The organism is Pradoshia eiseniae, from assembly GCF_002946355.1.
GTDB lineage: Bacteria > Bacillota > Bacilli > Bacillales > Pradoshiaceae > Pradoshia > Pradoshia eiseniae.
In genome coordinates this window covers 663602-721272 of the sequence record NZ_PKOZ01000001.1, presented here as the reverse complement: position 1 = coordinate 721272, position 57671 = coordinate 663602, and the positions used below count along the sequence as shown (strand labels likewise).

Annotated in this window: 61 protein-coding genes, 1 other RNA gene, 1 pseudogene and 1 riboswitch (2 of these 64 running past the window's edge); of the genes and pseudogenes, 12 read left to right on the top strand and 51 right to left on the bottom strand. The window is 42.8% G+C overall.

Going from position 1 to position 57671, the window contains the following annotated elements:
* The 7 genes from CYL18_RS03595 to CYL18_RS03570 all read right to left on the bottom strand — a co-directional run.
* On the bottom strand, positions 1-1677 hold the beginning of the coding sequence (locus tag CYL18_RS03595; protein WP_104848070.1) for a dynamin family protein. The gene continues 1962 nt to the left of window position 1, outside the view; the window shows 1677 of its 3639 coding nt (coding positions 1-1677); the start codon lies at positions 1675-1677; its stop codon lies beyond the left edge, outside the window.
* 392 nt (positions 1678-2069) lie between these two features.
* Entirely contained in the window at positions 2070-2201 is a 132-nt protein-coding gene (locus CYL18_RS19590) for a hypothetical protein (protein WP_269089182.1), read from the bottom strand.
* 97 nt (positions 2202-2298) lie between these two features.
* Positions 2299-2730: a VOC family protein gene (locus tag CYL18_RS03590; protein WP_104848069.1), complete on the bottom strand. Its 432-nt coding sequence runs from the start codon at positions 2728-2730 to the stop codon at positions 2299-2301.
* Between the two features lie 22 nt (positions 2731-2752).
* Positions 2753-3457 (bottom strand): SAM-dependent methyltransferase, encoded by a 705-nt coding sequence (locus CYL18_RS03585; protein ID WP_104848068.1) that lies wholly within the window; start codon positions 3455-3457, stop codon positions 2753-2755.
* Positions 3458-3767: 310 nt separating this feature from the next.
* On the bottom strand, positions 3768-4367 hold the full coding sequence (locus CYL18_RS03580) for a response regulator transcription factor (protein ID WP_104848067.1): 600 nt from the start codon (positions 4365-4367) through the stop codon (positions 3768-3770).
* Positions 4364-5503, bottom strand: coding sequence for a sensor histidine kinase (locus CYL18_RS03575; RefSeq protein WP_104848066.1), 1140 nt, complete (start codon positions 5501-5503; stop codon positions 4364-4366). Before CYL18_RS03575 ends, CYL18_RS03580 begins: the two co-directional genes overlap by 4 nt.
* A gap of 66 nt (positions 5504-5569) precedes the next feature.
* On the bottom strand, positions 5570-6589 hold the full coding sequence (locus CYL18_RS03570; protein WP_104848065.1) for a fatty acid desaturase: 1020 nt from the start codon (positions 6587-6589) through the stop codon (positions 5570-5572).
* Between the two features lie 537 nt (positions 6590-7126).
* On the opposite strand from CYL18_RS03570, the gene CYL18_RS03565 reads away from it, so the two are divergent.
* The 3 genes from CYL18_RS03565 (at position 7127) to CYL18_RS03555 (ending at position 8404) form a co-directional block, all read left to right on the top strand.
* Positions 7127-7303, top strand: coding sequence for a hypothetical protein (locus CYL18_RS03565; RefSeq protein WP_407984511.1), 177 nt, complete (start codon positions 7127-7129; stop codon positions 7301-7303).
* A 321-nt stretch (positions 7304-7624) separates the two neighbouring features.
* Positions 7625-7909: a YesK family protein gene (locus tag CYL18_RS03560; RefSeq protein ID WP_104848063.1), complete on the top strand. Its 285-nt coding sequence runs from the start codon at positions 7625-7627 to the stop codon at positions 7907-7909.
* 231 nt (positions 7910-8140) lie between these two features.
* Positions 8141-8404, top strand: coding sequence for a hypothetical protein (locus tag CYL18_RS03555; RefSeq protein WP_104848062.1), 264 nt, complete (start codon positions 8141-8143; stop codon positions 8402-8404).
* 864 nt (positions 8405-9268) lie between these two features.
* On the opposite strand, the gene CYL18_RS03550 is transcribed toward CYL18_RS03555, so the two are convergent.
* Entirely contained in the window at positions 9269-9649 is a 381-nt protein-coding gene (locus CYL18_RS03550; protein WP_104848061.1) for a hypothetical protein, read from the bottom strand.
* Between the two features lie 367 nt (positions 9650-10016).
* Here CYL18_RS03550 and yjcZ point away from each other — a divergent pair, with 367 nt between their 5' ends.
* Complete coding sequence (yjcZ, locus tag CYL18_RS03545; RefSeq protein WP_104848060.1) at positions 10017-10154, top strand: sporulation protein YjcZ; 138 nt, start codon at positions 10017-10019, stop codon at positions 10152-10154.
* A 62-nt stretch (positions 10155-10216) separates the two neighbouring features.
* A complete protein-coding gene (locus CYL18_RS03540) occupies positions 10217-10324 on the top strand; it encodes a YjcZ family sporulation protein (protein WP_104848059.1) in 108 nt (35 codons plus the stop codon).
* 659 nt (positions 10325-10983) lie between these two features.
* On the opposite strand, the gene CYL18_RS03535 is transcribed toward CYL18_RS03540, so the two are convergent.
* The 6 genes from CYL18_RS03535 to CYL18_RS03510 form a co-directional block, all read right to left on the bottom strand.
* A complete protein-coding gene (locus CYL18_RS03535) occupies positions 10984-12303 on the bottom strand; it encodes a nucleobase:cation symporter-2 family protein (RefSeq protein ID WP_104848058.1) in 1320 nt (439 codons plus the stop codon).
* On the bottom strand, positions 12293-12889 hold the full coding sequence (locus CYL18_RS03530; RefSeq protein WP_104848057.1) for a xanthine phosphoribosyltransferase: 597 nt from the start codon (positions 12887-12889) through the stop codon (positions 12293-12295). The genes CYL18_RS03535 and CYL18_RS03530 overlap by 11 nt, the downstream gene beginning before the upstream one ends.
* Before the next feature lie 149 nt (positions 12890-13038).
* Positions 13039-13157: riboswitch (purine riboswitch) on the bottom strand.
* A 183-nt stretch (positions 13158-13340) separates the two neighbouring features.
* Entirely contained in the window at positions 13341-14840 is a 1500-nt protein-coding gene (locus CYL18_RS03525) for a carboxypeptidase M32 (RefSeq protein ID WP_104848056.1), read from the bottom strand.
* Between the two features lie 142 nt (positions 14841-14982).
* On the bottom strand, positions 14983-16200 hold the full coding sequence (locus tag CYL18_RS03520; protein WP_104848055.1) for a DUF819 family protein: 1218 nt from the start codon (positions 16198-16200) through the stop codon (positions 14983-14985).
* Positions 16201-16411: 211 nt separating this feature from the next.
* Positions 16412-17557 carry a THUMP domain-containing class I SAM-dependent RNA methyltransferase gene (locus tag CYL18_RS03515; RefSeq protein WP_407984510.1) on the bottom strand — a complete coding sequence of 382 codons (1146 nt, stop codon included), beginning with the start codon at positions 17555-17557 and terminating at the stop codon, positions 16412-16414.
* A 90-nt stretch (positions 17558-17647) separates the two neighbouring features.
* Positions 17648-18988: an ABC transporter substrate-binding protein gene (locus CYL18_RS03510; RefSeq protein WP_104848053.1), complete on the bottom strand. Its 1341-nt coding sequence runs from the start codon at positions 18986-18988 to the stop codon at positions 17648-17650.
* Between the two features lie 102 nt (positions 18989-19090).
* Here CYL18_RS03510 and CYL18_RS03505 point away from each other — a divergent pair, with 102 nt between their 5' ends.
* Both CYL18_RS03505 and CYL18_RS03500 read left to right on the top strand, forming a co-directional pair.
* Positions 19091-19654, top strand: coding sequence for a helix-turn-helix domain-containing protein (locus tag CYL18_RS03505; protein WP_104848052.1), 564 nt, complete (start codon positions 19091-19093; stop codon positions 19652-19654).
* A pseudogene (locus CYL18_RS03500) lies at positions 19612-20481 on the top strand (IS3 family transposase); the annotation flags it as partial. The gene CYL18_RS03505 and the pseudogene CYL18_RS03500, both read left to right, overlap by 43 nt.
* A gap of 8 nt (positions 20482-20489) precedes the next feature.
* Here CYL18_RS03500 and CYL18_RS03495 read toward each other — a convergent pair.
* Positions 20490-20774 (bottom strand): SgrR family transcriptional regulator, encoded by a 285-nt coding sequence (locus tag CYL18_RS03495; RefSeq protein WP_104848050.1) that lies wholly within the window; start codon positions 20772-20774, stop codon positions 20490-20492.
* A gap of 105 nt (positions 20775-20879) precedes the next feature.
* Here CYL18_RS03495 and CYL18_RS03490 point away from each other — a divergent pair, with 105 nt between their 5' ends.
* Entirely contained in the window at positions 20880-22133 is a 1254-nt protein-coding gene (locus CYL18_RS03490) for an MDR family MFS transporter (RefSeq protein WP_104848049.1), read from the top strand.
* A 123-nt stretch (positions 22134-22256) separates the two neighbouring features.
* Here CYL18_RS03490 and rnpB read toward each other — a convergent pair.
* The 7 genes from rnpB to CYL18_RS03455 all read right to left on the bottom strand — a co-directional run bounded on the left by rnpB (position 22257) and on the right by CYL18_RS03455 (position 28609).
* An RNA gene (gene rnpB, locus CYL18_RS03485) (RNase P RNA component class B) lies at positions 22257-22635 on the bottom strand.
* A gap of 65 nt (positions 22636-22700) precedes the next feature.
* A complete protein-coding gene (gpsB, locus tag CYL18_RS03480; protein WP_104848048.1) occupies positions 22701-23012 on the bottom strand; it encodes a cell division regulator GpsB in 312 nt (103 codons plus the stop codon).
* 73 nt (positions 23013-23085) lie between these two features.
* Positions 23086-23640 (bottom strand): DUF1273 domain-containing protein, encoded by a 555-nt coding sequence (locus tag CYL18_RS03475; protein WP_104848047.1) that lies wholly within the window; start codon positions 23638-23640, stop codon positions 23086-23088.
* A 71-nt stretch (positions 23641-23711) separates the two neighbouring features.
* Positions 23712-24080, bottom strand: a complete 369-nt coding sequence (locus CYL18_RS03470) for a CotD family spore coat protein (RefSeq protein WP_104848046.1) — start codon at positions 24078-24080, stop codon at positions 23712-23714.
* An 84-nt stretch (positions 24081-24164) separates the two neighbouring features.
* Entirely contained in the window at positions 24165-25445 is a 1281-nt protein-coding gene (locus CYL18_RS03465) for a ribonuclease H-like domain-containing protein (protein ID WP_104848045.1), read from the bottom strand.
* A complete protein-coding gene (locus CYL18_RS03460) occupies positions 25435-27702 on the bottom strand; it encodes a DEAD/DEAH box helicase (protein WP_201741237.1) in 2268 nt (755 codons plus the stop codon). Before CYL18_RS03460 ends, CYL18_RS03465 begins: the two co-directional genes overlap by 11 nt.
* A gap of 127 nt (positions 27703-27829) precedes the next feature.
* Positions 27830-28609, bottom strand: a complete 780-nt coding sequence (locus tag CYL18_RS03455) for an alpha/beta fold hydrolase (RefSeq protein WP_104848044.1) — start codon at positions 28607-28609, stop codon at positions 27830-27832.
* A gap of 164 nt (positions 28610-28773) precedes the next feature.
* Between CYL18_RS03455 and CYL18_RS03450 the strand changes: the two genes are divergently transcribed.
* Positions 28774-29223 (top strand): Hsp20/alpha crystallin family protein, encoded by a 450-nt coding sequence (locus CYL18_RS03450; RefSeq protein ID WP_161497070.1) that lies wholly within the window; start codon positions 28774-28776, stop codon positions 29221-29223.
* A gap of 47 nt (positions 29224-29270) precedes the next feature.
* On the opposite strand, the gene CYL18_RS19460 is transcribed toward CYL18_RS03450, so the two are convergent.
* The 3 genes from CYL18_RS19460 to CYL18_RS03435 form a co-directional block, all read right to left on the bottom strand.
* A complete protein-coding gene (locus CYL18_RS19460) occupies positions 29271-29936 on the bottom strand; it encodes a YppG family protein (RefSeq protein ID WP_236636209.1) in 666 nt (221 codons plus the stop codon).
* A gap of 113 nt (positions 29937-30049) precedes the next feature.
* Positions 30050-30400, bottom strand: a complete 351-nt coding sequence (locus CYL18_RS03440) for a YppE family protein (RefSeq protein ID WP_104848042.1) — start codon at positions 30398-30400, stop codon at positions 30050-30052.
* A 55-nt stretch (positions 30401-30455) separates the two neighbouring features.
* On the bottom strand, positions 30456-30737 hold the full coding sequence (locus tag CYL18_RS03435; RefSeq protein WP_104848041.1) for a hypothetical protein: 282 nt from the start codon (positions 30735-30737) through the stop codon (positions 30456-30458).
* 599 nt (positions 30738-31336) lie between these two features.
* Here CYL18_RS03435 and recU point away from each other — a divergent pair.
* Both recU and CYL18_RS03425 read left to right on the top strand, forming a co-directional pair.
* Positions 31337-31960 carry a Holliday junction resolvase RecU gene (gene recU / locus CYL18_RS03430; RefSeq protein ID WP_104848040.1) on the top strand — a complete coding sequence of 208 codons (624 nt, stop codon included), beginning with the start codon at positions 31337-31339 and terminating at the stop codon, positions 31958-31960.
* An 18-nt stretch (positions 31961-31978) separates the two neighbouring features.
* Positions 31979-34651 (top strand): transglycosylase domain-containing protein, encoded by a 2673-nt coding sequence (locus tag CYL18_RS03425; RefSeq protein WP_104848039.1) that lies wholly within the window; start codon positions 31979-31981, stop codon positions 34649-34651.
* Between the two features lie 126 nt (positions 34652-34777).
* Here CYL18_RS03425 and CYL18_RS03420 read toward each other — a convergent pair whose 3' ends face one another.
* The 20 genes from CYL18_RS03420 to CYL18_RS03325 all read right to left on the bottom strand — a co-directional run bounded on the left by CYL18_RS03420 (position 34778) and on the right by CYL18_RS03325 (position 52418).
* A complete protein-coding gene (locus CYL18_RS03420; RefSeq protein ID WP_104848038.1) occupies positions 34778-35254 on the bottom strand; it encodes a YpoC family protein in 477 nt (158 codons plus the stop codon).
* On the bottom strand, positions 35251-35907 hold the full coding sequence (gene nth / locus CYL18_RS03415; RefSeq protein WP_104848037.1) for an endonuclease III: 657 nt from the start codon (positions 35905-35907) through the stop codon (positions 35251-35253). Before nth ends, CYL18_RS03420 begins: the two co-directional genes overlap by 4 nt.
* Before the next feature lie 62 nt (positions 35908-35969).
* Positions 35970-36656: a DnaD domain-containing protein gene (locus tag CYL18_RS03410; protein WP_104848036.1), complete on the bottom strand. Its 687-nt coding sequence runs from the start codon at positions 36654-36656 to the stop codon at positions 35970-35972.
* 100 nt (positions 36657-36756) lie between these two features.
* A complete protein-coding gene (gene asnS / locus CYL18_RS03405) occupies positions 36757-38049 on the bottom strand; it encodes an asparagine--tRNA ligase (protein WP_104848035.1) in 1293 nt (430 codons plus the stop codon).
* A 178-nt stretch (positions 38050-38227) separates the two neighbouring features.
* Positions 38228-39418, bottom strand: a complete 1191-nt coding sequence (locus CYL18_RS03400; protein ID WP_104848034.1) for a pyridoxal phosphate-dependent aminotransferase — start codon at positions 39416-39418, stop codon at positions 38228-38230.
* 18 nt (positions 39419-39436) lie between these two features.
* Positions 39437-39913: a cell wall elongation regulator TseB-like domain-containing protein gene (locus CYL18_RS03395; RefSeq protein WP_104848033.1), complete on the bottom strand. Its 477-nt coding sequence runs from the start codon at positions 39911-39913 to the stop codon at positions 39437-39439.
* 41 nt (positions 39914-39954) lie between these two features.
* A complete protein-coding gene (locus tag CYL18_RS03390) occupies positions 39955-40125 on the bottom strand; it encodes a YpmA family protein (protein WP_104848032.1) in 171 nt (56 codons plus the stop codon).
* Positions 40126-40239: 114 nt separating this feature from the next.
* Positions 40240-42858: an exonuclease domain-containing protein gene (locus tag CYL18_RS03385; RefSeq protein WP_104848031.1), complete on the bottom strand. Its 2619-nt coding sequence runs from the start codon at positions 42856-42858 to the stop codon at positions 40240-40242.
* Positions 42859-43174: 316 nt separating this feature from the next.
* Entirely contained in the window at positions 43175-43702 is a 528-nt protein-coding gene (locus CYL18_RS03380) for a GNAT family N-acetyltransferase (protein WP_104848030.1), read from the bottom strand.
* A gap of 36 nt (positions 43703-43738) precedes the next feature.
* Positions 43739-44434: an alpha/beta hydrolase gene (locus tag CYL18_RS03375; protein WP_104848029.1), complete on the bottom strand. Its 696-nt coding sequence runs from the start codon at positions 44432-44434 to the stop codon at positions 43739-43741.
* Between the two features lie 90 nt (positions 44435-44524).
* The gene (panD, locus tag CYL18_RS03370; RefSeq protein ID WP_104848028.1) at positions 44525-44908 is read right to left on the bottom strand and encodes an aspartate 1-decarboxylase; all 384 of its coding nucleotides are present in this window, start codon (positions 44906-44908) and stop codon (positions 44525-44527) included.
* Positions 44909-44912: 4 nt separating this feature from the next.
* Positions 44913-45770 carry a pantoate--beta-alanine ligase gene (gene panC, locus CYL18_RS03365; RefSeq protein WP_104848027.1) on the bottom strand — a complete coding sequence of 286 codons (858 nt, stop codon included), beginning with the start codon at positions 45768-45770 and terminating at the stop codon, positions 44913-44915.
* Positions 45771-45774: 4 nt separating this feature from the next.
* Entirely contained in the window at positions 45775-46611 is an 837-nt protein-coding gene (gene panB / locus CYL18_RS03360; RefSeq protein WP_104848026.1) for a 3-methyl-2-oxobutanoate hydroxymethyltransferase, read from the bottom strand.
* Between the two features lie 254 nt (positions 46612-46865).
* Positions 46866-47864, bottom strand: a complete 999-nt coding sequence (locus CYL18_RS03355) for a biotin--[acetyl-CoA-carboxylase] ligase (protein ID WP_104848025.1) — start codon at positions 47862-47864, stop codon at positions 46866-46868.
* Entirely contained in the window at positions 47825-49021 is a 1197-nt protein-coding gene (locus tag CYL18_RS03350) for a CCA tRNA nucleotidyltransferase (protein WP_104848024.1), read from the bottom strand. The genes CYL18_RS03355 and CYL18_RS03350 overlap by 40 nt, the downstream gene beginning before the upstream one ends.
* A 2-nt stretch (positions 49022-49023) precedes the next feature.
* Positions 49024-50163 (bottom strand): N-acetyl-alpha-D-glucosaminyl L-malate synthase BshA, encoded by a 1140-nt coding sequence (gene bshA, locus CYL18_RS03345; RefSeq protein ID WP_104848023.1) that lies wholly within the window; start codon positions 50161-50163, stop codon positions 49024-49026.
* Positions 50160-50867 (bottom strand): bacillithiol biosynthesis deacetylase BshB1, encoded by a 708-nt coding sequence (gene bshB1, locus CYL18_RS03340; protein WP_104848022.1) that lies wholly within the window; start codon positions 50865-50867, stop codon positions 50160-50162. The genes bshA and bshB1 overlap by 4 nt, the downstream gene beginning before the upstream one ends.
* Before the next feature lie 10 nt (positions 50868-50877).
* The gene (gene mgsA, locus CYL18_RS03335) at positions 50878-51282 is read right to left on the bottom strand and encodes a methylglyoxal synthase (RefSeq protein WP_104848021.1); all 405 of its coding nucleotides are present in this window, start codon (positions 51280-51282) and stop codon (positions 50878-50880) included.
* Between the two features lie 18 nt (positions 51283-51300).
* Positions 51301-52101, bottom strand: a complete 801-nt coding sequence (dapB, locus tag CYL18_RS03330; RefSeq protein ID WP_104848020.1) for a 4-hydroxy-tetrahydrodipicolinate reductase — start codon at positions 52099-52101, stop codon at positions 51301-51303.
* Positions 52098-52418 carry a nucleotide pyrophosphohydrolase gene (locus CYL18_RS03325; protein ID WP_104848352.1) on the bottom strand — a complete coding sequence of 107 codons (321 nt, stop codon included), beginning with the start codon at positions 52416-52418 and terminating at the stop codon, positions 52098-52100. Before CYL18_RS03325 ends, dapB begins: the two co-directional genes overlap by 4 nt.
* 183 nt (positions 52419-52601) lie before the next feature.
* On the opposite strand from CYL18_RS03325, the gene CYL18_RS03320 reads away from it, so the two are divergent.
* Complete coding sequence (locus tag CYL18_RS03320; RefSeq protein ID WP_104848019.1) at positions 52602-53474, top strand: YitT family protein; 873 nt, start codon at positions 52602-52604, stop codon at positions 53472-53474.
* Between the two features lie 49 nt (positions 53475-53523).
* Here CYL18_RS03320 and CYL18_RS03315 read toward each other — a convergent pair whose 3' ends face one another.
* From CYL18_RS03315 to CYL18_RS03290, 6 genes are all read right to left on the bottom strand, one after another.
* Entirely contained in the window at positions 53524-54201 is a 678-nt protein-coding gene (locus CYL18_RS03315) for a zinc metallopeptidase (protein WP_104848018.1), read from the bottom strand.
* Positions 54202-54288: 87 nt separating this feature from the next.
* Positions 54289-55086 (bottom strand): sporulation protein YpjB, encoded by a 798-nt coding sequence (locus CYL18_RS03310; protein WP_104848017.1) that lies wholly within the window; start codon positions 55084-55086, stop codon positions 54289-54291.
* Between the two features lie 68 nt (positions 55087-55154).
* Positions 55155-55757 carry a lipoprotein heptaprenylglyceryl N-acetyltransferase LhaT gene (gene lhaT, locus CYL18_RS03305; RefSeq protein ID WP_104848016.1) on the bottom strand — a complete coding sequence of 201 codons (603 nt, stop codon included), beginning with the start codon at positions 55755-55757 and terminating at the stop codon, positions 55155-55157.
* Positions 55758-55972: 215 nt separating this feature from the next.
* Complete coding sequence (locus CYL18_RS03300) at positions 55973-56770, bottom strand: menaquinol-cytochrome c reductase cytochrome b/c subunit (protein ID WP_104848015.1); 798 nt, start codon at positions 56768-56770, stop codon at positions 55973-55975.
* A gap of 48 nt (positions 56771-56818) precedes the next feature.
* Positions 56819-57493, bottom strand: a complete 675-nt coding sequence (qcrB, locus tag CYL18_RS03295) for a menaquinol-cytochrome c reductase cytochrome b subunit (protein WP_049670571.1) — start codon at positions 57491-57493, stop codon at positions 56819-56821.
* Between the two features lie 13 nt (positions 57494-57506).
* Positions 57507-57671, bottom strand: the 3' end of a protein-coding gene (locus CYL18_RS03290) for a QcrA and Rieske domain-containing protein (protein WP_104848014.1). 339 nt of this gene lie beyond the right edge of the window; the window shows 165 of its 504 coding nt (coding positions 340-504); its start codon lies beyond the right edge, outside the window; it ends in the stop codon at positions 57507-57509.

Below are 57671 nucleotides of genomic sequence, written 5' to 3'. Positions count from 1 at the left end.
TGGCTCCGGCTGGTTCAGATTTTCTGCCTCTTTCGGAATGATAACATCCAGCTCTTCATCTGGTTTGATGAACGCTTCAAGCTCATTAAACGGGAATCTTGGCCGCTTGCTTGCTTCTTTCTTGACACTTGCTTCATATGCCAATTGTTCCTTTTGAGCAGTTTTCCATTTTCCCCATACTTCAGAAAGATTATGGTTCTCCTCAATCTTGTTTTCTACAGGCTTGAACAGCATTCCCCGCTCTCTTTCCCATTCCTCAAAAATCCTCTCCGCCAAGACCTTAGCTTGAGCCTGCGAGGCTTTTCGGATCTCTGCGGAAAGACGATCGGAGAAATTCAGCACAAGATCACCTGTCATGGCCGCTAAAGGCTCTGTCTGCAGGAATTTCTCATAAGGTATCTCATATATAAACTGCTGTATAAGGTCCAATCCTCTTTGTTTGTCTCCCGGGTAATCCCCAAGCAGTTCATGAAACCACTCCTGCAAATGCCAAATGATGGTTGAATCCGTTTGCTTTTTCACATCCTCCAGCAGATTTTGTCTTCTCCGCTCACGCTCCTGCAAGGTTTTCTGCTTGCCGAAGAATCCAACCTTAAAAGAGGTAACATTGGCTTCAAGGTATTCCCGCACTAGTTCTCTCGTTTCATACGGTGTCAGGTTGGCATTCTTAAGAATACCAGCGGTCTTTTCCTCAAAAAGACGCTTCGCCTCCTCGGCATAAACGCGGATGCGTTGTTCAAGGCGAGACGCTTGCTCCAATGCATCCACAAGATTTGGATCATATGCGGCAAGCTCCTCATTCAGGTTTATATATATATCTTGATCTTTCTCATTTCTCCACTCAAGATGCTCATCAACCAATCTCTTCACTAGAGAGGGAAGATCCATTTGAAGAGGCAGGCCTGATAATTCCTTAATCTTTTCCTTCACCTTTTCAGCCTGATTATATGGATGGTTCTCTTCGCGCATCGTTGTATAATAGATTTCTTCCGGCTTAACACCCCATTCATGGAAAGCCCTCTTCACGCTAGACTTAATAGAAGAGAACGGCAGCTCCTTATCATCATGCTTATCAATTTGATTGATGATGATGAATATTTTCTTGCCCATCTTCGTTAAATCCTTCGTGAACTGGAAATTAACCTCTGATTGGATATGATTATAATCCGTTACATAAAATACTGAATCAGCCATATGGAAGCTTGAAGCGGTTGAACGCTCATGAGCATCATCTGTAGAGTCAATCCCCGGTGTGTCCAAAAGGGCAACCCTCTCCCCAAAAGGGAAATGTTCCATCCGAAGATTCACACTTTGAATCTCTGCCCCGTTCTTTGCGTAGTCCCTTATAAGTGAAAAGTTAATTGGAGGAGGAAATACCGCGATACGTCCATCCGCAAGAGTAATCCGGGCCTCTCCGTTACCGCTTTCAATTCGGACAATGTTCGCACTTGTCGGAATAGGACTTGATGGAAGTACCCTTTGTCCGAGCAAGTAATTGATAACAGTGGACTTACCTGCCGAAAAATGTCCGCAAAAAGCTAAGCTGTACTTATTGTCATACACCTTTTTCATGATCTCTTTCGTTTTTTCTGACCTCTCCTCATCCCCGCTTCGGTCAAAAAATTGATATATGCCATAAAGATACATTAAATCATTCTGACTTTTATGTGTGGTCATAGCAATCCCCTTAATGTCGTGACTTATTTTCTTATTTTACATGAAAAGCAAGTTAATTGACCAACGTTTATGACAAATCTGAAAATGAATCATAATAAAAAAAAGAACCCAGAAGATGAATCTTATCTGAATTCCGATATCGTTTCATTATTATTGTATGACCATACTGCGAGTCTACAGGTATCCATTTAGCAATGCTTATTCTGCGCTGGCCACATTATTCATGACATAGACCATCAACGTGCTAAAAGTTGCAACAGTCGTGCCGACAAATATCCAAACCATGATTCGCACCATCCCTGTTATGTAGTACTATTGAGAATTGCTCTCACTATACTTTCATCTTAGCATGAATGATAATCATTTTCAATAGGGATTGCCAGCTGTCTTCTTCATTTATCCTTATCTTTATCATTATGCTGAATCGAAATATATATCTCCTTCAGCTCCTCACGTCCGCAAATATTACACTGATACGGCTCATCATGCAATGCGCGGCAATGCAAACAATAATATTTCCTCATAGGATTTACCGCCTTTTTTCATATATCCTATGCACTCCCTGTTCATTTGGACCATAAGCAGCCATCTATTAAGCCCGCGGCAACCCTTTGTCTCCTCTTAAAAAACGAGCATGCCATCCTGGTCAAACTGGAAGTTAGGTCCCCAAACAACCTCCCAATAGTATCCGTCTAAATCAGCAAAATAAGCATGATAGCCGCCCCAAAAGACATCCTGCGGTTCCTTGACGATGGTCGCACCTGCGCTTCGAGCTAAATCAATTATTTTTTGTACATCCTCTTTATGCTCTACATTATAGGCAAGGGTGATGCCGCCAAATCCCCCTCCAATGTCAGGCGGGTCCGATTCACTGATATCCTTTGCTAATTCCTCAAGTGGAAATAATTCAAATTTGGTCCCCGGCGTGTTGAAGAAAATCACTTCTGGGCTATCTCTTTTCTCATTTGTCTTAAATCCCAGCTTATCCCGATAAAAACGGACTGACTCCTTCATATTCCTGACACCTAAACAAATCACTGTCACTTTGTTCATTTAAAGACAACCTCCATATTTTTTATTTTTGAAATAAAGCTGTCCGCAATCCTTTTTCCGAAAAGACAGGTTGATCTCTAACACCGGTCATTTCCCTCATATCAATCGCCTGGTATCGACTAAATATCATCTTTAGCCGACCCTCAGTGAAGCCTAAACCTCCCTGAAGGCTTTTCAATCTGTACACATCCCAATCTGAGATTTCGGATCCCCCCAGCTTCCCCCCTGGGACAAAACAGACGACAGAGAAATAACCTCCTGGTCTAAGGGCCTTATCAATAAGCGCGAGATAGGCAGTCCTTCTATGGGGCGCAATATGATGAAAGCAGCCGGAATCATAAACGATATCATAGCCCCCCACTCTAACCTTTAAATCAACTATATTTTCATGAAGGAAGTTAATCTTCACTCCCCTTTCCCTCGCCCGTTCCTCAGCCCAACGCAAGGCTTCTTTCGACGAATCAGCCGCATCAACCTCACAGCCCTTCTCCGCAAAGAAAAAGGCATTCCGCCCAGGGCCGCATCCCAGTTCCAATACCTTGCTTCCAGATTGAAACATCCCCTCCCTAAAGTAGCGGACAAGATTCTCATCCGGCAAATCGGTGAAAAATGGTATATCCCTTCGTCGGTCAGAATAAAATTGGTCCCAATCAAAGGTTCTCTCTTCCATAAGCAGATGATCCAGCATAACAAGCACATCTTCCGTACTTCGGATGATTTCCTTCAAGCAATCCCTCCTCTTTAAGCTTTAGGTGCTACCTAAATTATACCAAATCAACACTTCGATCCACCGAATCTTTCAGTCTAGTAAATAAAAAAACTCCGTCAAAATTAACGGAGTTTCCAAATAATTGAATAGATAATATAATAGTAGAAAATCATCTTTTAAAGGGGAACAAAAATGGACTTTCTTATTGGAATAGCTTTAATCATCATCATCTTCATAACAGGGAATAATATCGAAAGAAGCCTAAATAGCATTGTAAAGCAAAATAAAGAAATCATAGAGTTATTAAAAACAAAAAAATAATAGCAAGCTACTTAAACCAGCCCTTTTCCTTAGATTGAGCAATCGCTTCAATCCTGTTCTTTACATCCAGCTTATCAAAGATGGCCGAGATATAATTCCGAACTGTACCAGTCTTGATGCTAAGCTCTTCGGCAATTTCTTTCGTATTCATTCCATCTGCGACCAATTCCAGCACCTCCCGCTCCCGGTCCGTGAGCGGGTTAGCTTCAGCAAATGCCCCATCAATCAATTCAGGTGCATACATTCTTTTTCCCGCATGAACTTGCCGAATCGAGACGGCCAGCTCCTCACTTGGGCTGTCCTTCAATAAATAGCCGCTCACGCCAGCTTGTAAAGCCCGCTGAAAATAACCGGTTCTCGCAAATGTCGTCAGGATAATAATTTTGCAGCCATGCCCCTTCAGCTTTTCAGCTGCTTCCAATCCTGTCATTCCGGGCATCTCGATATCCATTAAGCATATATCCGGCTGATACTTTGCGACAAGAGCAAGAGCCTCTTCCCCGTTGGATGCTTTCCCGACTACATCCATATCATCCTCAAGCGCCAGCAAAGAACCGAATGCGCCGAGAATCATTTGCTGATCCTCCGCGATTACGATCTTAATCATGCTTGCCCCTCCTTTACAGCTCGCTTCGTTTCGTTCGGCACCTTGATAATCAGGCGGGTCCCCTCTTTTAAATCTATATCAAGACTGCCATTGACGAACTCAAGACGTTCCCTCATGCCAATCAGTCCATGTCCTCTTTCAAAGCTGGTCGCCCGTCCCTTAAAGACCCCATTATCCCATATCGTCATGGTGATTTCCTTCCAATCTTGTTCGAAAGTAACCTGACATTCTGTTGCGCCGCTGTGTTTCACAATATTCGTGACGGATTCCTTTAAGCACATACTGAGAATATTTTCAGTCAATAACGGGACATCAGTCAGCTTTTGCTTTTCGTCAATGTTGAATTGGATATTGGCTGCATTGAGCAATGTTTCAACAGACACCATTTCATCCTTAAGACGGATACCCCTCATGGATGAGACCATTTTGCGCACCTCATTCAAGGCTGTTCTGGCAGTTTGCTGTACATCAATCATTTCACTGGCGGCCTGTTCCGGATTTTTATTAATCAGTCTCCTAGCCAGGTCACTCTTCAGCCCAATCAGACTAAGCTTTTGCCCTAGTGTATCATGAAGGTCACGGGCTATTCGCTCTCTTTCCTCCACGACCAGTAATTCCGAGATCTTTTTATTGGCATCATCCAGCTTTTCCTCCAGACGGCCCATAACTTGCCGGTTTCTAATAGTAAATGGAAGGAGGGTAATGCTGAGCCAGGTTATAATGATAAACGGCAATTGCTTAAGAAAAAATACCTGATGCAGCAATATCCCCAAATAGATGGATATCCCCGTACTGACAAGCAGTAGGATATAAATAGCCACGAAGTCCGCTTTCTTCTTAATATTTCCGGCCAGATAAGCGAGAAAAAAGGCTAAATAAATATAGCCGAACAAAACGGTCATATACGTAAAACAGCCCATAAGCACAAGTGTCCATACATACTTCATCCAGCCAGTCGTTTTATAGGCAAGCCTGAATAAGGAAAGGAATAGAAGCGTGACAACTATTCCTATCATCTTATTCTGGTTAGTCGTATCTGACTGGAAGATGAAATAAAACGGCAAGATACAGAGAATGGCCCATACATAAGGGGAAAGACCGCTCATTTTCAAGAAGGCGATATAGTTTTTAATCATTGGATAACCTCTTTTTAGTGCGTCTTTCTTTTCCCTCATCGTACCATTTTATCAGAAAAATGGAAGCTAAATTACTTCTCTATTCAGAATGATTTGTGATTTCCCTTCTCGGTAGGTGACAAACTTCTTCTCCCGCTCATCCCAAAGCCGGAAACGAAGAGACTTCAAACTCGTTAATAAAGTAATGGTCGGAACATGCTGCAATGGCTTGGTATCCTTATGAGCATCGGCAAGCCTGTAATTTGGGACACGCGGGCTCAAATGATGAACATGATGGTAGCCAATATTGCCTGTCATCCATTGAAGAGGCTTTGGAAGCTGATAGTAGGAGCTTCCTTCCACCGCCGCCTTCACATATTCCCAATCATCATTTTCCTCAAAATAGGAATCTTCAAATGTATGCTGAACATAAAAGAGCCAAATACCAGCCACTCCAGAAAGATAAAAAATCGTACCTTGGATAATCAAGAAGGCCTGCCAGCCCACTAAATAACACATAATTCCCCAAAGTGCCACGATAGCCGCATTTGTGAAATAGGTATTCCTGCGTTCCTTCTTTCCTGCATTCTTTCTATTAAAACGATTGGCTATTAAAAAGGCAAAAATGGGACCAATACCAAACATAATGAGCGGGTTGCGGTACAAGCGATATTGCAGGCGCGTCCACTTAGAAGCTGCATAGTATTCATCAACCGTGAGCATCCACATATCACCGATTCCGCGCTTATCCAAATTGCCGCTGCCGGCATGATGGACATTATGGCTGTGCTGCCATTGCTTAAACGGAAACAACGTCAAAATCCCGCTGATATTTCCAAGAATAACATTGGCCTTCCTGTTGCGGAAGAAGGAGTTATGACAGCAATCATGGAAGATGATAAAGATCCTTACTAAAAAGCCTGCCGCCACCACTGTGACGGGAATAGCTAGCCATATCGACACAGATAAAAACAGATAGGCTATATACCACAGAAGGAAGAAAGGTACAAAAGTGTTTATGATTTGTTTTATGCTTTCCTTTGTTTCTGATTTCTCATATGGGTTCATCGATTTTCTCAGCCGAAGCTGTTCTTCTTTCATTTTCATATCGTCCCATCCCTTATTCTTTATTGATTGTTCTCTTCATACATTATAGAAAATAAAAAGTTTTCTTTGCAGACATAGCTGTCATAGCGCCTATATGACACTTGTCATGTACAGGCCTGTTCGTTTTAGCTGAAAGCCTTTCACAGAGCGGTTTTCATGAAAAAAATAAAACGACAGTAAATGTCATCATTTTTCGCCTATTTAGCATGTGATAACATACGGAGCTATTCCTTAGTCATGAATTTTCTTTTAGGAAGAGCCCTGAAATTCTAGCTTGTTAACTACGTATTGTAATTTAAGCTTAATTTTCCGAAAAAATATAGATATATATCCTAAACTGTTAAAAGGAATAAACCTTGATTTTTGTTTTTTATAAACAGAACAGTGCAATCAGAATACCTATTTTAAATAGTTTTATTGATTGTTAATAAACATACATTAGTAAGCAAGCTAAACGAAAATCTGTTCCTATAAGCTATAATCCGTAAGTTTTTTGATATAATAGTTACAGACAACAAGCATTGAAGGTGATGGATAGTGGAAGAACAGGAAAAGCAGGAGTATGACCTCAATAAAATATATACATATAAGGAGCTGCCAGATAAGATTGCAGGCCGCTGCGATAATTGTGGAAACACGCATTTCAAGAGCTCGGTCAAGGATATGGTGTTCCTTCGTGAATGCCGGCAGTGCGGCATGAAGAAGTCGATATGAACAAAAGGAAAGATTCAATTGATGAATCTTCCCTTTCAGACTGTAGACAGACTCTTATGAAGGATAACTGCCCCTAAATGGTTAGACATTCGAATCTAACGATTTAGGGGCATTCTTTATGTTTAAGCACTCAAAGTAATCGGTAAATGCTTATTTTTTGGTAGAACCGTTTTTTCACAGCCAAACTGCTACTCTCCACTCATCTAAGGCAAGTCACTCAGCCAGTTGAGGAAAACAGACCCTTTATATATTCACTGGGATATTTGGAATTTTATGTTAAAATATACATATAGATAAAACTAAATTTGGAGGGGATTTGTGATGATGTTTTTCGGGCCATTCCTCATGGCCTTAATACCGGGTATATGTATCCTGTTGCTTACTTGGTGGCTTAGCAAAAAAGATATGCCCTTAGGTTTACGGTTATTGCCAGGTCTTATGACAATTGCCGTTTCCTTTGTTCTATTCTACATTGGGTTGGAGTATATTCGAGGTTTTGAGGGTGCAGCCTATGGCCTTCTTGCCATATTCCTTATCCTTTTCGCATTAACTTCGTTCGTGTTTGCAAAGAGCACCTATAACAATAATGCAACGAAGCACCACTGATGTCCATCTATACTGAGAAATCAGCACTACTATCTTTCCGCAATTTCCCTCTGAGAATATATAAGCTCCCGTTGATCGATATTGTTAAAAAAGCAGTACCTTCTCACAGAAAAATAACTTGCTTTATAAGTAAATTAATTTCATGTTAACAACTTTAAACTGCTCGTTCTCGAGAACAACAATTCCGTTAGTCGCAGCAGCCATAAATATACTTTTAGGGGTGACAAAAAAGTGGAACAGGATGTGATTATTCCAACAAAGGGCGAAACATCAAACTTTGTAGAGGTATTTACGGCTATACTGCCGTTTATCCTCCTAGCCATAGTTGCCATTATCGTTATTGCCATTGTGGTCCTTATCAAGATGATAAAAACATACTTGAGGAACAGCCGAATATCGGAAGAGAAATTGAAGATGGAACAAGTAGAAATCCAGAATATTAAGGAACGCTTGGATCGAATTGAAAAGAACTCGCTTGATTTGAATAATAGATAAAGAGGAGACAGATAACTGTCTCCTCTTTGATTTCTTTAATAGGATTAATTCGCAATGAAATGAAGCATTAAGCTTAGGTTTTTTATTAAAGGCTCCTATATTATGAATGAGCCACTTCTTCATTACTTTTAAGCAATGGCTGCCTTTTTTCGCTTTTTTGCCGAATACATTAAATATCTAGTTGAGTCCATCGCCGTTATCCGTATGCACAGGCAATGGTTAGGAGGTTCTCTTGTAACTGATGATTAACCTTGCTGAGCATTTGGATGACGGTCGCCATGGCGCAATTATCAGACTGAAGCCGAGGATGACCTGAAAGGCACCTGTTGTGTAAATGGATTTAAAGAAATAAACATGTTCTCTACGTTTTTATATCCACGTTGTTTAACCTCAACATTTCAATATATGTACGAATAGCAAACACATATACTTTTTAACTTAGCTCGCTTATAAAGGCACGGATACAAATTATATATGTTATAAAGCCTTCCGTTAGATACAAGCCAAAACAACTTACTAAAGTTATTTAAGGTATGGACAATAATATATATAAATGTGACTTCTTCCTAATACAAATACGATTGGTCCTCTTTAGAATTGGCTTCTTTATCAGTTACGGAAGTTTATTTTCATGTTAGCTGATTAACAGCAACATACCTGATGGAAACCATGATGATGGAAATGATAACATCGATAACCCATACCGTCACCAAAAAATCGACTTTCCCATTTATATCTCCTCAAATGGTTTTAAAAGAGAAATAGATATTTGCCTATTGGTGAGCCTACTCTTGTTAGTTAGTTTATTTGCAGCTATATTATTGTTCTATTCACACGACAATTTCCAGCTCAACACTAGGCATTTTAGTCGGATTTGAACTTCTTAATAAACCTATGAAAAAATGGGGTTATTTCTTTAATTAATGGTTGAGTTGTTGTAACAAGCATATCAATCGTTTCCATAAGTAATTCAAAATCCACATTGTTAAGAATAGTTTCTATATGATTTTGATCGGTCTGAGGACTCGGTGTATCTTCTTTTCTCTTAACGCCAAAAAACCAATCATTGTTCCGATTATATCTGTCATCGTAAGACGTTTGTTCTTTTTGTTCAGACAATACTTGTGAGTCATTTTCGGCTTTTTTGTCAGATTCTCTATGTGAACTCTTTCCAAAAAAGAATTGTGAAAAACGGTCCATTTCTGCATTCGTCTTTTGATTTTGTTGCTTATTATTCTCCTCCAATTAGTTCCCCTCCCCTCTTTTCATCTTTATATTATGATTAATTTTTTTCTGAGTGTGGACACTTGTACAAAAATTAAAATATGGCCGTTTTGTCATTTCTCTATTTAAATTTACCTTTAATTACCTCTAGTGCCATACAGCTTCTGAGTGCATATGTTATTGAGCTCCCAGATTTTTATAATCACCCCAGAGAAGGTGTGTGCATATATCGCAGACGCTTTTTTTATATTTAGAAATGTTTAAGGATACCGCTGATTTTCTCTAACACGATGATGTTTGTCCAAACAATGCTTGTCTTTAAATTATATATATATGTTGTAGGATTCCTTATCCTATTAACTATTCGAATAAATAGGTGGTGAAAAAGATGAGATGTGGATATGACGGAGGTTATAGCGGTGGTTATGACGGAGGCTATGGCCGTAGTTCTAGCGGGAGCAATTTTGCCTTAATCGTTGTATTGTTCATTCTGTTAATTATCGTACTGGGCAGCTTCGTTAAATAAATGAAATGGTTTGGTTAGAACGAGTTGAGTCCCTTATTTTCAAGTAATGGGAGGTGTAATAAATGGAAGAATACAGAAGTGAACGTAGAGATAAAAACTCTTTTGCTTTTGTCGTTGTGTTGTTCATTCTACTCATCATTGTTGGAGCTTCTTTTATGAGCCACTACTAAATTGTACGGAACAAGGGGCAGGTTTAGTTTAACTCCCCTTGTTCATACAGACTTCGGAAATACGATTAGAATATTATAAATGTTTGGTCGAAGAGATTTGTTTTTTCGAGACGATTTAAGAAGAATACGTTTTCCCTCGTTGAGATTGAATTCAAATTTGAGAGAAGAAGACGACGGGGATTCTAATTAACCAATGATTTAAGAATAGGTAAAGCGGACGAATAGCTTTACCTATCCTTTTTGTACTTAATTAATTGTAATATGACGTGCAGTAGCTGTAAGTCAATCCAGTTATATCAGGACGCGGGCAAGCTAAAAGCTGTGTTTCTCACATTCATCGAGCACAAAACACGGTGGTCTATAGGGATTTATCCCTGATTGGCCTTAAATTCCCCCATCAACTTCCCTTCATCTGTTTCGCGAACTTGATGGGGGACTTGGGAATCCCGCACCTGTTTGACATCCTTCAATCTGAATAATTTCTTTGAGTTGGATGGAAACGTTGCTTACGCTTTTTGAGATAGCCTTGCGGATTCATCTGAAAAGCGCGCAACTTTTTTTAGATTCTCTCTCTAATCGGAGGAGTTTATTTTCCCTTTACAGATCCATATCCCGTGTGAGTTCGCTTTTCGGTTTAAGTATATCCTCAAGCATCTATATTATGACGAAGCCACTTCTTCCTTACTTTGAAGCAATTGGCTGCCTTTTTTCGCTTTTTTCCCCAATACATTGAAAATCAAGTTGAGCGCCATCGCCGTTAGTCCGCCTGCGACAATTCCGTTCTCCGTCAAGATCCTTAGTCCTGAAGGCAGGTTTTGGAACATTTCCGGCACAACGGATACGCCAAGGCCAAGTCCGCATGCACAGGCAATGATTAAGAGGTTCTCTTGTGACTGGAGATCAACCTTACTGAGCATTTTGATGCCCGCTGACAGAACCATGCCGAACATCGCGACCATTGCGCCGCCTAGTACCGCACTTGGGATGACGGTCGTCAAGGCAGCAATTTTTGGGCTGAAGCCAAGAATAACAAGGAAGGCACCCGCTGTATAAATGACATTTTTCGAGCGCACACCAGACATTTGGATCAAGCCGACGTTTTGGGAGTAAGTTGTGTACGGCAATGCATTGAAAATACCGCCAAGGAAAATCGCCACTCCTTCCGCACGGTAGCCTTTTGCAAAATCTTTTTCTTCTAATTTCTCTTCGCAAATATCCGATAGGGCGAGATAAACGCCAGTTGATTCAACAAGGCTGACCATCGCAACCAAGATCATCGTCAGGATTGGAATCAATTCAAATGATGGCAATCCAAAATAGAATGGCTGTGGGGTTAATACCACATCTGCATCAAGAATGGCTTGAATATCTACCTTACCCATGAAGGCTGCCGCAACCGAACCGGCAATCAACCCAAGCAGAATCGAGATGGCTCGTAAGAACCCAGTAGAAAATTTATATAAAATGACAATAAATAGCAATGTACCAAAAGCAAGCAGAATGTTGGATAATGAGCCATAATCGCTTGAGCCTTGTCCTCCAGCCATATTATTCATAGCTGTTGGAATCAAGGTCATCCCGATAATCGTCACAACTGAGCCTGTAACGACCGGCGGGAAAAAGGCCAATAATTTGCTGAAATACTTACTGATTAGAATGACAAATAATCCTGAGGCTAAAATTGCGCCATAAATGGCTGGAATGCCATAATCTCCGCCAATGGCAATCATCGGACCAACGGCTGTGAATGTGCAGCCAAGAACGACTGGCAGGCCGATTCCAAAGAAGCGATTCTTCCACACTTGTAGTAAGGTCGCAATCCCGCACATCAATATATCGATAGAGACAAGATGGGTAAGCTGCTCAGGCGTCAGTCCAATGCCCCCGCCTACTAATAACGGAACAATCACTGCCCCTGCGTACATGGCAAGGACATGCTGCAAGCCTAATGAAGCCGTTTGCCATTTATTAACCTTCATGGATGATTTCCTCCTCTTTTTTGAATGTCACCATACCGTCTTTTAGTGACTTAATTCTAGCCAGGGACTCGACACGGTAGCCAATCTTGCGAAGCTGCTCCCCGCCTTCCTGGAATTCTTTCTCGATGACAATGCCGATTCCGGCAATTTCAGCTCCTGATTGCTTGACTAATTCTATGAGCCCAAGAGCTGCCTGGCCTTTTGCTAAAAAGTCATCAATGATCAGAACCTTCTCTTGCTCATTCAGGAATTTACGTCCGATGCATATTTGGTTTTTTTCTTGCTTCGTAAAGGAGTAGACGGATGCCGTATACAAATCATCCTGCAGGGTTAGCGACTTCTTCTTACGGGCGAAAAGAACAGGCACTTGCATTTCGAGCCCTGCCATTACGGAAGGGGCAATGCCAGATGATTCAATCGTGACAATCTTCGTGATTCCCATCCCTTCAAATCGCTTGGCGAATTCCTTTCCTATTTCGCTCATTAACACCGGGTCCAATTGATGATTTAAGAACGTATCCACCTTTAGGACATCATCTGAAAGCACTTGGCCTTCTTTCATGATTTTTTCTTTCAGCTTTTCCAATGTTGTCTGCCTCCTATTTCTTTCGTGCAATTGCTTGAATCATATAAAAAAAGGACCTGTGAACTGCTGTGTACCTACAAGTGGGTAGCACAACAAATCACAGGTCCATATCATTTAGCGGACTGTAAATGCATAGATAAATAGAATCAATGCCAGTTGTTCCCACTCATAGTCAGATCATTTTGGCGCTTTTTAGCGCACTGGTAATCTGGTAGATACTTGCAGGCCATATTCCTGCGATTATATGAGTGCAATGTCGTTGTTATTGAATATGAAATGAATTATAGCAATCTTTTATTGTAATGAAAAGGGTTTTTCATATAATATTTTTCCGAAAAATAAATAAAAACGCTTTCACGAAAACCTGGTTTGCACAACCCGATTACCAGAAGGAAGTTCACCATGAAAAAACAAAAAGCTGCCGGTCATGCCGGCAGCTCGATCTGTTTTTTTATAGCTCATAAATCGCTTCATATTTCGCTTTCAAATAATCAATCAAATACTGTGGGTTCAAGTCTTCACCTGTTGCCAATTGGATGATCTCCCGCGGCGTTTTCCGCTTGCCGTATTGATGGACATGCTCCCTCAGCCAGTCCTTAATTGGTTCAATTTGGCCCTTTTCGAGAAGCTCATCAAAATGCGGGATAGCTTTCAGGATAGCTGCCTTCAGCTGGGCTGCATACATATATCCAAGCGCATAGGATGGGAAGTAGCCGAACATTCCTCCGGCCCAGTGCACATCCTGAAGGATTCCTTCTCCGTCATGCTCAGGACGAATGCCGAGGTATTCCTCATATTTGTCATTCCAAAGCTCCGGAAGCTCATCGACAGAAACTTCCCCATTAAAAATCATTTTCTCCAGCTCATAACGAATCATAATGTGAAGCGCGTATGTGAGTTCGTCGCTCTCTACTCGAATGAGTGATGGCTTGGATTCATTGATGGCCTCATAAAACGTATCTAAGTCAATCCTATCAAATTGCTCAGGGGAAGCTGCAGTCAATTTATCAAAATGTTTTTTCCAGAAATGTTTATTACGGCCGATAAAGTTTTCGAAAAAGAGAGATTGGGATTCATGGATTCCCATAGACGTGCCTGTGCATAATGGCGTCCCTTCTAGGGCTTTATCAATATTCTGTTCATACACAGCATGGCCGCACTCATGAATGGTACCAAAGACAGCGACCCTGAAGTCAGTTTCATCATACTTCGTAGTAATCCGCACATCGTTTGCATTCAAGGCTGTTGCAAATGGATGCACGGTCGAATCTAGCCGTCCGGCGTCCAGGTCATATCCTAATTCCTTAATCGTGCTCAGACAGAAGTCACGCTGGCTCTCTGTATCGAAATGCCTGTAAATAAACTCTGTGTTGAGCTTTTTCTTGGATTCTGAAATTCTCTTAACAAGCGGGACAATTTCATCCTTCAAGGCTCCGAAGACCTCATCTAGCACCTCAACTGTCATCCCTGGCTCATACATATCAAGCAGGGCATCATAAGGCCGCTCTTCCTTGCCCCAGTAGCGGATAAATTTCTTATTGGTTTCGATTAATTGATCCAGATATGGACGGAAAAGCTCGAAATCGGCCTGATCCTTTGCTTCCTCCCATACACTTTCCGCTTTGGATTGCAGTTGAACATATTGCTTGTACTCATCAGCCGGAATTTTACTCATGCGCTCAAATTCCAAACCGCATTCCTTCAAGATGTCTTCAAGCATATCCTGCTCACCCCTGTAACCAGAAAGCTGTTCAAGATAGCTCTTCATCTGCTCGCCTGTTGCCATTTCGAAATGAACCTTAGATAGAATGGAAATGACCTGACTGCGCTTATCAATGGTTTTCTTTGGCGCTCCCGTGCGCAAATCCCATCCAATCAAGGCTGATGCTTCACGATAGGCATCCATCGTTTGTATGTATTCGAGAAACTCTTTTTCTATTTGCTTGCTCACATGCTTCTCCTCCTCGCGGCTATATAGGCTATTTTATCATAAGCAGGAAAACAGGAGCAGATCTCTGCTCCTGTAACTATATGATTCTCTATGAAGATCTATATTCCTTTAAAAACACACTAATTAGGATAACAATTCTTACTTATAATAAACTGCTGAACCAATACCCAATGGCAGAGCCCGCATAATTGCCTACAATGTAGCCGAGCGTTCCTACCAATAATATCGGGACAATTAAGCTCGTCCAGCCCTTAGAGATGGCCATGGCTGCAGCTGTAGTCGGTCCCCCAACATTCGCATTGCTTGCAAGAATAATTTCTTCGAGATTAAATTTAAACACTTTCCCTAAAAGCAGTGATATAGCTAGATTAATCACTACGATAATAGCAACAAATGCCAATAGCAGCGGAGCTTGGGAGATAATCAAGGAAATAGAGGCCGGTACTCCGATTACGACAAAGAATATATAAATTAAGTATGTGCCGATTTCCTGCGCACCCTTAAGATTCTCGAAATATCTTGAAAAAATCGAGACCGCAAGAATCGTCAAGGTAGTCAATACTAGGTATTTATCACCTAGCGTTCCCTTTAATAAGACGAAAAAGAAATTCGTATTTTCACCACTCGGGATTAAATTCCCGAAAATTTCGGCCAACTTAAATGAAATCGCCACCAAGGTAAACGCAGTACCAACGGAAAGGGCGATATCCTTAAGAGAGATTTCTTTTCCCTTCCAATAGGCAGCAGCTTTATTTTCTCCTGCATTATCCCTTTCCATCTGATCAATATGCGGTGTTCGAAAATGCTTCCTAATAAACGGTATTGTTGGGATAAGGATGAGTACAAAAAAGTAAATGGCCATCATCAAGTTATCGGCAACGACAGTCGCAGAGACCAATTCTCCTGGTGCTTCAAACTTTGTTGATAATGCGGCAAAGTTAACCCCGCCGCCGATATAAGAACCTGTCATCATAGCAGCAACTTTCTCAAGGCCTGGTATGTATTCTTTCAAAAGGAAAAAAGCGATGATAACGCCAGCAACCGTACCTGCTGAACTAAGAAAAAACATAATTAGCAATCTGCCGCTTTCCTTCATAATCTTCACTATATTTGCCTGGTACAATAAGAGCGGAATGGCTAACGGGATAACATATCCCCACACTGTATCATAGACAGCCGATTCTGTCGGGATAATTTTCAAATTCGCCAAAATCATTGCCCCTAGCAAAGCGATGATTGCCCCGGATAGTTTCGAAGCCCATTTATATTTTTGCTCCAAATAGATACTCACAGCCGCCCATCCGGCAAGAAAGGCCCATAAAAGCCAAATATCATCAGCTTTTATTAATGTATTGTCCAATTCCTATCACCCTTTCAATCAATTGTTAAATTTCAAAAAAAGAGCCTACTTTATTTTATCATCTTGATCTTGCCTTTTTATACAGGCAGATACAGGTATTCTTGATGATACAAAAAGATGATTACATACAAAAACAGCCTTAGTCCCTTTTGTACGTGGATCTAAGGCTGCTTTATTAGAGTGAGCATAAGAATGCTGCTTCAGCAAGGCATTATGCTTTCGGATTACGCGGCGGTCGCTTGCCCCAGTACTGGTAATAATCCGTGCGGATGAAACCATTAAAGAGCTTGCGCTTCTTCGTTGCCGGCTTCCCGTAAAATTGTTCAAAGTTCTCGTCAGAGGTCATCATGTAAACGGACCATGTTTCATACTGTCTGAGGACCTCTCCCATTTCCTTATACATACGCTCAACGGACGGGCGGTCGCTCAAGCGTTCCCCATAAGGCGGGTTTCCGATAATGACACCGTATTCCTTCGTGGTCGTAAAGTCCTTGACTTGCATTTGCTTGAACTGAATAAGGTCACCCAAGCCTGCCTCCAAGGCATTTTCCTTCGCGATATTCACCATCTTATGATCAATGTCATAGCCGGAAATATCAAGCGGCTGATCATAGTTTGCTTTTTCCTCTGCTTCATCCCTGACCTTGTCCCATACACTTGAATCAATCATCGGCCATTGTTCAGAGACGAACTCACGGTTAAAGCCCGGTGCGATATTTTGGCCGATTAAAGCTGCTTCAATCGCAATAGTGCCTGAGCCGCAGAACGGGTCGACTAGCGGCCGGTCTGGGGTCCAGTTCGTGAGCTTCACAAGGGCCGCAGCCAAGGTTTCCTTCAGCGGCGCCTCCCCTTGTCCGGTACGATATCCCCTTTTATGAAGAGCTTGGGGTCCAGTCGTATCAATCGTCAATGTTGCACGGTCCTTTAATAGCCCGACCTCAATCCGGTAAAGCGGACCATTCTCATCAAGCCAGCCGTCCTTCTTATAAGCTTTCTTCATGCGCTCGACAATCGCTTTTTTCACGATAGCCTGGCAATCTGACACACTAAATAATTTGGATTTGACTGATTTGCCCAAAACCGGGAATTCTGCGGTTTCATCCAGATAATTCTCCCAAGGGAGCTTTTTTGTTTTCTCGAATAACTCATCAAATGTAAAGGCCTTGAACTCCCCAACGAGGATCTTCACCCGGTCAGCCGTTCTAAGCCACATATTCGCTCTTGCAATGGCGGTTTCATCTCCTTCAAAGAGAACCCGTCCATTCTCAACTGTGCATTCATATCCAAGGTCACGCACTTCTTGCGCGACTAACGCTTCAAGCCCCATGGCGGCCGTTGCGATTAATGTCATTTTCATAATTTCACCCTATTCATTTACTATCCGTTTGCGCCTTTAATAATACAACTACACCAGGCCTATTGCAAACCTTATCGGGCAAAAAGGACCTTACATACTCGGCTTCATCCATAATTTCGAGAAATCGGCATGGCCAAAATACTTTGTTTTCACATTCATGATATCTTCCGTGAACAAAAAGCTTTTTCTCGAGAAATAGAGAGGAATCATTAAGGAGGATTCAATTAATAGGCGCTCAATGCTTAAATGAAGCTCCATCCATTCCGTTACCGGTGTCATTGCATACCTCTTCAGAAAAGCATCTTTATCAATCAACTTCTTCAATACTGTATTGAGAGGTGACGAGCCCCCGAACAGAAACTGAAAAAAGGAAAAGCTCTGGTTAATTTCAAACACTTCTCCATGAAAGAAAAAATCACACTCCTGCTCCTCCATCCCATTATTCAGCGTATCCTCGAAACGAACGGGAACAAGCTCAATTGCACACCCGGCTTTTTCTAGGATGTCCTTGGCCCAGACACCGGCCGATTCTGTGTATGTGGTCACCTGAAGTATTAATGGTCGTTTAAGGGGTGGACAGGGCTTCTCCTCCATGACATACGGTTTACTGATTCTGGGGAAAACCCCGCAATCATTCGGAATAGCATTCGGGTCAATATCCGGAACTTCTCCCCTGTGCTTAGCCATCTGATAATGCACATACTCCCTGACTTCCGCTCTTGCAATATCAGAATCACGATAACCGTTAAGGATAGCTACCCCAAAGCCATAATCGCTGTCTACTTTAAAGGTTTCATTTATATTGGATTGCGCGGAGGAGCGATACACATTCTCAAAATTCTTTGGCACTTGCACATATTCAATGACATCCAATAAAGAGCGTTCTTTATAATGTTCCTTAAAAGTGTGCAAAACCGTTTTCACCTCATTATTGACCTCGATATAGAAACTTCCCGTTCCGCTTAGCAGCCCTCCTGTTTCTTTATAAATGCTCGCACCTAGCACACTTAGAAGATGGAGGGCATAGCTGCATGGATAGCGGAATAGGAGATCGACCACAAGCGGGCCTTTTGCCGTTATTTCAGCAACTGGTGACCACATGAGCTCATAATAGGGATGTGAGCGCATCTTCTCTAGGCAGCAGCAGACATCTTCTGCGGATAAAATAGACCCGTCATGAAACTTTACGTCTTTGCGCAAGTAGAGTCGCAGCTTCTTCTCATCATGCTCCCAGCTATGCGAAAGCGCAGGATGAATTAGACCATCCTCATCTGCTGATACTAGCCGGTCAAATATATTCGCCACCAAGCTGGCGCTATGGACATCCCGTGCCTCGAGCGGATGAGTCGTGAGGAAGGGGCGCTTTCTCGGAATGATCAGCCGGTCTTCATGATCCTGGCCATATCCTAGCCTCCCTTGAAAACACTTCATCAAACGAAGCTGGCAATCCCTTGACCAATCAAGAAGAAGCAGCCGTGGTGCTGCACCCCAAAAGTTAGAGTAATAAAACTAACTTTTGGGGTGTCTTTTTATATGGTGAAATACAGTGAGGAATTTAAACTAAAAGTTGTCAAAGAGTATTTAGAAGGTTCTTTAGGATGTGTATCATTAGCGAAAAAACACGGGATACCCAATCATTCACAAATCCAACGATGGGTACGTGCTTATGAAGCCTTTGGAAAAGATGGATTGCGAAGAAAGCAGTCTAAACAAGTTTTTTCTGTTCAATTTAAAATCGATGTATTACACTTTATGAAACAAACGGGTGCTTCTTACCAAGATACAGCGATTAGCTTTAAGCTGAGTAATCCTAGCTTGATTGCGAAGTGGAACAGAACATTTTCGAAAGAAGGTATCGAAGGCCTGGAAGAAAAAGTGAAAGGAAGGCCTCCTATGCCTAAAAATCGAAGAGCGAAACCAGCCAAGCAAGAGAAAGCATTAACTCGTGAACAACAATTAGAACGCGAAAATGAACTTCTTCGTTTAGAGAACGCCTATTTAAAAAAGTTAAGAGCTTTTCAGGAGAATCCGGATGCCTTCCTCGCAAAGCACAAGCAGCACTGGCATTCGGGCTCAAAGAAGAAGGATTCCGATTAAAAGATGTACTTGAAGTAGTTGGTATTCCTGAGGCAACGTATCATTATCACATCCAACAACTGAAGAAAGAAGACCCTGATAAAGGATGGAAGACTATCATTTCAGAACTTTTTCAGAAGCACGAGGGAAAATACGGATACCGTCGCATTTATTTGGCATTACGAACACAAGGTTATGTCATCAATCATAAAAAGGTTCAGCGAATTATGAAGGAGTTAGGCTTGAAGTGCGTCAAATTCACCCGTAAATCTCGCTATAACTCCTATAAAGGTCAAGTAGGTAGGATAGCAAAGAATCGGTTGAACCGCAGGTTCCATACGCCTATTCGTCTGCAAAAACTCGTCACAGATGTGACTGAATTTAAGTGTGTTGGAGAAGAGAAGCTCTACTTAAGCCCTATTCTAGATTTATATAATGGCGAAATCATCTCGTTTGGAATGTCAAAAAGACCAACATTAAATTTCGTTATAGAGCCACTAAATCAAGCATTAGAAGTCATTAAAAAGGAAGCAAACTTTCGAACTACCATCCATTCAGATCAGGGATGGCATTACCAGCACAACAAATGGGTGCAAACATTGAGGCAGAATAACATTTTTCAGAGTATGTCGAGAAAGGCCACTTGTGCAGATAATGCGGCGATGGAAAACTTCTTTGGAATTTTAAAACAGGAGATGTATTATGGGGAAAAATTAGTCTCATATGAAGAGCTAAAACAAAAGATTGAAGAGTACATCGATTACTATAACAATAAACGCATTAAGCAAAAATTGGCCGGTTTAAGTCCCGTACAATACCGAACTCAAACCAGCCAATCAGCTGCTTAATAAAAACTCTAACTTTTAGGGGTCACTACCCGTGCACATTCTTCGATTGGCCCCTTTTTCATCTTCTCCTGCACCAATTGCTCAAAGATTTCTTCGACATCCTTGACCCACTGAATTTCAGAACTGCGCCCGCGCCCCAGCCCGCCCTGATAAATGAGCCACCCCTCCTCGTGCCATTTATGTATGTACCTCGTTGTTTGCTTCATACTCAAGCCAAGCAGATTGGAAAGATGACTCATCTTTACTGGGCCTGAATTCACATGATGCCATAATGTCAGCAATTTTGAATCCATTCTTCCACCCCCTAATATTAAAAGTAGACATATATTTTGAAAATTGTCTATTTTCTAAAACATCCGTCTAGTTTAATATAAAATGAACGAAGGGAGGTTTACAAGATGAATTTCAAAAATCTGCCACAAAACATCAAGGTACGGCTGATTACATCCTTTTTTAATCGCGCGGCCTCAAGTGCTATCATGCCCTTTATGGCACTATACTTAGCTGCTGAGCTAAATAAAATTTGGGCTGGCATCTTCCTGATTTGTACCGTTGTCATTACTTTTGCAGCCAATCTGGTTGGCGGCTATATCTCAGACCGCTTCAAACGAAAAAAAGTCCTCCTTGCCACATCAAGCTTAAACACCGTCATGCTTGTGCTGATGACCATCAGCCTTTTTCCGAATGATGATTGGATCATTCTCTTCGCGGCCTCTTATGTCGGCTATATGATCACAAGCAGCCTTGGACGGCCATGTATGCAGGCCATCATTATGGACTCTACCACACCTGATAATCGAAGAGCTGTCTATGCCATTGATTACTGGCAGGTCAATCTGTCGATGGCGATTGGAGCAGCGATGGGAGGCTTATTCTTTCTTCACTATCAAAAGGAATTATTCATGGTATTATCCTTTATCTCGCTTATGATCATCTTTGCCTATCACATCTGGCTTATTGATACCCATCAGCCGGTCCAAAAATCTCAAAGACCGAACATCTTCCTTGATGTGATTGAGAATTATAAGGTAGCGCTCGCTGATAAACAATACGTCAAATTAGTGCTCGGGTTCACCTTGATTCTCTCTGCAGAATTTTCTCTTAACAGTTATATAGGCGTCCGTCTCTCTGAAACCTTTAAGCCCGTTTCGATTGGCGGATTCAAAGCAGAAGGCGTCCATATGCTTAGCATGCTGAACATACTTAATATGGCATCTGTCGTTCTTCTGACCTTCTTCGTCACGAAGCTCGCGAGCCGCTTTACTAATAGGAGCGTTTTGCTGACTGGTCTTATCATCTACGGAATTGGCTACGCAGTCATCACTTCAGCCGATACATGGTATGTGCTGCTCTTATTCGGTTTCATTGCTACCATTGGGGAATTGCTGTATTCTCCCGTTTATACGACTGAGCAGGCAAACCTGATTCCAGCCGACAAGCGAGGCTCTTATTCAGCCTTTGCTGGGGCAGCTTATAATGGTGCTGATCTGATGGCCCGGTTCTCGATCATCCTTGGAGCCTACTTGATTCCAACCATGATGTCTGTTTATATCGGCCTGATTGTCACTTGCGGCATCCTTCTTATCTACATTGCCTTATATGGCAAACATGCTTTGATGAAAACAGAAAAGATGGTTAAGGTGAGTCATTGAGATTGTATTTCACAAAAAGAAGCCGCTGATTTCCGAGTTTGAAATCAGCGGCTTCTCTATCTTTACATTAATGCCTTAGCTCTTAAGGCTTTCATAGTCATTTATTATGCTTCCTTGATAACGTCCTATAAGCCATGTTCTGTCCCTTCGTACTGCAATCGATCGGAAGAATCTCGTACTCCGGCGGCAATCATCTATCTGCAGATTAATTCTGCCCTTTCCCATCGTTCATTTCCTTAGGAAAGGCGCCCCTACCAAATTTGGGTTTCTCGCTCGCGGGGTTTACCTCGTTCCACCCTTCCTGTTTCCAGAAAGGCTCCGTCACTGTGGCACTTTTATAGGTACCGGCGCCATATCCGAAGACTTAGGCGCTTTCCCGGCCGTCAGCCTGATAATCAGGCTGCCCTAGCTTATTGGGCTAGGCACGAACACTACAGGCATCTCAGCCTGTGCGAGCATGGACTTTCCTCTACAATTTACATTGCAGCGATTACCCAGACGTTATCGCATAAAAGTTATTATAGCGTCAAAAACCATACTTTGCAACCAAAATTGCATTGGAAGTTATTACTCGTATAATTTACTTCCAAAAACATGCTTTTCTAGATTGGATAGGCGTTTCAGAATATCAAAATTGGTTGTTCCTGCAGGTGTTTGCTGCACTGGCTGAGCAGTCTTCTTAGGCTGTTCCTCCAACTGCTTCTTCAGCTTCATGTTCTCTTGCAAAAGCAACTCATATTCCTGGTGCATGACCTCATAGTCCTTGATAATTAAATCGAGATACTGGTCTACTTCCTCTTGTTTGTATCCTCTGACACCGGTCTTAAATTCCTTCTCCAGGATTTCTTTTGCTGTCAATTTGGTTTTATCTGAGAGCATTTTCTTCACCTCAAATTCCTACGACTAATACTTATTATTTTTTCAAAAAAAGCTCTGTTTGTCAATTTACCTTTTAATAATCTTGCCATTGCTCTTCCTCAATCAGGCTTTCCAGGTCCCAGAATGTGATTTGGATAATCGGATAATCCGTTTTATCCTGCTTCCTCTTCGCTTCCATCCAGCTGTATTTCGGGCTCCCATCCTTTTCCTCTTCATAGAGGATAAGCATCTGATCGCTCTTATCCACCAAAAATTGATTGCGGAGTTTTAGCTGCCACGGTCCTTCATATGGCTTTTTCGAGATAGCCTCCACATAATCTGCCTGAATGAGTACCTCTTCATATTGTTCCTTTACACCCTCTTTCCAATTCTCTTCTTGATTAAGAAAAGGAAGGAGGACACCCAATTTCAGTTCGGGATATTCTTCCTGCAAATCAAACACAACATTAGCGGCCCATAGCTCTACTCCCGGCTGGCCGGTAATTAAAACCCATTCCAAATCCTGTTCAAGCATATCGAGCAAATGATTTCTAATGGCCTTCTTTATGTATGGTATTCCCTGATGCTTTTGATCAAAAATCCCTAGCTCATAGGCTTTATATCCCGTTACAAACACTACTTTACCCATTTTCTCACTTCCTGAAGCTTATCCTTTATTGTTTCATTAAAGAAAGGAAGAGGCATATAGCCTCTCACCCTTTAGCAGCCGCAGCCTGGTCCGAAGCCGCCGCCAAATCCCATACCTTGACCTGGGAATTGTCCTGGACCTCCAGCCATTGGCCCTCCAAATCCTGGTGCAGGAGCCATTGGTGCTCCTAATTGGATATCTTGATTTTGCACATTGTTCATGCTTTGGTAAGAATGCGGATATGTGTGCTCATTTTTATAGAGAACATTATTCACTTCCAATGTTTTAACTGGATGAACATGCGGAACAACCACCGTATAACAATTTTCCTTTACGAATTGAATTGGTTCATGGCAAACGGGCGGGCAGACTTGTGTTTGATTGCACCCCGGAACATGAATAGGGCCACAGTGTTGATGATGATGATGATGACCAAACATAAATTAACTCTCTCCTTTCAGTATCCTGATGTCTTACATTTATAAGGTATGAGAGCTGTGTATCATTTGCACCGAGGCATTCACCTATTTTCCCGTTCGATTCTCCGCTTTTAGCCATTTCTGTTTAAGACGGCTGATTCGTTTTTGAAGGTCTGTTGTTTTTAAGGAGGCTTTCTGAATATTATGTTTAACAACGGTATCAAGTGCGGCATCCGCATGATGCAGGGCCATTTCATAATCTTTTAGTGTATGCTCATAATATTTGGCAAGCTCCAAATGAGATTGTGCCTTCAAATCGGCATGACGGATATGAGCCGTCTCCTGCCAGAGATTTGCTGCCTCCCCCATATTACGATTCTTCTTATGTTCATTTGCCAGATGGAATTTAACCATAAGCCCATCATCGTCCTGCTTGGTTTCTAAAACACCCTTCTCAAAAGACCGGATGGCGCGGCTGCGGTCTTTCAAAGCCGAAAACCATCTCGCCAGCTCAAACGAGTCTTCATGCTTGGCAAACTCCTGATTCAAAAGGAGAGCAGACAAATGGATATACAGCGTAATGAGCGAAAGCACATCGAGCTCATTATGCTTCATAATTTTAAAGATGGCTTCTGGGTCTTCCCTGTCTACAAAGTCAAAATAAATCATCGGAGCCAAATATCCCGGGACATCATCTGTCCTCTTAAAGCCGAGCACTTCCTCCTCAACGACAGAAAGCTTCACCCGCTCTAGCTTGTTCTTCCAGAGCCTGCGCGCCGCATGGTAAAGATCAAAATGCCCGAATGAAGGCAGCTTAGGAAGCTGTCCCCTATGGAGGGTATGCTGTGAGACGACCTGCGGCCAATCGAATGATTTCCCATTATAGGTGACGAGGGTTTCATAATTGACTTTATCCAAGAAGCTTTTATAAAACAGCACCTCATAGCCCGGACGCGGCAGAAAATGCTGCCTGACTTTTATTTCGTTATCTTCCATATACGCAAACCCCAGAAGAAAGATAGAAGTCCCGGCTCCAGTGCCAAGCCCTGTTGTTTCTGTATCAAAGAAAAACATATCTTCCGCACGAAAGCCTTTAGCGGATAATGGATGGGTTAGATCAGACTCATTCCAAATCCGAACAATATCAGAAAGCATATCAAAAGAGTACTTACCATGCCGATGGGTTAAAGGATAGCTTACCTCGCGAACGAGGCAATACTCACCATCCATAAAGATTGCCTTCGCCCCGTATTCCTGCCATTTCTCATAGTGAGGAATGTTTATCTGCTCTACCTGAGCTTCTGCCGGCGCTTCCTTTTGTTTAGAAATCCCGTTGCCGGTATTCAGGTGGGCTTTCATCCGATTTAGTTTATGTTTAATGGACATGCTTCATGACACCTTCTGCATAACGGTCAACCAAAATCGAAAGAATCTTCAGCGCATCTCGTTTCATCGAGTCGCCTCCTCCTTCTGTACCGACACAGCTTGGACAGCCTGATTCACACGGGCAGGCCTCTATCGCATCGATGGTTGCCTCCATAATGGTTGAGCTATTTTCATACATATATTTACTCAAACCGATGCCGCCCGGGTAATGATCATACACAAAGATGGTCGGCAAATCATTATGAGTCGCTTTCACTTGCGGGTATACATGAATATCTCCCGGATCACACATCACATATACCGGTATGATACCGCGAAGGGCATGAGAAGCACCCATCAATCCCTCTTCCAGCCGTTCTTCCTTCCAATCTGAGAGGTCTTTATTTAAGGAGAGCATGCAGGCATTCGTATGAATTTCCTCCTCGGGCAAATGAATCGGACCTGAGCCAATATTCTCATGTGTATCAAATTTAATTTTCTTGAAGATTGTCGCCATCGCTCGGACAGAGACATCTCCAAAGGTAACAGTCGCATGATGGTTAGACTTGTTTTCATCAATTTCCAGCACATCTACCTGAACCGCCAGATTAGCGTCTGTATAATAATCTACTTTGACCTCTCGCACATAGGCTTTCTTTTCTTCCCAATCTAAAAATTCGACTTGGTATTGAATGCCTTGATGCAAATAAATAGCCTCATCATGAAGCAAGGTCATTGCGCTGAAACGGTCCGTCTCACCGATAACACGAGGTTTGGGGTTTGTCCTGTCAATAATCACCACATTCTCCTGAGAGGCAGAACGAAGACTAATCTCATGGGCCGGAAAGGCATCATTCATCCAGTGCCACATATCCTTATTCTTATGAAGCACATGCTCATCAGCGAGATAGTCCAGTATTTCGCTAATCTCTGCCGCTCCAAATTGCTCTCCTTCCTTAAAAGGAATCTCAAAGGCGGCGCACTTCAAATGATCGACGAGGATGACTAGATTATCCGGATTAATCCTTGCGGTCTCCGGATTGCGATTGAAGAAATAATCCGGATGTTGAATGACAAATTGGTCAATTGGACTTGAAGAGGCAACCATGATAATCAGCGCTTCGCCGTGACGCCTGCCCGCTCTTCCCGCTTGCTGCCAAGCGCTGGCGATAGACCCGGGATAACCCGTCATGATACAAGCCTGCAGCTGCCCGATATCCACTCCTAACTCAAGTGCATTTGTACTGACAACCCCGTAAATCGTTCCGTCTCTTAAACCTTTCTCAATCTCCCTGCGCTGTGTAGGCAAATAACCGCCTCGATACCCACTGATTGCTTTTGGCCCAAGCTGTTTAGCCACTAGCTCTTGCAAATAAGTGAGAAGGATTTCCACGCGCACTCTGCTTCTCGCAAAGACGATGGTCTGAATTTTATTGCGAAGCAAGTCGCTGGCAATCTTTCGTACCTCAAGCACTGCACTTCTTCGTATATTGAGCGGCTTATTGACAATCGGGGGATTGTAAAACACAAAATGCTTTTTGCCTGAAGGAGCACCGTTTTTGTCAATCAGCACCATCTCATGTTCGGTTAAAGCTTCCGCGAGTTCCTTCGGATTGGCAATTGTTGCCGAAGTACAGATAAATTGCGGGTCACTTCCATAGAAGCGGCATATACGCTTTAAACGCCTGATAACATTCGCCGTGTGGCTTCCAAAGACTCCTTTATACGTATGCAGCTCATCAATTACGACATATTTAAGGTTTTCGAATAAAGACACCCATTTCGTGTGGTGAGGCAGGATACCAGAATGGAGCATATCCGGATTCGTGATAACAATATGTCCCGCCTTTCGGATTTTCTGGCGAATGCTTGTGGGCGTGTCCCCATCATACGTATAGCTGTTGATTTTTAAATCGGCTGCATGGATTAATTCCTCCAGCTCTGATTTCTGATCATAGCTTAATGCTTTTGTCGGGAATAAATAGAGAGCTCTTGCGTCCGAATCCTCCAGTATTGTTTGGATGACAGGCAGGTTGTAGCAAAGCGTCTTGCCGGATGCAGTCGGGGTAACAGCGACAATATTTCTGCCGCTTCGAATAGAGCGATAAGCCTCACTCTGATGGCTATATAATGAAGATATCCCTCGCGATGAGAGGGCTGTACGTAATTGGTCATGCAAATCATCCGGGAAAGGAGCATAAGTAGCTTCCTTTTCATTGATTGTATGCCAGAAGCTGATCTGGTCTTTATACTGTTCCTCAGTCAGCAGGTCTTTCATGATATCCGCTAAACTTTTCTTCCTGAACAACACGTTCACACCTCATTTCTGTCATCATTGTAACCGAATGAACGTTCTCTTGTGAAGAAAAAAGCCGCATCTTTTCGCGGACGCGGCAATTAATTCATTACTTTGAATGTTCATCCACAAATGAGGCGATGGCACGGCTGACCTCATCAGGCGTTTCAAAAATCCCCATATGACCAGCCTTCTCAATCAACACCTGATTCACATGGCTGCCATTTGCAATAAAGGTTTTCTCAGGCGGTACGACCTTATCCTCCGCTCCGGCGACAAGCAAGACGGGAAGCTTATTATCCTCTAGGACACTGCTCAGATCCTCCCTGTCACGCATGGCCTTTAAAGCTCCTATGACACCTTTTGGATTAGTCTCGATCCCGATATCGAATAATTTACCGATAATCGACTGATTGTTTTCTTTCGTTTTTTCAGCGACAAGATTGGGCACAAGCTCTTTAACAAATAAATTCACACCCTGCTCCATCACTTTGGACACACCAGCTGAACGCTTCTTCTTCGCCTCTTCACTGTCTGGATACGCTGTGGAATGAATAAGACCGTAGCCAGAGAGCACATCCGGATGATTCCGTGCAAAATCAAGCGTAATATATCCACCCATCGAATGACCGAATAAGAACACATCCTGAAGGTTCTTATCCTCTATAAATTCATATACATCCTCCGCCATATCGTGAATGCTGTAACCTGGCTCTGTCGCCTCAGTCTCCCCGTGTCCTCTCATATCCAGTACCCAAACATGGTAGGAAGATGAAAGGCGTGTCTCGATCTCCTTCCAGTAATCCTTATTTCCGCAAAAGACATGAATCAGGACAATATTCTTCCCCTTTCCTGACTCTCTGTAAGCAAGCTTCACTTGTTCAGCCATGATCCTAACTCCCTTCACATGTAATATGTATTCCTTATAGTGTACCTTATCTGATTAAATGATTTATACCCCATTTTATTTTCTCCTACGCAAACTTCGACTGACCTAAAAATGAAGGAGTGCATATGATATGGGTAGAATTCAAACCTAGGGAGGAATTAACCATGGCTAATAACAATCGGAACGAATTAATGGAACCTTTCCGCCAATTCATTTCCCAAATGGACCATCTCCTGTCAGAGAAAACCGGAAATGGATTATTGCAATCAATGGATGGCTTCTTCCAGAATCAAAATCTTTTTTCAAGCTTCCCGATAGAATGGGAAGAGACGGATACACATTATATCATTCATGCCCATATTGCCGGCATCGAAAAAAGCATGATAGAGATCGATATCTCAGGAAACCGGCTGACCATTTCCTATGAAACAGAGGAGCGCAGGACAGCTAACCAAGAAAAGGGAACAATTTCTGCTGTAGAAAGACGAAAGAAAGCAAGAAGCTTCACCTTCTCACAGCCGATAGACGAAGAGAACATCCAAGCGACGCACGAAAATGGCCTTTTAACCGTATCTGTGCCGAAATCAAAAAAACGCCGGATTTCCATCCGTTAATTTATTTTTATCATAACAAAAACTGCCGACAGGTTGACGGCAGTTTTTTATGTTCCCGCTTTGAAGATGGACCCAACTCCTTTCACGAGATTCGACACTTGGTTCATCGTGTTCAGCATCTGGCCGGTCGTATCCATCATTTTATTAAAATCTATGCTGCCCTCCGGATTTTTAAACTGATTTAGTACAGAGGATATATTATTCCCCTGGCTCTTTTGAAGAAAGCTTGGCTTTGGATAGGGATGCGTCACATTCATCATCGGCTGCTGCAGGGGATAAAAGTCCTCATCCTGCTGATAGAGCGGGTTTTGGAATGGATTTGACGGCTGCTTTGGATAAGGATTCATCTCCGGTGCCGGCTGATTAGACTGATAAACATAAGGCATTTGGTTCTGCATTGGATTCACTGCTTGATTCTGTATAGGCGGCATCTGATATGGGTCAGGCATGTACGGATTCATTAACGGGCCGTAGTAGCCCTGATTTGGCAGCTGTGAATCGAATCGTTCGGAAGCTTGATACATTTGCTGCTGTTCACCATACACCGGCCATCCTTGTGCCTGCCCTCCCGACGGTGCAGCCATTCCCCCATGAAAATAATTCATCCCATTTGTCTGATACTCATAATAGGGCATGCCAGACTGCCAATTCATCACTGAATTTGGATCAGGCCCCTGCCTTTGCTTTTTCTTCTTTAGAAGGTCTTTAAGCATGCCATCCTCCTCCGTTCTCTTTACTCAAGGTTAATATATGAGAAAAACGGCTATGAGTGCATTTCTCTTCATCTAAAAAGCCTGATTCCACATATGGAAACCAGGCTTACTAATCATATTTCCCTTTTCACTTGTTCAAGAACAAAGGCAGCTGCATGGCAATGCTTTATGAATCGCGCCTTGCTCGATTGCGGGATATGACAGTGAACAGAAACCTGCAATAGGTTATTGTGTGTGTTTTGGATTTGGAGCGGACTGATTTGTCTAGGCTTCATCCTCTTCTGCCATTCACCGGCAAGATCTGCCCATCTGTCAGCCATTGCCTTTACTTCATCAGCATAAGGCTTAACGTCCTGATAGAAGTCAAATGTCAGCTCTTCCTCCCTAGCCCGCCGATAAATATCTTCTGCCTCCGCTACTTTTTTAAGCAGCTGGTCGGTTAAATTGTATAATTCCTGTGTCATGCCAAGTCATCCTTATTTTTGTCTTATCTACCTTTTTGTACCCAACTTAAAATTATCAGAAATCCGGTACATATGCTACCTTTATGCTGCCTCCATGGCCCGGTATGCTGCCCAGCCCGCCGTCTTTGCTCCTGTACTTCAAATGCTGATTCAATTTGTTTTCCACGACGTCGATACTTGCCTCCATTTCTCTGGAGCGATTCTTTATGAATAAATGAAAATCAGACAGTGTGTCCTCATATTCTTTTTTCGTTTTACTGATCATTTCTTCTTCCAGGGCAGTGATTTCCTCTTCTAACTCCTTCAAGATAGATACAAGCTTTTCTTTGGAACTCATGACATGCACCCCTTTCATCTTCTTAACTGTAAGGTTTCGCCCTCTATCCTTGTATCCCTTCCGTGCCGACAAAACTAGAAGTATATCGGCAAAGAAACACGCAATGAAAGGACCTCTTCATACCTTCGACACAATGCATAAAAAACTTGGTGAGGAGAGAATCTATATGTCAGGAGGTGCAGAACATGAAAAATAAAAACAACAACTCAAAGGCACAAAATGAGAAAAAGAAAAGCATTCCTAAAAATAATACAGGAAACCCTAAACTGGACGGACCAGACCGTCCATCCACTTAATAAGAACTCAAATCCCCAACGAAAAGAACCAGTACTTACAGAGTCGCACTGGTTCTTTTTGTCTATTCATCAATTTATATCCGCTCCAGATTCTCTCCATTCACGCCCCTTTGACGAATTGGCACAATTATAATAAACTTCTCTTACCATTGTTGTGCCGATGGTATTCGTTCCCCTTATGCAAAATCACCCAAAAGGAGTAGAATGTGGAATTATGAAAAATATTGTCAGTCATAGAATATGATGTTTTTTACAATTCTCACATTATTTTTGTTATGATTAGGTTGGACTTGGAGGGATACTATGGCTATAAGATATCCTAATGGGAAAAAATATATCCCAGTACAGAACAATCAAAATCAAGCAACAAAGCCTGCTCAGAAAAAACTGGACTACTCAAACAGAGGTATGACACTGGAAGAAGATTTGAATGAGACAAACCAGTACTATATTGAGAATAATATCGCGATTGTCCATAAAAAACCAACCCCAGTACAAATAGTAAATGTCTCTTACCCGAAAAGGAGTGCTGCGGTCATTAAGGAAGCCTACTTCAAGCAAGCTTCCACTACAGACTATAACGGAGTATATAAAGGACGATACATTGATTTTGAGGCAAAGGAAACGAAACTTCAAACTTCATTTCCATTGAAGAACTTTCATGAACATCAAATCATCCATATGCAAAATGTGTTAGACCACGGCGGAATCGCCTTCATCATTATACGTTTCAGCCAAACTGAGGAGATTTATTATTTACCAGCCGAAACCCTTATCTCCTATTGGAATGAAATGCTTGCCGGAGGAAGGAAATCCATCCCCAAGAAAGATATTGAACGCTTCGGCGATTTAATTCCTATAGGCTATGCACCAAGGATTGATTATATTAAGATTATAATGAGGAAGTTTGAATGGGATTTATCCTGAAAGGAAGGGTAATCATTAATGTCAGATCAATATAAAACAAGAGAAGAAAAAAGAAAGCTCGCACAAAAAAATAAAAAACAGAAGAAACAATCGAAAGGACTCATCAAGCGTATCGCTGTTATCTTACTGATGCTCTGCATCGTTGCAGCCGTTGCGGTTGGAGGCGTATTCGCATACTATATTTCCACTGCACCAAAGATTGATGAAAAATCTCTCATAGATCCAATCTCTTCAAAGATTTATGATAAAAACGGAGAAATCTATACAGAGATTGGTTCTGAGACACGGGATTATGTAGAGTATAAAGATATTCCAAAATTAATGGAAGAAGCAGTTCTCGCGATTGAAGACGTTCGATTCTATAAGCATCATGGGATTGATATCATTCGTGTCGGCGGAGCTATTGTTGCCAATATTACTGGCGGTTTCGGCTCACAAGGAGGAAGCACCATCACCCAGCAGGTAGTCAAAAACTCCTTCCTTCAATCAGAAAAGACGATTAAACGTAAAGTACAGGAAATGTATCTTGCTTTCCAGCTGGAACAAAAATACAGCAAGGAACAAATTTTTGAAATGTATGTCAATAAGGTATATATGTCCTCAGGCATTCATGGATTCTCTACGGCTTCAAAACTCTATTTCGGCAAGGATTTAGATGAACTTACTCTGGCTGAAGCTGCTACTCTTGCTGGTATGCCGCAAAGTCCAAATAATTACAACCCATTTAATCATCCGGAAAAAGCGGAAAAACGAAGAAATATCGTCCTAAAAGCAATGGAAAATGCCGGTTTCATCACAGCAGAAGAACGTACGGCTGCTCAAGCAGAAAGCCTTACTGACAGCCTTGTCGCTGAAGATAATCGTGAAGAGACCAAAACGAAATATAATGCAATCGTTGACCAAGTAATCGAAGAAGTTGAAGAGCTTGGTGACTACAATATTTATACAGATGGCCTTTCCATCTATACTTCCATTGATCCTAAAGCGCAGGAATTAATGGAAACAATCCTGGATTCAGATAAATACATCGCCTATCCTAATGATAAATTCCAGGTCGGCTCTGTCTTCATGGATACGAAAACAGGAGAGATATATGCCATCGGCGGCGGCCGTAACCAAGAAGTCGCCCGAGGCTTTAATTACGCTACCGACCTTAAATCCAGACAGCCTGGTTCGACCATCAAGCCGATCTTGGATTATGCTCCGGCGTTTGAATTCTTGCAATGGTCTACTTACCACCCATTGGTCGATGAGGAATATCAATATTCCAGCGGCCAAACGGTCGGGACTGCCTATAGCTCATACAAAGGTCAAGTCACCTTGCGCGAAGCTCTTTATAAATCCTATAACGTACCGGCTGTTAAGACCTTGCAGGAAGTTGGCACAGACAAAGCTGGAGAGTTCGTCAACAGACTGGGCATCGATTTTGGAGAAATCTATGAATCCTCAGCCATCGGCGGAGTCAAAAAAGGCGCCTCCCCTCTCCAAATGGCCGGAGCCTATGCGGCATTTGGCAATGAAGGGGTGTACACAAAGCCTCACGTAATTAAGAAAATCGTTCTGCGTGATAATGATACGGTCCTTGAGACAGCGCCTAAGTCGGAAGTGGCAATGAAGGATTATACCGCCTTTATGATTACAGATATCCTTAAGGATGTTATGACTAAAGGAACAGGAACACAAGCCCATATCCCTGGCCTGCCGGTAGCCGGTAAAACAGGAACGACTAACTATTCAGCAGAAGACCGGGCAAAATATAATATAGCTAAATCTCAGTCACCTGATTCATGGTTTGTCGGCTACACAACCAACTTTACCATGTCTGTATGGACTGGATATGATAATCAATTTGAAAACACCCTTGGACCAAATGAAACAAAGATTGCTCAGAAAGTCTTCAAGGCCATGATGCAGGAAATGTCCTCTGGCGTGGATACAGAAGATTTTAAAAAGCCAAGCTCTGTTGTTGAGCTGCCTATTGAAAAAGGATCTAACCCAGCGGCAATCGCAAGCGAGTATACACCTGAAAGTCAAAAGGTATATGAATACTTCGTAAAAGGCCATGAACCGACTAAAACATCCACGAAATACGAAAAACTAGCCGCTCCAAGCGGTTTAACCGCAGCCTATGATGCGGAAGCGAACAAAATAAATGTAAGCTGGAATTACGACTCTGAAGCAGATGTTGAATTTGAAGTGAAAGTCGCAGTCAATGGCGGTTCTGCCTCTACTTTGACAACTACTTCTGATATGTCATTCAGCATGAATTCCCCAGAGCCAGGAAGCACCTATGTATTCTCTGTCACTGCTAAGTCAGACGGCATGGAAAGCGACCCGGCTTCAGCAACGGTAACCATTGAAGAAGCCATTGCCGAAGAGGAGCCTCCACAGGAGGAAGAAGAACCAGCCGTACCGGAACCGGGTGAAGAGCAAGACGGGGATGAGAATACCGATACCCCTGAAGACGGAACAGGTCAAGGAAATGAAGAGAATACAGACAATGACGACCAATCAGGTCAAACCGATGAGGGAAACGGAAACGGTAATGGGAATGGAAATGGAAATAACAACGGTTCAGGTAATGATAATGGCGCAGAGCCTCAATCGGCCGACGAATCGGATGAAGTAATGAACACCATCCTCCCTTTTTACATCAGAGAACCTTTTGAATTCCGGTTTAAAGCAGCATAAAAATAAAAACGAGCAGCCGAATTTATCGGCTGCTCGTTTTCTTTTGCTTGTTTAATTGACATTATTCTTTTGCATAGCATTTGACCAAATAAAGTTTGGATAACAGAGAACTAGAACTTATTTTTCTCATAGCTTTTTTAAAGCAATCAGTTTGGCGACCATTTTCTTCTGCTCTTCCATGAGACTTTTCAGCTGCATATAGGCAGGATATGTATTAGGTCTGTTAAGAATATAACCTATCCGCTCATCCGCATTGACTGGTTTATGCGCAAGCGATTGGATTTCTCCTAAAAGATTGTCCAACTGAACGGATTTTTTATTCGACCAGAAGAGAATCGACAAGAACAGAATAATCCCCTTCTGCATATCCTGCTTCAACTCTTTTGTTTGACGGTTTGCCAATTTCTCCTCTGCAAGCTCTGCTATTGCCGCCCATTCCCTCCAGAGCTCAGCTTGTATAGAAGCAAAATTTCTCCATGGTTCATAACCATATCCTAACTCGTCATACGGAAATCCTTCCTCAAGCAGCCGCACATCCCATACTTTAATTTCATCTAGCTTAAGCTTGTCATAACAGAATTTCAATACATCATATTTACTCATTTCTTTCCAGCCGCTTTCATTCGTTTTTTTCCTTCCCTGCAAAGAAGAAGCAGCGGACATACCTCACATTTAGGCGATTGTGCCTTACAATGATAACGCCCAAAAAAGATCATCCGATGGTGGGTAATGGACCATTCATCTTCAGGTATTCTTCTCATCAAGGTCTTTTCCACTTCCAAAACAGAATCCTTCCATCGGCATATGCCAAGACGCTTACTGACTCTCTCAACATGCGTGTCTACCGCAATGGCAGGCACACCATACGCAACAGATACAACGACATTTGCCGTCTTTCTGCCCACACCTGGAAGCTCCGTTAACAAGTCTCGGTCATTGGGAACCATTCCATTGTATTTTTCTAATATAATCTGTGATAACTTCTGAATATTCTTCGCTTTATTACGGTACAAGCCAATTGATCGAATATCATTTTCGAGTTCACTTAATGGTACTGCGATGAAGTCCTCAGGCTTTTTATACTTTTGGAACAAGTTTTTCGTCACTTTATTGACCAATGCATCTGTACATTGCGCAGATAATACAACTGCCACGACCAATTCGAATGGATTCGAATGATTCAGCTCACAATGCGCTTCCGGGAATAGCTTTCCCATTTCATCTAAACAATAACGGATTTGTGTATTATTCAGCATACCTTCTCCCTCTTTCCCATGAAAAAAACCGGAGATTTTCATTCCGGTCTGTTAATCATATATTATTCCAGCCAATTATATAATGGCAAGTCTTTCGCTGCTGGAGCCACTTTCGCCGCCGGCTTCTTCTGATAGCTCCTGAACCTTTCGCCATGGTCTTTTGCCTGGGCTAATGTCTTTACACCATGCTTTTTCCAATCAAATAGTATCCGATCAATATAACGGAAATTAAGCTTGCCTGAGATGACCGCTTCTCTCAGGGCAGCCTTGACCAATTCAGGCTCATGCTTGTCCTCGTCAAGCCACATCGTTAATGTCTCTCCTTCAAATGGAGATAATGGGCGGCCGAATTCTTTTTCGAATATCGCATAGAGGGACTCACTTTTTTGAACCTTTTCTTGAAAATCAGCTTGTTTTGCTTCCTTCAAGAAATGATAAGCCAGCTTCTCATTCAATGGTTTGATTGAATAAGTCTCAAATCCCGGTTTCTCATCTTCGGTAATTTCTAAAAATCCACTCTGCACAAGCTTCCTTAGAAGCATTGTACAATCCATCTCCGTCAGATTCATGACCGAGGAAATTTCGGCAGGCGTCGGGAATGCCTTGCCGTTCAGGTTGAAATTGTGCACCTGCAAAAGGAGCATCACTTCTTGTTCCATCAGCCCGATATCCTTATAATTGCTTAAAAGATAAGAAGGGATGATGACAGTCGGCTGGTTCATCCATTCGGATAAATTCTTCATAGTCATAATTCGACACCTCTGTCTTAGTATATCATGTAGGCTCAGTTGGAAGTACAAAAAAAAGAAAGCTTGGCAATAAAAGTATTGCCAAGCTTATTTCTCTTTATTATGGGTAGAGACGATTTAATAAGCGCGGGAATGGAATGGTCTCCCTCACATGCTCAACGCCGCTGATCCAGGCAACTGTTCTTTCAAGCCCAAGACCGAAGCCAGAATGCGGTACAGAGCCGTATTGTCTTAATTCATAATACCACTGGTAAGCATCCATGCTTAAGTTATGTTCGTCAAGACGCTGCTTCAAGAGCTCCATATCATGGATACGCTCAGAGCCGCCAATGATTTCTCCATAACCTTCTGGCGCGATCAAATCGGCACAAAGAACGACATCATCACGGTCTGGAGCTGGCTGCATATAGAAAGGCTTAATGCCTGTCGGGTAGTGCGTTATGAATACCGGCTTATCAAAGCTTTCCGCAATAGCTGTTTCATGAGGAGCGCCAAAGTCGTCACCCCACTGAATGTCATCAAACCCTTTCTCATGAAGGAATTTAATTGCATCATCATAGCTGATACGCGGGAATGGCGCTTTAATATTTTCTAATTTAGATGTGTCCCTGCCAAGGGTTTTCAGTTCAATCTCACAGTTCTTTAGAACAGATTGAACGATATAAGATACATACTGTTCCTGCACTTCCAAATTCTCTTCGAATTCGACAAATGCCATCTCTGGCTCAATCATCCAGAATTCGATTAAGTGACGTCTTGTCTTGGACTTCTCAGCACGGAATGTCGGACCGAATGAGAATACCTTTCCAAGTGCCATGGCCGCCGCTTCCATGTAAAGCTGGCCGCTTTGAGAAAGATAAGCATCCTCGTCAAAATATTTTGTTGCAAACAATTCTGATGTTCCTTCAGGAGCACTTCCTGTCAGAATTGGCGGGTCAACCTTCACAAACCCTTCTTGGTTGAAGAATTCATAGGTTGCACGGATGATTTCATTGCGAATTTTCATGACCGCATGCTGACGTTTTGAACGGAGCCATAAATGACGGTGATCCATCAAGAATTCGGTACCATGCTGCTTTGGTGTGATTGGATAATCAACCGCTTCAGCGATAACCTCTAGGCCCGTAACCAATAACTCATAGCCAAATGGGGAACGCTCGTCAACTTGAACGATACCTTTTACCCATACAGACGTTTCTTGAGTGACTTTTTTTGCTAAAGTAAATAATTCTTCATCTACCTCTGCTTTAACCACGACGCCTTGAATAAAGCCTGTCCCATCGCGAAGCTGCAAGAAGGCAATCTTTCCGGAAGAGCGTTTATTGGCGATCCAGGCACCAATTGTCACTTCTTCATTTACATATTTATGAACTTCATTTATTGTACATTTCACGTTTTTTCCCTCCAAAGCTTAAACCAAACCAGGTTATGTACTCATCCATTATACAAGTACAAAAATAGACAAGCAAATACAAAATTTATGAATTAGCCGAGGTGCTATCCCCATTGCCAATAAAAAGGGCAGAAACCGCCAAATAGCACCGTTTCCAGCCCCTTAAAAACATCTTTGTTCAGGATTGTTTCATCCTTGCTTCCACATACTCTTTCATCCGCTTTACCGCTTCTGTCAGGGCAGCATCAGATGTCGCATAGCTGAGACGAATATTCTCAGGTGCTCCAAAGCCAGAGCCAGGCACAACAGCGACTAAGGCATTCTCCAGCAGCCCTTCGGCGAATTCATCAACATCCCTGTATCCGGCAAGCTTCGCTGTCTCAGACACATTCGGGAAAAGATAGAATGCTCCCTGCGGCTTCACACATGCTAGCCCCGGAATTTCTAGCAGACTGTCATAGATTCCATCCAGGCGGCTCTCAAAGGCGCCCCGCATCTCTTCAACGGCATCTTGAGGACCATTATAGGCTTCAATCGCGGCAAATTGCGCTGTCGTTGTCGGATTTGAGGTACTATGGCTGGCAAGGTTTGTCATCGCTTTAATGATGCTCTCTTCTCCAGCCGCATAGCCTATTCTCCAGCCAGTCATGGAGTGGGATTTAGAAACCCCATTAATGATAATCGTCTGTTTCTTCAACTCGGGAGAAAGCTGTGCGATGGAGACATGTTTATTGCCGTGATAAACGAGTTTTTCATAAATTTCATCAGACACGACTAAGAGCCCATGCTCCAAGCACGTTTCACCGATGGCCTTTAATTCCTCGGGCGAATAAATCATTCCTGTCGGATTGCTAGGAGAATTCAAAATGATCGCCTTTGTCCGGCTATTTACAGCCGCCTTTATTTGCTCAGGGGTGATCTTAAACTGATTTTCTTCCTTCCCTTCGATATAAACCGGTGTGCCCATTGCCAATTTGACTTGTTCGGGATAGCTGACCCAGTATGGCGTTGGGATTAATACCTCATCTCCCTCATCAAGGATAGCCTGAAATAAAGTATATAAAACATGCTTAGCGCCTGTGCCGATAAAAATCTCATTCGTTCTATAGGTTAGACCTTGGTCTCTCTCTAATTTGTCGGCCACGGCACTCCGGAGGCCCGGTAAGCCCGCTGAAGGAGTATACTTTGTCTGTCCCTCATCCATCGATTTCTTCGCTGCTTCCAAAATATTCACTGGCGTATTGAAATCCGGTTCCCCTGCGCCAAGACCAATTACGTCCAGTCCTTGTGCTTTTAGCTCCTTCGCTTTAGCAGTAATGGCAAGTGTTGATGATGGTGTCAATGCTGCAACTCTTTTGGCTAATTTCATCTCCGGTTCATCTCCATCCTACAAATTATCATAATTTCGTATTAAATCACCTGTTTTGAAATTCAGGTAGTAATACCCGTAAAGGTCATCGTTATTTTTATATATGATTTCCCATAAAGGATTGCCCTTTTCCATTCCCAGATTGGCTGCAATGATTTTCTTGACCTTCCTCTTTTCCTTCACAAGGTTAATAGCTTCCTTTTCCGTAAGACCCTCAGATAAGGACAGAACCTTGCTTTCCTTCTTCTTGTCATCAGGTATCCATACACCGATCTTTTTTCCATCTTCATTTATTCCGGTAACGACATACCATTTCTCATTGCCGTTATATAAATAAAAATCTGCCGGTTCCTTCAGATTCGCCGTTTTGGCTGCTTCTGTGATGGCCTTCTCTTTTGCATTCTGTTTATAATGATCGCCGGCATAGATGGAATACACCAACGCTCCTATCCCAATCAAGAGCAAAACAACTATGCTCCATATTACTTTTTTCATGTCAGCATCCTTTCACCTAATATCCTGCATGTTACATGCATTCACGTCCGATAGATTGAGAATACAGCCGTATTATGATCCTCCGGGTCCAATGATAGACCAAACATAAGATTTTCTTCTTTTAGGGTTCGATTTAGTGAATCCACAATCTTGTATAAATCACCTGTATAAGCAATCTTCACTGTCGATAAGACCTCTACCTTACTATCCACTAAAATTCCTCCCAAATGATTACGTTCCATTCTATCGTGTCTAGTTCACATTATACCAAAATAAAATAAGGAGAACCTTAATAAATTCTGTATTTTTCAATTTAAATTAAGGTTTCATAAATAGGCATCTCTGTCATAATTGATCACCGTCAAATTGGTTAAGGATTCAGCCAGGAATTGCCGATTGGCTCGAAGGATAGGCTCTTCATATAACAGCCATCCTGATTGTTCACGACCAGGAATCTTCGCCGTCAATTGCCTTCTTATATTAAAGCTCATGTCTAAAAGCATTTCTTTCTCCTCCGGCTGTCCCTTATGCATGGTTTCACTTATGTAAAGCTGTTTGGATACTGCCGGCGCCTCCAGCATAATTTTTATGGAACGTCCATCATATAGATGACGCACAGACTCCCAAGCCGGATAAGTCATGAATAAAACAGATTTGCCCGCACTCATATGCCCTCTCAGCAATTTGGACCCTGAGCCTGAAGTTAGTCCTTGGACCAGTGCCTGATACCCATTTTTTTCAATCGTTTCCTTTAAGCCCAAATACATCTTTTTAAGACTTGATGGGGTATTAAAGAAGATAATCATATTCCCTTTTTTCTGCTTAATCAGATTAGCCAAAAATCCCTTGGCACAATCAAAAACCATCTCATGTCCCACAGCTTTTTCCAAGCATGCATCCTGAATGATAGTTAGCTTCGCAGAGACATCAGGCTCCACAATTATAGACCTCTCATCTGGCTCCATAAAGCCCACCTTGGAGGCGAAATAGCGGAATGAACCTTGAATAGCCAATACTTCAGAGATAAAAAGAATATTCTTCTTGCTTACCATGTTCTTGTTCATCCATTCCGCTATGGCAATTGGCTTACTTTTGATGGACAGGGAGTTCCGGCTGCCCCGTTTATTCCATTCAATCCATGTATCGTTTTTTCCTCCGGGCTTAATGAACATTTGTCCTAAACCATCGTGGACCCTGGTTAGCTGTCCATGCATTTTCATCCAGTCATCCATCATGTTCAACTGGCTTCGCTTTAGTTTCTCCACTGGGATCCCATTCAGTTCCTTTGCCCAGCCTTGAAACAGATTCATGAGATAAAGGATCGTTTGCCGCAAGTCATTAGCCGCTCCGTATATGGGGAGGACATTTTTTCTTCTTCTCGGCAATTTAATTGCAGCCATTTGACTTTCAGTAAGGGCTGCTTTTGCCTCACCATAAGCTATGAGCACTTCAGCAAAGTGTTCAATTTGCTCCGACAGCCTAATTAACATGGCATCCAGCTGACGTTTGTCAATTTGAATCTCCGTTTTTTCACAAACAAGCTTAACTGCCTGATGGATAAGCTGATAATTATCAAGATTTCCAACCTTATTAACAATATTACGCATATCCATATAGCTGATTTCATACCCTAATTCCTCTTTCAAAACGGCAGGAAACGAATCCGCTTCTTCAATCAGCACGTAGGAAGCCTTGCTTAAATAATCATTGCTAACCATATTATTCACATAAGCCTCATGGGTGGTAAGAATCACACTGGCGCTTTGGGCTGCCTTTAGCCGCCTTCCATAGAAATCACGCTCTGTCCATGGTTTCAATAGCCTTGGATGCAGATGCTGATGATGAGCAACCTCGCTGGCATATTCCTTGCCTGCACTTGAGAGATTAAGTTCATTTATATCGCCCGTGACAGTTTCCGTCAGCCAGACAAGGATCTGCATCTTAGCCATCGCTACTTCATAATTATGGTCGCGCTGTCTCAAGGATTGCTCAAATTTCGGCAAACTGAGGTAATTAGAACCCTGCTTAAGCTCTTCCACTGATAACCCTGGCATATGGGCATCAAGCGCTTTTCCAGTCAATTCTCTATAGGTGGAGAGAAGGACTTGTCTTCCTTCTTTTTTGGCGAAATCATGGCAAGCTAAGAGATGGTCAAAGAAGGTGCCCTTGCCGTCTTCCAAGAATGCTGTGCCTCCTGCCTGGTACACTTCCTGAATGAAGTCGTAAATGTCAGACTTAGCCCGCGGGATGACAGATGCTTCTGTTGCTTTTCTAGGCAAAGCAAGCGCTAATCCCCGATAAATTTCCAAATCAGGTCGCCACGGCTCGCAAACCTGCGCCTGCTCGCGCAATATTTCACCGAGTACTTCTTTCAATTCACTTTTCAAGGAATACGCTAACCGATAAAGTGATTTAAGCGTTTGTCTCGGCAGCCTTTTAAGCGACTTATAAAAATCCAGAAACAATAAAGCAGTAGCATAGGCATCACTATCCGCCTGATGAGGGCAATCATGAACATGGCCGTATGCCCTGCTTAAATCTTCGAGCTTAAAGCTATCCATTCGAGGTGAAATAACCTTCGCCATTTCTACCGTATCAACCGTATACCCTAAGAACATTTCATAGCCCACCCGCTCGAGCTCTGCCTGCAGGAAGGTTAAATCAAAGAGCACATTATGAGCAACAAAAACAGCTTCTTCCAAAATCCCAATTATGTACGGAGCAATCTCCTTAAAGGTCGGGGCAGACTTTACGTCTTCTTCCGTAATCCCGGTAAACTCCTGGATGAATGGAGGAATCGGCCGTTCTGGATTCACGTAAGAGGAATATTGATACGTAATCTCCCCATATTCAATTACAATAGCGGCGAATTGGATAATACGGTCCCCTGCTTTCGAGTTATTGCCCGTTGTTTCCAAATCAACGACTACATATCTATTCTCCATGTTTGACACCTGCTTAAATCATATCTATCAATATCGCAGCCAAGAGCTGCCCTTTTTACGTTATTTTTTATTGGATTAAAGACTGGTAAACCAGCTTCCCTGTCAGGATTCATAATACTCCATTTATAGCAGATTGAAAACCAATTATCAAAGACATGAGCATTTACTCTGTCTATATGGCATTACTGTTAAGCGGCTATTTCTCATATTTACATGAGAGCCGTATTTCTGCCAGATGCTAAATGCCTAAAGAAAATAAAGAAGCATAGTCGAGTGAGCACTTCCTCCTTGTGTCCCCTTATTTTCCACATAAGCTTCAAGGATATTCCATCAGCCAGCAATCCTGATAAATTCCTTCGTGAAGCTCATGCGCATGCAGCTTAGTCACCTTCTTAAAACCGCATTTCTCATAGCATCTGATGGCTCTCTCATTTCTTGTTTGGGGATCCATTATGACCTTTTGTGCTCCCTTATTATGAAGCAAAAATGCAGTCATGGACTTCACAAGGAGCGTTCCGATGCCTTGCCCCCAATAATCCGTTTCGCCTATGAACTGGTCGATTCCATAGATGTTTTCATCGCTATAACCATATTTCATCCGCGTCTTTTCATCGACTTTATAAAATTGGATATAACCGATTGGCTTATTCATATATTCGACGATGCATTTTGTCTCTTCGTCATTCACTTCCAAGAATACCTGTTCCGCTTTTTTCTCATCAAAGGGATTATCTCTTCCCTCATAGTATTCTAAAACGGCATTGTCTGAAAGCCATTTCGTCATTAGCTTAAGATCTCTTTCCTCTAAGACCCTGACAGCCAGTCGGCCATTCTCAAAAATCATCTCAACATCACTCCCCCGGCTTTCGCTCCCCTTCATTTATATAAAATCTCGGATATCCTTAATGATGCTCTTCAACATATCAATCGATTCGAGGATATTTCCTTCCCTCTCCAAACTGTGATGCATTTCTGAAATCAGTCGAGTTGTAACAAACGGGTTTTGTTTAATCCGCTCAAATTGTTCAGATATATAATGCGGATCCTTATCACCAATGATGCATAAGGTTTGCTGCCTGCTGTCAGCCAATAGATCTGCCACTCTTTCTTCTTTGAGGAGCGGAGTCACCCATATTACTTTGGTTTCATGAGTACCGATTTTTTCTAAGATAGATTCGATGGAAAGTGTTCCGATTGATTTAGCAAGCAAAATATATTGCCTGTAACCCTTATCCGGCAAGACACGGTCCAAAACGGCGCTCACGTCATGGTTGATGGCTTGCGACAGCTCTTCCCATGAGAAATCATCATAAAATGGATCAATATAGGGATAATTGACCTTAAGAACATCTATGGAAGATTCAAGGAACAAGGAGGATGCATAATGAAACAACGGCGCTTGAGCCGTGTATCCCGCACCAGGCAGCATAATGGCCAGCCTCTCCGTATACTCGTTTGTGCCTGCAAGCGTGTAAGGAATCTTCATCTTTTTATAGCCTTTCACATAGTCTGACTCATAGCGCTGCATCGCTCTCGCCCTCTCTTTTTTATCAATCATTTTAGCATAAAATACCACTTAAAGAGCTCCATTCCTCTAAAAACATAAAAAAACACACTGAGAATCCTTAGATGAATCGTCAGTGTGTTTCCTCTTTATTTAGTATACTTACAGAATCGTTGCCTCAGGCTCAAGCCCGATCATCTGCGTGATGGTATTATTCTCATCAAGCACGGCGACTCTCGGCTGGTGAGTACGGGCTTTTTCCTCAGAAACAAGTCCATAAGAGATGATAATGACCTTATCACCTTCCTGGACAAGCCGAGCAGCAGCCCCATTCAAGCAAATGACCCCGCTTCCCCTTTTGCCTGGTATGATATAGGTTTCAAATCTGGCTCCATTATTATTATTAACGATTTGCACCTTTTCATTAGGCAGCATATCAACTGCTTCGAGCAAATCCTCATCAATCGTAATACTTCCTACATAGTTTAAGTTAGCCTCCGTTACGGTTGCTCTGTGAAGCTTTCCTTTCATCATGGTACGATACATGATGTTACCCCCTTGATTCTTCGTTTGAAATGATCACATTGTCAATCAGGCGCACCTTGCTGTATTGTACGGCAGCGGCCACAATCATCTTCGCGCTAACGCTTGTGATTGGTTTAAGCTCTGGATAGCTCAGACCCTCTAAATAGTCGATTGTCCCCGTTATATGCCCTTGCAAATATCCCCTGCCTTCTGCAATGGCTGCCTCAGGCGTCACTCCATTATCAATAGCCTCTTTTATCTTGAATAAGGCTTTAGAAATATGGACCGCTTCTGCCCGTTCGTCAGCTGTCAGATTGACATTTCTTGAGCTTAAGGCAAGGCCGTCCTCTTCACGCTTAATTTCGACACCGACCAGCTTGATCGGGAAGTTGAAATCTTGAATTAAGCCTTCAACAACAGCCACTTGCTGAGCATCCTTCAACCCAAAGTAAGCGCGCGTCGGACCGACGATATTAAAGAGCTTTGTCAGCACAGTCGCCACCCCGTCAAAATGCCCCGGACGTGACTTCCCGCACAGACTATCGGTCCTCTGATGAACCTTTACAGTCACCATCGGCTGCTCGCCATACATCTCGGCAACTGTCGGATAGAACAAATAATCTGCACCGGCCTCCCGGGCCAACGCTTCATCACGTTCAATGTCGCGCGGATATTGATCAAAATCCTCATTTGGACCGAATTGCAGCGGATTGACAAAGATACTGATGACAACAATTTCATTTTCTTTTCGGGCTGCATGGATCAGAGACAGATGTCCTGCATGCAAATATCCCATCGTTGGTACAAATCCAATTGTTTTCCCGTTTGTTTTTTCTTCTGTAAGCAATCTACGCAGTTCATCAATCCGATTAACAATTTTCATTTATTTATTTCTCTCCCCCGTAAAGCGCAAGCAGTTCTTCTTCCTTCATCGTGAATGAATGGCTTTCAGATGGAAAAGCTCCAGACTTCACTTCTTGTATATGATCTGATAAGGCGTTCCCTATCGTAGTATTTAAATCCGCATAGGACTTCACAAATTTCGGTACCCGTCCGACTCCATAAAGAAGGACATCATGATAGACGAGCACTTGTCCGTCTGTGCGATTTCCGGCTCCGATTCCAATTGTCGGGATGGCGAGCTTATTCGTGATCTCCTCACCAACCTGGTATGGGACACATTCAAGCACAAGCGCAATCGCCCCTGCCTCCTGACATTTCAGGGAATCATTCAATAATTGCAGTGCCGCTTCCTTCGTTTTGCCTTGAACCTTATATCCGCCAAGGACGCCCACTGATTGGGGAGTTAACCCAAGATGGGCAACGACCGGTATGCCGGCATCTGTCAGGGCCTTGATTTTGAGCAGCACATCGCCTGCCCCTTCAAGCTTAACCGCATCAGCTCCAGCTTCCTGAAGAAGCCTAGCAGCATTCTTCAATGTCTCATCCATTGAAACATGGTAGCTCATAAAGGGCATATCCGCGACGATAAACGTATGCGGTGCTCCTCGGCGCACTGCCTTCGTATGATGAATCATGTCATCCATCGTCACTGGAACGGTAGAATCATAGCCAAGTACGACCATACCCAATGAATCTCCGACAAGAATCATGTCAACGTCGGCTTGTTCTGCTAATTTAGCAGATGGGTAATCATAAGCCGTCAGCATGGAGATTTTCTCTCCATTTTCTTTCATCTTCCAAAAATCTGCAGCAAATTTCATTTTTTTCCTCCTTCACTTTCCGAGGAGAGAAAAACAGCCGGATTTGCACAAAAAAATCCTTCTCAAGCAGAAGGATTGGATTCGCAAAAATGACTTTTATCCCTCTGTCCCGGTCCTATTTCTAAGATACAGGCAGACTATCAACTTTCACTTACAATGCATACAAGGTGCAGGTCGTTTCCGCTACTGCCCTCATATGCATTATAACGGGAGGGGATAAAATTTTCCATTTTTTCTGTATTCTTATTTAAAAATTACATATGGTGAATCGTTATATCACCTGAATAGATAAGCTGCTCCTCATTTGTATGCTCATCCTTCACAACAAGAGCGCCATCCTCATTAATGCCTCTCGCATACCCGGTGAGAGATTTTTGCGCGGTTGTTGCCGTGACCCGCTTGCCGATCGTAATGGAATACCTTTCCCATTGCTCTTTAATTGGAGAAAACCCTTCAGCTAGGAATGTGACATACAGGTCCTCAAATTTAGCCAGAAAGCTTTGCAGAAAGATCACCCGATCAAGATTTTCCCCCTTCTCGATGGCGAGGGAGGTCGCAATGCTCTTAATATCGGTGCTGAAATCCTCTGGCTGCTGATTAACATTTATCCCAATTCCGATGACAACCGAATGAATTTGGTCTGATTCAGCATGCAGCTCGGTCAAGATTCCCGCAATTTTTTTCCCGTTCACAAGCACATCGTTCGGCCATTTAATGCCTGCCTCAACCCCCATTTCTCTCATGGCTAGTACAGCTGCTACGGCGGTCAATAACGTCAGGCGCGGCGCTTGATACGGCGGGATGTCCGGCTTTACGATCAAGCTCATCCATAGACCGCCTTGATGCGGGGAATGCCATACTCTCTGCAGCCTGCCCTTTCCCTCTGTCTGTTCCTCACTAATAACCAACGTGCCGTTTTCCGCTCCCTTGGCAGCAAGTTCACTTGCGATTGTCTGGGTGGTTGGGACTGATTCATAGGCATGGATCGACCTTCCGATAAAATCTGTTTTTAACCCAATGAGAATCTCTGTTTCCGTTAAACGGTCCTTTCGCGGCAAGATTCGATAGCCCTTCTTCTTAACCGCCTCAATCTCAAACCCTTCCTTGCGCAAAGCATCAATATGCTTCCAAACCGCCGTACGCGAACATCCGGCTATCTCAGCTAAATATTGTCCCGATATATAGCCGTCCCCCGCGTTTGTCAGGGCATGGACTAATTGTTTTTTAATTGATTGTTCCCCTGTATGAGCCATCGTTTCACGAACTCCTTCTCGTTAACTATCTCTCCATCTAGCATTCCTTGAATGATATCCTTCATCGTTTCCTTAATCCATGGTCCGCCCTTTTTACCTGACCATTTGATCAAATCATTACCGGAAAAGGAAAGCGGAGTTTCTTTTTGAATCGGCATCTTGGCATACAAGTCATCAATTCTATCATGCTCAGCAGGCTGTCCGGAATAAGCGGCCCACACACGTTCGATGCTATGGGCGGCCTCTATTCCCAGCTCGTATAATTGGTAGCGGGTAAAGAACTCGGCCTTTCTCCGTTCATAGCCTAGAAGCAACGCTTTTATCCTTTTTATGACGGCAACTGGGAGCTTCCATTCCTTGAACATACTTTCATTCATAGAGCTCGTTAAAGCAATCACCGAAAGCCATTCTTCAAATGTTTGGCATTCACTAACCTCAAGTGAGAGGAAATGGCTAATTCGTTCAGTGAATTTATCAAGCTCTGGGTAATAGTTCAGAATTTGAGTGCTGGCTGCGACTCTAAGCGCTTCTTTCGGCTTTTTACCAGATAGCAGTTTTTGAAATTCCGCTGTTTTTCGCTCCTGGGCGATATGGCTCAGCAGATTTGCTTTTTCACTGAGGGCGCGATATGTATTCTCTTCAACCTCAAACCCAAGCTGGCTTATAAAACGGACTGCCCGCACCATACGGAGCGCATCTTCTGAGAAGCGTTCATCTGGGCTCCCAACCGTACGGATAATTTGATTCTCAATATCCTCACGACCGCAAAAAGGGTCATATAAACATCCATCCTTATCCATAGCAATCGCATTCATAGTGAAATCTCTTCTTTTTAAATCCTCCCTAAGCGAAGTGACAAACTCCACCTGATCGGGACGGCGGAAGTCCTTATAAGTGCTTTCTGTTCGGAAAGTCGTCACCTCATAAGGAACACCCTCATGAAATACGAGTACCGTGCCATGCTCGATGCCCACATCAATCGTATGGCCAAATATCTCTTTCACCTCTAAAGGTGTAGCTGATGTAGCAATATCTACGTCATGAATCTCTTTGCCCATGATGGAATCTCGTACCGAACCCCCAACAAAATAAGCCAAATATCCGCCTTGCTCCAATTGTTCAAGAACGGGAACAGCCCGTACAAATTCCTGTTTCATTATCATGGCCCCTCTTCCAATAGAACGGACGCATACAAGTCCTCGTATTGGTCCACTATGCGGCTCGTTTCAAAATGCTCCCGGACAATACGGATGGCATTCTCTCCTAATGCCTGTCTTTTTCTGTCATCGTTCAATAATTCATATAGTTTCTCTGCTGCCGAGTCTGAATCGCCTTTTTCGACAATATACCCGTTGACCCCATCCTGTATAACCTCAGGAATTCCTCCAATGTTGGTTCCAAGACACGGTACGCCATGAAGCATCGCTTCTAGAAGCACTAAACCAAAGCTTTCCTTTTCTGACATAAGGACACAAGCATCACTAATGGCATAAAGCTCATGCAGATTCTCTTGCTTGCCCAATAAAATAACCCGCTCACGTAAGCCAAGCTTTTTTATTTGCTTATTAACGGTGCCCATCTCCGGCCCGTCTCCCACAAGTACGAGCTTACAAGGTAACCTTTTAGACACAGCTGCAAATGCATGAAGAATATCCGGAATTCGTTTGACCTTACGGAAATTGGATACGTGAATGATGACTTTTTCATCTTCCTTAATATTCAGCTCTGCTTTCAAGTCAATATCAGAATTGTCCGCAGGTGCTGGATAATCAATGAAATTATAGATGGTCTTGATTTCTTTGTCAGGCTGGATTAAATCATATGTCTCCTTTACAAGAGCATTCGACACTGCCGTCACTGCGTCTGATTTCTCGATAGCAAACTTAATCATATCCTGCATGGAGGAATCAGACCCAAGAACCGTGATATCTGTTCCGTGTAAGGTTGTTACGACTTTCAGACGCTCATTCGTCATCTGCTTTGCCAAAATGCCGCATACCGCATGCGGCATCGCATAATGAGCATGAATAATATCCAAGCCCTCATTTTTCACAACCTCAGCAATTTTGCTTGCCAGAGATAATGTATAGGGAGGGTATTGAAATACGGCATATTGATTAACTTCCACTTGATGGAAATAAATATTGGGATAGCGTTTATTCAGACGAAACGGCATGCTTGAAGTGATGAAATGAATTTCATGGCCGCGTTTAGCGAGCGAAATGCCAAGCTCTGTGGCCAATATGCCGGATCCGCCGACAGTCGGATAACAAACAATGCCTATTTTCAATTTCTTCATTTTGACACCCCAAACAAGTCCGCATCCAGGATAAGCGGTTTTTTTGTCTTAAATGCTTCAGCAAAAAGAACCCCGGCATCCCGGCCAAAAGCTCTCTCCCGTCCTTCAATCGCTTCAAGATACCCTTCTGTCAAAGGAGTTATGACACCATCACTAGAGCGTTCGAATTGAGATTGGTAGCATTTCAGCGCCTCTATCTTCCGGTCAAAGCTATCGCTGATGTCAATACAAAAGTCCGGGCGGTGGAAGCTGTTAATCATATATTCATATACAGCCGCCGGTTTATGCGGCTCTTGATTATCCTGGTCGACATATTTGCGGATTCCAGCCGAAAAGACCGCCTCAAAGACCAATTCACTCACCCGTCCATGGTCAGGATGACGGTCAATATGATAGGGAGCGAATATGAGCCTTGGCTGAAAGCGACGAATTACAGCCGCCACCTTAGCAATATTCTCTGGGGTGATGAAGAGATTCCGGTCACCCATATTAAGGTTGATTCGCTCACTCACCCCAAGGCATTTAGCTGCTCTTTCCGCCTCCATCTTCCGGTTCTCCGGTGTACCGTTTGACGATAGCTCTGCCTCAGTCAAATCGCAAATCACAGCTGTTTTTCCTAGTTTCGTGTATTTCGCCAATGTACCGCCCATACCGAGTTCAACATCATCTGAATGGGCGCCAAAACATAATATATCCGTTTTCATTCTAGGTGTTTTACTCCTTTTCTCTGACAATCGATCTCCATTTAAGGTCTCCGCGGTCTAACCCGTGAATAATAAGCTCAGCTGTCCCCATATTTGTCGCAAGCGGGACAGAATACACATCTGCCAAACGAATCAAGGCACTTACATCTGGCTCATGCGGCTGTGCCGTTAGCGGATCACGGAAGAAAATGATGGCGTCAATATCATTCTGTGCCACCATTGCTCCAATTTGCTGGTCACCGCCAAGCGGGCCGGATTGATAGCGATGCACCGTAAGGCCTGTTGCCTCTTGGATTCTCGATCCTGTCGTACCAGTAGCAAATAATTGGTGCTGACTCAAAATAGGCTTGTAAGCAAGCGTGAACTGTACCATATCATCTTTTTTCTTATCATGTGCAATCAGTGCAATTTTCATAAAATTTTATACGTCCTTTCAATCGAGGATATTTTCCAATCCATATACTAAGTGATCTAAATTCATGACAGTATCAACAGATACCCTCACACCCGACATAAACGACTTCCGGTCATAGGAATCATGACGGATCGTCAAGGTTTGCCCCTCCCCGCCAAAAATGACCTCCTGATGGGCAATCAGACCCGGCAATCGAACACTGTGAATACGCATGCCTTCAAAATCAGCGCCTCGCGCCCCAGGGATGGTTTCTTTTTCATTAGCATGTCCTTGCTTTTTCACCGTGCGTTCCTCTGAAATCAATTGAGCCGTTTTAATAGCCGTACCAGATGGTGCATCTAGCTTTTGGTCATGGTGCATTTCGAGAATCTCCACATCGTCGAAATACTTCGCTGCATTTTGCGCAAATTTCATCATCAGAATAGCACCGATGGCAAAGTTCGGTGCGATAATGCAGCCGATTCCCTTATCCTTTGTCATTGTACGCAGCTCACCTAAATCTTCATCTGAAAAACCTGTCGTGCCGACGACTGGCCGGATTCCATGCGCAAGAGCTGATAATGTATGTATTCTTCCCACCTCTGGAGTGGTTAAATCAATAAGTACGTCTGCTTCAACAGTTGAGAAGCATTCCTCATGGTCCTCATAAACTGGAACATCGGAACCGATTCCAGCAAAGCCATCTACTTCATTCAAGTATTTTCCCCCGTTTTTGCGGTCAAGGACTGCCGCCAGGTGGAAATGCTCGGTTTCTTGAACCATCTGTACTGCTGCTCTTCCCATCTTCCCTCTCGGTCCAGCAATAATAATATTTATCATTCTTGTTCATCCTTTCTCGTCCATCGGTCTCGGTCCCTCGTCCGAAATTTCTCCATAACAAGGTCATGTGCATGCTCCAGGTCAACCCCAAGTGAATTGGCCATGCAAATCAGCACGAACAAAACATCACCCATTTCCTCTTCTATCGCTTTCTCTTCCTCTGTTGATTTCTTCGGTTTCTCGCCATAATGATGATTGACCTCACGCGCAAGCTCCCCTAGTTCCTCTGTGAGCCTCGCCGTCATCGCCAAAGGGCTAAAATAACCTTCCTTAAATTGTCCGATATAGCTATCTACCTCTTGCTGCATTTGTTCCATCGTTTTTTTGCTGCTCACTTATTCCACATCCATTCTTAAGCTCACTTCAACATGTTAGCCCATCTATCTATTTTCGAGCAATTAGCGTCCACATATGATAAAATTCATTAGGGCATAATGACATGATTATAACTTAATTGTACACCATAGATATTATCAAATAGCAAGGAAGGGGGTTTACATATGATTTTCAATTTAAGATTAAAGAATATTTTATTTATCTTGGCCGGCTCAGCCATCATGGCCTTTGGACTCGTCCATTTTAACATGCAAAACCAATTAGCCGAAGGAGGATTTACGGGAATTACCCTCCTTATCTATAATTTGACTGGATTAAGCCCATCCATTTCTAATATTTTATTAAATCTGCCTTTATTCTTGATCGGCTATAAGCTATTGGGCAAGAAGACCTTTATTTACACGATTATCGGAACAGTTGGTCTATCTATTTTTATCGCGATATTTGAAAGATATCAACTTCATATTCCGCTCAAGGACGATTTAATGCTTGCCGCCCTGTTTGCCGGAGTCTTTATTGGCGTTGGACTCGGAATTATCTTCCGCTATGGAGGAACGACCGGGGGTGTAGACATTATTGCCCGTCTTGTCTTTAAGTACAAAGGTTATAGTATGGGAAAGACCATGTTTATCTTTGATTTCTGTGTCATTACCCTTTCTCTGGCAACGTATCTTAACTACAAAGAAGCTATGTATACACTCGTTCTCGTCTTCATCGGAAGCCGCGTCATCGACTTTATCCAGGAAGGGGCCTATGCGGCCAGAGGGGCTTTTATCATCAGTGAATCCAACCAGGAGATTGCCAAAAAAATCAACGAAGATATGGAACGCGGCGTCACGATCCTTAAGGGATATGGATCATTTTCAAAGCTTGAGAAAGAGGTCATCTATTGCGTCGTAGGCAAAAACGAAATCGTACGCCTCAAAAACTTGATTACATCTGTTGACCCGCACGCCTTCGTATCCGTCTCAGTCGTCCATGATGTTCTTGGAGAAGGTTTTACGCTCGATGAGGATAAAAAACCGCTCGACAATTAAGAATTAAAATACCATAAAAAAGAGGGGAGATGATTCTCCCCTCTTTTTGTTAATCTTCGTTATTCATTCCAGTTAACATGAGCACAAAACGAAGCAGTTCAAGCAAGGCAACTGCTGCAGCTGCTACATAAGTCAATGCCGCCGCATCCAATACCTTCTTCGTTTCTCTCTCTTCGCCTGCGTCAATAACGCCAAGCGCGACCACTTGCTTCATCGCACGGCTTGAAGCATTAAACTCAACCGGCAATGTGACAAATTGGAATAAAACCGCTGCTGCCATGAATAGAACACCAAGCAAGGCGAGATTGTAGATTGAGAAAATCATCCCAGCAATGATCAAAATCCAAGAGAAGTTAGAACCGATATTCGCAACAGGGACTAATTTGTGGCGAATTCTCATAAAAGTATATCCCTCTTTGTCCTGAATGGCATGACCAACTTCATGGGCAGCTACGGCTGTGCCAGCAAGAGAATGACCATGGTAAATGTCAGAGGATAATCTGACAACCTTCGCTGTCGGATCATAATGGTCGCTTAATACACCATGTGTTTCTTCAATTTTTACGTTATATAATCCATTTTCGTCCAAAATCTTTCTTGCCACTTCAGCTCCTGTGTATCCATTTGACGCAGGAACCTTAGAATATTTGGAATATGCACTTTTGACCTTCATTTGAGCGAAAATCGGTATAATCAAAATCAAAATAAAGTAAATTAGAAACGACATTTATATCCTCCATTATTATTGTGATTAATATTATTGTAATAATTAAAACGTTCTTCTGTCAATGGATAGATACTTTTCAAAATTTTATCAAATATCGTGATTTTTCTTTTTTGTGTGAATGATTTCTTCACTTGCCTTATATTTGCGATATCCGACATAGGATAAAGTCATCAATATAATGCTGCCAGTCGAGATAATCACCCACCAAAGGGATGGATCTGTATCATCCTTCTCTGCTTCATCAAATATATCGTGGAGCTGTCCTTCCAGATCGGCTATATCCTTTTGCTTACTGCTATCAGAGAATACTTGAGGGCGGTATTGGTCAATAAATTTAAGATGGGCATCGACCTGCTGAAATTTTTCCGGAGTCACATCTATCTTCAAGGAAGGATACAAAATATTATAAATGGCCAGCAAACGATTCAACTCTTCTTGGAAAGCAACAGAATCCTGATCCTTAACAGCTTTGCGCGTATCCTGCGCCGCGGTCATGATTTGGCCCCTCATCTTCGTCCATAAAGGGCTTTTCTCATGGTTCACGGCATCATAGGCTAATCTGAACTTCGTCATCTCATTGACTGCTTCCTGATTCGACTTCTCTGTATCCTTGATGGTCTTCATGGCATCATCAAGCGCTATGGTCACAACATTAATCTCATCCATTGAATATAGATTGCCCTCAGAAGCCGCATCTAAAAACCTCTCTGAAAATACATTCAGCAATTCCTCTGCTTCCTGCCTGCGGTCTACCTTCACAAACTGTAAGGATCGGTCAGCAATCGTTTCGATGGCTTCATCTTCTGCGGGGCTGGCGGCAATAGCCTGTATGGATAGTGATGCAAGAATGATAACGGATCCCATGATCCCTTTTAGCAACTTCATAAAAAATGTCCCTCCTCACCATACTAATATGTATGTGAAAAGGGACAAGGCAAGAACATAAATATATTTCATCTCGTTGGGAGTGTATAAGCAGTACGCCCTTTCCTTACAGTGGCTAAGTAGCCAATACCAATCGACAGGATGCTAAGCCAAAAGGTGAAATAGCCAATTTCATCCATATAAAGATGAAGAACACTGTATGTCGGCATCATCCCAAATACATAATCAATGATTTCATTATGGACCAGGATAATGGCAGCGACTGCTAAATGCCATGGCTTCACACGGAAATATGGAGCATAAAGCAGACCCTCCAAGGCCATAGCCGCATGAGAAACAATCAGCATGAGCGCAATCAAGGAGAATGAACCATCAACAATAAACGAAAATAGATTCATCACAACCGCCCAGATTCCATACTTGAACAAAGACACAACCGCTAGCGCTTCGAATAGCCCAAAGTTTCTGCCCATCATGATTCCTGCCAGCGCAATGACAAAGAACAAGCTTGCCGTCGGACTATCAGGCACAAACAAGATAAAATGGAGCGGGGTCACCTCAAGCTGAGTCTTATACCAGTAGTAGCCGTAAAAGGTGCCGAAAATGTTGATGACCAGTATAGCCCATAGAACCATCCGATTAGAGAGGATGGCATAAATCCAATTTTTCATCTTATGTATTGAGCCTCCAAACCAAATAAGTACTTCTTCATTCATGATAGCCTTTATCCAGCTGTACTGACAAGCTTCAATAATGATGATTTTCTTAATCTCATGCCCATAAACCGCTCACTGATATTCTCAATATCAAAAAAGGACATCAGAATTCACTTCTCTGATGTCCTTTAATCTAAATGAACTGCCCCCGATTGGACACTCCAAATCAATTATTCCGTGCTTGTACTTGTTTGCTCTCCGCCTTCGGCGCCAGCGCCTTTAATAAACTCAGCCAAAGTCTTAAGCTCTTCTTCCGACCCCTTAAAGACAGCCGGCATTTTCCCGCTCTCTGTACCGTTTACGGCAATCTCAGAGATTTGGTCAACCTCTAATTCACTTCCTAGCAAACTTGGACCTGCCCCGCCTTGAAGCGAGTCACCATGACAGCTGATACACCCTTGATCCTGATAGAGCTTATACCCATCAGAATCTTTATCGATAGCTGAATCATCAATGATTTGTCCTTGCAATTTAGCCGCTGCCCAGTCATGTGTGGAAACGGTCTCCCACGTCAAATAGAATACTCCGGCAAACGCTAAAAGCATAAAGCCTACCGCAAACTTACGCTTTGCAGGGCGTCTTTCTGGCCCCCTGTCCAAAAACGGCGCAAGCATTAACGCACCAAATGCTAATCCCGGAATAACAAGTGCACCAATCAAATTATACGGTCCTGATGCATATGAATACTTAAGAAGCTGGTATAAAAACATAAAGTACCAGTCTGGCAGTGGCGCATAGCCTGTATCCGTCGGGTCGGCTATCCTCTCTAGCGGGGAAGGATGCGCAACCGTTAAACATAAGAAGCCTACCAAGAAAACAGCGCCAACCATCCACTCCTTCAGCAAGAAGTTTGGCCAGAATGCTTCGGTCTTCCCTGGATACTCAGAATAGTCTTTCGGAATATTCGGCTTTCTGTCAGCGCTGATTCTCGAGTCGCCTACAAATCTCATACCTTTTCCACGATGCATATGGATATCCCCTCCTTCTTTACAATTCTCAGTTTAAAAAGAAAAAACTTATAGCGGCCCGGAAATTCCTTGCTTACGAATCATCAGGAAGTGAGCTGCAATCAGCCCAATCAAAGCTGCTGGCAAGAAGAATACATGAATCGCAAAGAATCGGGTCAATGTTTGAGCTCCGATAATTGTCGGATCACCAGCTAAAAGTGTCATCAAGTAAGGGCCGATAAACGGAACCGAATCTATGATGGTTAACGTTACCTTCGTCGCGAATAATGCTTTCATATCCCAAGGAAGAAGGTAACCCGTCAGACCTAAAGCTAGCATAATAAAGAAAATAAGAACTCCAACAATCCAGTTTAATTCACGTGGCTTTTTATAAGCTCCCTGGAAGAACACGCGCATTGTATGTAAAAACATCATGACGATTACCACACTAGCTCCCCAGTGATGCATTCCCCTTACAATTTGGCCAAAAGCCACTTCATTCTGCAAGAAATACACAGAATTCCATGCATTCTCGATATCTGGCACATAATACATCGTCAGGAACATGCCGGATAGAATTTGAATAACAACAATAAAGAATGTCAATCCCCCAAAACAATAAACAAATGCCGAAAAGTGATGGGCAGGGTTTACATGCTCTGGGACTTCATGATCAGCGATGTCGCGCCAAAGTGGCGTTATATCCAGCCGCTCATCAATCCAATCATACATTTTATTCAGCAATGGTTACGCCTCCCTACACCTCATTTGTTTTTGTGTTGCCTAAGTACAATACTCCATCTTTTTCCTGCATATCATACAAATCAAGCGGACCGATCGGCGGTGTATTCGGAATATTCTTACCGTTTTTCTCATAACGGCCGCCATGACAAGGGCAATAGAACTCATTCTTATGCTTCTC

Coding starts and splice junctions, on each gene's coding strand:
- CYL18_RS03515 (WP_407984510.1), bottom strand. CDS start 17,557: ATGAAAATGACATTAATCGCAACGGCCGCCATGGGGCTTGAAGCGTTA.
- CYL18_RS03535 (WP_104848058.1), bottom strand. CDS start 12,303: ATGAAGGTTAATAAATGGCAAACGGCTTCATTAGGCTTGCAGCATGTC.
- CYL18_RS03490 (WP_104848049.1), top strand. CDS start 20,880: ATGAATTTCAAAAATCTGCCACAAAACATCAAGGTACGGCTGATTACA.
- CYL18_RS03450 (WP_161497070.1), top strand. CDS start 28,774: ATGGCTAATAACAATCGGAACGAATTAATGGAACCTTTCCGCCAATTC.
- CYL18_RS03435 (WP_104848041.1), bottom strand. CDS start 30,737: ATGAGTTCCAAAGAAAAGCTTGTATCTATCTTGAAGGAGTTAGAAGAG.
- CYL18_RS03400 (WP_104848034.1), bottom strand. CDS start 39,418: ATGAAATTAGCCAAAAGAGTTGCAGCATTGACACCATCATCAACACTT.
- nth (WP_104848037.1), bottom strand. CDS start 35,907: ATGCTGAATAATACACAAATCCGTTATTGTTTAGATGAAATGGGAAAG.
- gpsB (WP_104848048.1), bottom strand. CDS start 23,012: ATGCTCTCAGATAAAACCAAATTGACAGCAAAAGAAATCCTGGAGAAG.
- CYL18_RS03475 (WP_104848047.1), bottom strand. CDS start 23,640: ATGGGTAAAGTAGTGTTTGTAACGGGATATAAAGCCTATGAGCTAGGG.
- CYL18_RS03495 (WP_104848050.1), bottom strand. CDS start 20,774: ATGGATTCAAAATTGCTGACATTATGGCATCATGTGAATTCAGGCCCA.
- bshA (WP_104848023.1), bottom strand. CDS start 50,163: ATGAAGAAATTGAAAATAGGCATTGTTTGTTATCCGACTGTCGGCGGA.
- CYL18_RS03580 (WP_104848067.1), bottom strand. CDS start 4,367: ATGATTAAGATCGTAATCGCGGAGGATCAGCAAATGATTCTCGGCGCA.
- CYL18_RS03540 (WP_104848059.1), top strand. CDS start 10,217: ATGGAAGAATACAGAAGTGAACGTAGAGATAAAAACTCTTTTGCTTTT.
- CYL18_RS03425 (WP_104848039.1), top strand. CDS start 31,979: ATGTCAGATCAATATAAAACAAGAGAAGAAAAAAGAAAGCTCGCACAA.
- CYL18_RS03395 (WP_104848033.1), bottom strand. CDS start 39,913: ATGAAAAAAGTAATATGGAGCATAGTTGTTTTGCTCTTGATTGGGATA.
- mgsA (WP_104848021.1), bottom strand. CDS start 51,282: ATGAAAATTGCACTGATTGCACATGATAAGAAAAAAGATGATATGGTA.
- CYL18_RS19590 (WP_269089182.1), bottom strand. CDS start 2,201: ATGAGGAAATATTATTGTTTGCATTGCCGCGCATTGCATGATGAGCCG.
- panD (WP_104848028.1), bottom strand. CDS start 44,908: ATGTATCGTACCATGATGAAAGGAAAGCTTCACAGAGCAACCGTAACG.
- CYL18_RS03460 (WP_201741237.1), bottom strand. CDS start 27,702: ATGAAAGACCTGCTGACTGAGGAACAGTATAAAGACCAGATCAGCTTC.
- CYL18_RS19460 (WP_236636209.1), bottom strand. CDS start 29,936: ATGCTTAAAGACCTTCTAAAGAAGAAAAAGCAAAGGCAGGGGCCTGAT.
- CYL18_RS03325 (WP_104848352.1), bottom strand. CDS start 52,418: ATGGAACAAATGCAGCAAGAGGTAGATAGCTATATCGGACAATTTAAG.
- CYL18_RS03350 (WP_104848024.1), bottom strand. CDS start 49,021: ATGAAACAGGAATTTGTACGGGCTGTTCCCGTTCTTGAACAATTGGAG.
- CYL18_RS03300 (WP_104848015.1), bottom strand. CDS start 56,770: ATGCATCGTGGAAAAGGTATGAGATTTGTAGGCGACTCGAGAATCAGC.
- CYL18_RS03310 (WP_104848017.1), bottom strand. CDS start 55,086: ATGAAGTTGCTAAAAGGGATCATGGGATCCGTTATCATTCTTGCATCA.
- CYL18_RS03320 (WP_104848019.1), top strand. CDS start 52,602: ATGATTTTCAATTTAAGATTAAAGAATATTTTATTTATCTTGGCCGGC.
- CYL18_RS03570 (WP_104848065.1), bottom strand. CDS start 6,589: ATGAAAATGAAAGAAGAACAGCTTCGGCTGAGAAAATCGATGAACCCA.
- CYL18_RS03440 (WP_104848042.1), bottom strand. CDS start 30,400: ATGACACAGGAATTATACAATTTAACCGACCAGCTGCTTAAAAAAGTA.
- CYL18_RS03465 (WP_104848045.1), bottom strand. CDS start 25,445: ATGTCCATTAAACATAAACTAAATCGGATGAAAGCCCACCTGAATACC.
- CYL18_RS03380 (WP_104848030.1), bottom strand. CDS start 43,702: ATGATTTTTGAGAATGGCCGACTGGCTGTCAGGGTCTTAGAGGAAAGA.
- panC (WP_104848027.1), bottom strand. CDS start 45,770: ATGAAAATTGTTAATCGGATTGATGAACTGCGTAGATTGCTTACAGAA.
- CYL18_RS03410 (WP_104848036.1), bottom strand. CDS start 36,656: ATGACTATGAAGAATTTATCCGAATGGATGAACCAGCCGACTGTCATC.
- panB (WP_104848026.1), bottom strand. CDS start 46,611: ATGAAATTTGCTGCAGATTTTTGGAAGATGAAAGAAAATGGAGAGAAA.
- lhaT (WP_104848016.1), bottom strand. CDS start 55,757: ATGAAAAATTGGATTTATGCCATCCTCTCTAATCGGATGGTTCTATGG.
- recU (WP_104848040.1), top strand. CDS start 31,337: ATGGCTATAAGATATCCTAATGGGAAAAAATATATCCCAGTACAGAAC.
- CYL18_RS03355 (WP_104848025.1), bottom strand. CDS start 47,864: ATGGCTCATACAGGGGAACAATCAATTAAAAAACAATTAGTCCATGCC.
- dapB (WP_104848020.1), bottom strand. CDS start 52,101: ATGATAAATATTATTATTGCTGGACCGAGAGGGAAGATGGGAAGAGCA.
- bshB1 (WP_104848022.1), bottom strand. CDS start 50,867: ATGAAAACGGATATATTATGTTTTGGCGCCCATTCAGATGATGTTGAA.
- CYL18_RS03315 (WP_104848018.1), bottom strand. CDS start 54,201: ATGTCGTTTCTAATTTACTTTATTTTGATTTTGATTATACCGATTTTC.
- CYL18_RS03590 (WP_104848069.1), bottom strand. CDS start 2,730: ATGAACAAAGTGACAGTGATTTGTTTAGGTGTCAGGAATATGAAGGAG.
- CYL18_RS03420 (WP_104848038.1), bottom strand. CDS start 35,254: ATGAGTAAATATGATGTATTGAAATTCTGTTATGACAAGCTTAAGCTA.
- CYL18_RS03385 (WP_104848031.1), bottom strand. CDS start 42,858: ATGGAGAATAGATATGTAGTCGTTGATTTGGAAACAACGGGCAATAAC.
- CYL18_RS03575 (WP_104848066.1), bottom strand. CDS start 5,503: ATGATTAAAAACTATATCGCCTTCTTGAAAATGAGCGGTCTTTCCCCT.
- CYL18_RS03505 (WP_104848052.1), top strand. CDS start 19,091: ATGGTGAAATACAGTGAGGAATTTAAACTAAAAGTTGTCAAAGAGTAT.
- CYL18_RS03470 (WP_104848046.1), bottom strand. CDS start 24,080: ATGTTTGGTCATCATCATCATCATCAACACTGTGGCCCTATTCATGTT.
- CYL18_RS03510 (WP_104848053.1), bottom strand. CDS start 18,988: ATGAAGTGTTTTCAAGGGAGGCTAGGATATGGCCAGGATCATGAAGAC.
- CYL18_RS03560 (WP_104848063.1), top strand. CDS start 7,625: ATGATGTTTTTCGGGCCATTCCTCATGGCCTTAATACCGGGTATATGT.
- yjcZ (WP_104848060.1), top strand. CDS start 10,017: ATGAGATGTGGATATGACGGAGGTTATAGCGGTGGTTATGACGGAGGC.
- CYL18_RS03455 (WP_104848044.1), bottom strand. CDS start 28,609: ATGGCTGAACAAGTGAAGCTTGCTTACAGAGAGTCAGGAAAGGGGAAG.